We start from the raw sequence: 57,671 nt of genomic DNA, 5'->3' as shown, positions 1-57,671 counted from the left end.
AAAGGATTAAAACTCTCAAAATGAAAAACTTATAATTTTAGTTCCTGAAATACACAGTATCGGGTTCAGAGCTTCAGATTCTTTTTTCATAGGCCATTCATTTATATAATATCCATTTTATATATAATCATTAAAACTAATGATCTACAAAGCCAATTAATCTACAAAATAATAATCCTAAAACAATCACTAAAACAATCACTAAAATAATCCCTAAAATAATCCCTAAAACTCTCAATCTTTAAAGCTAATAATCTTTAAAGCTAACAATCCCTAAAACTCTCAATCTTTAAAGCTAACAATCTTTAAAGCTAACAATCCCTAAAACTCTCAATCTTTAAAGCTAACAATCTCTAAAGCTAACAATCTTTAAAGCTAACAATATCTCTGCGCTTAATTTTTGATAACCGGATTTTTGCCTGTACTTCTTTAATCGAAGTCGATTTCTAAATATGGGGGTTTAGTGCTGAAAGATATCGCTGTTGGAACCTGTGTACACCTGTTATCCCGGATAGATGACAAAGCTCTTGACGAGTTCTGGAAAGAAAACTCTGCTGGCAAATCTCCGATAGTTGATTCTCAGGGTAATCTGGGTTATTCCCTGTTGAGCGAGGACGGCATTTTATTTATCAGAAATGATTTTGCAGCTACGAGTTATGAGCAGTTTGAGCTGGTTTTTGGAGACCTTTTCCTGCCAGACACGGTTCAGGAACTCCTTATTAAAGATAAAGTGCTGCTTCTTATGGTGTGCAGGAAAGGCACGCAGGACTTATTACTCTCAGAACTTCGTACTGATGTCAAGTTCATGCTTGACCTGCCGCGCGGAGAATACTTCTTTTTTGTATTTATTCTGGACGCGAGCTCTGAATCCCTTTTAAACTCCACAGTCCACGCCATAGGTTTTCCATCCAGGATGCATTTGAACAGCCCGGAGCTTGAGACCTTTTATCTCAAACACCCTGTTGACATATGGGAATTTGTAGACCCCTCACCTATTGAGATTAAACGCGGAGGGCCTTTCTATATCAATATGATTATGGTAAACATCGAACAGATTCCGGGCTGTTCCCTGCTCTTTTCCGAACTTCTGCAGGAAGATGAGTCCACACCTCCTCTTTGAAATCTTTTCTCTTAAATGAGCTCTGCATCTAAAGCTCTGCATCTAAAGTCCTGTTTTCTCTCTACTTAAGGTGCAGATTGAGGACTTCAGGTGCAAGTGTAAAATTAGTATAATTAGTATGGTTTTTCAGATTCCAGAAGTTCAAAAATCGTAAAATTAAAATGAAAATATATTATCCATAATATAATAAGAAACTCAATTTTTCACAATCGTTATTTGCTGAACTGCAAGGATATCAAATAATGTAATTACTCCAGCCACGAAGAAAATTACTGAAGGTATTGCGCTATAAATAATAGAACCTCCTGTAGCTAATGAAAAGAGAAAATAAAGCGCATATAGTGGACTTATAATTAAAATAGCCCACATAACGTATGTGAGTGCATCCTTACTCATATTTTCGCTATTGATTTCCGGTTTTTTATTTGGTTTCACATTTTTGCTATTGGTATCTGGTTTTTTATTTGGTTTCACATTTTCGCTATTGATCTCTGGCTTTTTATTTGGTTTCATATTTTCGCTATTGGCATCTGGCTTTTTATTTGGTTTCACATTTTCGCTATTGGCATCTGGTTTTTTATTTGGTTTCATATTTTTATTCTCCGAATATCGTTATTCATCACATTTTCTCTTAATATTAATTAATAATGTAAAACATATATAATAATTTGAGCCTGGAGTTGTTTTTTCAAGAAAAGTTCCAGATAAGAAAGTCTAGGTGCAAAGTCTCTTGAATGAAAAAATAGTTATAATTGCGGTTTCCAGTAATTCACAATGCAGCTCTTTACCAGATACGAAGAAATAGAACCTTACATCACAAAAGACGGTTCGATCATCCGCGAACTCATGCATCCTTCGGTTCACGGCAACTCAAACCAGAGCCTTGCCGAAGCTACCGTACCAGCCGGCGGAAAAACCCTTCTTCACAAGCACCACATGACCGAAGAAATCTATCACATTACAGATGGCAGCGGAATAATGACTCTTGGCTCTGAAGAATTCGAGGTCAAAAAAGGAGATACTGTTTGCATTTCGCCCGGCACTCCGCACAGAATTCAAAACACAGGAAATACGCCGCTGAAGATTCTCTGCTGCTGTGCGCCGAGTTATTCTCATGAGGATACGGAATTGGTGGAACAATAATGAAATCTAAGGTCCCGTCCCGGAATAAACTATGCAGATTTCCAATTGAATGTTTTGATTTTCACTATCAAGATAGCCAGTCAAAGTTACAATAAATTCTAAGTTGCATAGGTGATTTCGTTACGGGCACTAAATCTATAGTCAATGTATGAAACTCATGTTTTTTATCTAATTTTTTCTAAATAATTCTGCTTCTACTATTTTTGTCAATTTAAGCTCTTGTATCCCTAAAAATTAAATATGTAAGCCATATGTATACACAAGTTATTCCACAAAAGAGCAAGAATGTAAAGTTCATTAAGTCACTAGGAACAATAATCGCAAAAATACCTCCAAAGTAAGAGATAATAATTAAACCGATAAATCTCTCATATCTTTGAGTAGGGATTTTACGTTCTTTAATATTGTAAACATTCAAACTAGATCGAAGTTCTATTAGTGCATCATAAAATTTGTTTATTTTATCTCCTTTTAAAGAATCAGCTATGTTTAAATATAGTACTGATTCGTTTTCTTTGTGCCATTTTAAGTATCTGTTAACTTGCGTTGACAGCTCATTTTCTATTTCACGTCTTTGGTTTAAATAATAATGAGTTGTCGAAAAAATAACTGTACCTCCTATTGCGAGAGAAAAGAATAGAGTAGAAAGTGAAAGCTGTATATCACTAGTTGATTCTAATATTTGATATGAATTAATGGAAGAACTCAGCGTATTGAATAATTGGAATGTTATATTTTTATCTACTAGGGTTGTTAAAACTAAAAGATACAAGTTTAATAGTATCAGAAATATTGTCAATGAGGTGAAAGTTATATATATATTTTCTATAGTTATAGAAAATATTATTTGCACTATATTTCTTAATTTTATAGACACTTTCCCTAATAATTTGCGTGCAAAATAATAACCGATCAACAAGACTGATATAATTATACTTAACGAGAAAAATACTATATAAACTTGTATATCTTTCGATACATACTTTACAGCTATGTATATTAATGCTGGTATGGCTACTATTAACAAAATATTATACCAGTACCACACATTTTTATTTTTAAAATAAAAATTATTTATTATAATTTGTTCGTCATTTTTATTTCCTAAATCATCGTGAAGATTCTCCAACATTTTAATTTTGGAAGTTTCTGTTACTTTTGAATTAGAAAGTTCTTCATTTATTTGGAAAAACGATTTTTTGTATTGTATAGCCTTAAATATAAAAACTGAAGTTGTTGTAGAAATTAGTAGTATTATAAGTATGGATAAGTCCACAAAGTTTATCATATATAACATATTGTTATTTTTTAGAATATATATCTTATACCACAAAAAAGGCTTATGTTTTTACATGATATTTTCGACTACATCTATACGAAATTCTCAAGCAGAATTTTTGAATTAAATTGAAATGAACCTGCAATTGGCATAAGCCTTTTTAATCTACAAGTGATTTGTAAAAAATCAAAATTTGAATTAATATAATCAGTCCAACTGGGGTGAACAGAAAAAAAAATGTCTGTTTAAAAAACTGAATATGAGTGACTGGTTTATTTTGAAAAAAATCATTAGCGTTTTTGTGCTTAAAAGTTATTTTTATTATTTTCATCTTCTATACATCCCTAATTTGACAGATTCTGCTATCAATACAGTATTTTATTACACAAAACACGTTGTATCGACACAGTACATTTTGGTAAAATAAAAAATGTCAAAAAATCATAAGATGCGGGATAAAACTTTGAATAGTATGAAGAAAGCAGAAGCATGAAGCCCGTTCAGACATTATACAATATACGCTTCTGTTAAATTTGGGATACATAGTTTTTTTATTCATTTCTCTACTTTGGAAACGCCGCTCTCCTGCGTCGAGCGTGACAAAGACGACCAAATATGGCGAATATGGTTTCACGGGTTAATTTTGTACTTATTTTTATTTCTCTGGTTCAAATGAAATTGTTTTATACTCTTCGTTAATCCTTTGAGCACCCATTTGTATTCAGTTGTTATTATTCCAACGTGATAGAAATAACGTCTGCCATCATTCTTTACCGGTTATTTTGGCGTTTTGAGAGCCATAATATTGCAAAAGCATTAAAACTCAATCAAAAGCCGGGTTGGACATTTTATCCTGAAAACACCAATCATGCATCAGTAGACGATTTCCGCATTAGGAGTTGTTATTAAATACCCACTCAAAATAACAAAGAGCCTATTATTCTGAATTTATTTTCTTTAATCTTTTTATATAATTATTTTATTATTTAATCACATTATATTAATATTTTGACAAGATAGCAAATTGCTACTAAACGTGAGTATAAAAACACTAGAATTTTAATTAAAAGAAAAATATAAAGATTGGAGTTGGTGGTATGGAACCAATAACTAGGGAAGAACTAGAGAAAATAAAAAAGGATGCAAAAGCAGCCGGAAAAGATGTCTCAGATATCGAGAAACTCCTAGAGCAAAAAGAGATGCCAAAACCTCCCATGGGAGAAGTAAAAGTAACAGGCGTCACTCGAGATGTCTGGATGAGAATGGAAGAAAAAAGTGAGAAGACTAAAGTAAAGGGCAAACGTGTGATTATGTCAACAGGCCCGGCCAGGGAGGAGGATTTTGAATGATCAATCTCGTAGATGAGGCGGGTGCACTTTCAACAGAGGAGTTCCACGAACTGAAGAATTTCGTTGTTGATGAGTGTCTTTGCACTCAAGTAGAAACACCGTGGCTTGAATACGTCAAGATAAGGGCGGATGGAGATACGGGCTACAAGGGCTATTGGACTGCTCAATGGGACGAAGTTGGGCTTGACAAGAGAAATGTAAAAGCAGTGATAATTCTCAATGCCACATATCTGAAGACTCTAGAAGATATGAAGAAAACGTTAGCACATGAGTTTGGGCATCATTGGACCTTGGGCTATATGATCGAAAACTTTGAGCAGGATATATGGAAAGAAAGGATGCCACTAGATTATTACCGGATGAGAGGACTAGATCTAGATAATTTTGCTCCAGATTATTCAAAAGACTGGTATCATTGTGACAAAGAAGTCCTTGCAGAGGATTACAAGTATTTTTATTCTCCATTCGATGGAGAGCATCGTATGAAAAATTTGGTAGGTAATCCTTCAGAAGAAATTAAAGCTAAAATAGTCGACTTAGGCTTGGGAGCAAGGAGAAGCTGGGAAGAGTTAGTTAGATGTAGATTTAGTAAGTCAAAATGAAAAAGCCGATCTCAAAATAGATATACGCTATAAATTATAAATTTAGCAATATATGTCTGTATATATATACAGATACATAAAATCGATGATGTTCTATTGAAATCATGGAGCATCACCATCACCTTTCCTTCATAGAAATCACATACAGAAAAACCTCGTAAAGAGTTACGGAAACTAATGAATGAAATTTTGTATATTGTTACAACAGGTTATATTTGGTAAGATTTTCCCCGCCAATTTGATTTTTTTCTGCTTTTTCTTTTTTCCGTTGTTACTTCCTTATTTCCGTTTTTCTAGTTCAAATAAATTCTTTATTTTCTTCATTCAGCTTTGATACGCCTTTCTGATTTATTCCCAATCTAAAAACAGCTTGGTTTTTAAGATTTCCTCCATTTCAATGCTTTCCAGGATCTCAAAAGCGAGATTTGCCGTAAAATCGTCTTCCGAGTCAAATAAAGCCTGCAAACGTGGCCTGTCCTCTCCAGTACATATCTTTTTGAGGGTTCCGGCTACTTCGGCTTTTACAAAGCGGTTACAATCATAAAGGCTGTTAATAAGGGGTTCGACAGCCTTTTCAGGTTTTATACGGCCGAGGGCTTTTGCAGCAGCCAACCGCGTAAAATCATCCGTATCCGTAAGGGCGGCAATAAGGTAATCAACTGCGTTTTCGGCTTTAATTTGGCCGAGAGCCTCGGCTGCTCCTGATCTTCCTTTATTATTTGGGTCCATCAGCGCATCAATAAGAGGTTCTATAGCCTGGCTGGATTTTATTTTACCAAGGGCTTTTGCAGCTTCTTCTTTTGCAGAGCCGTCGTTATCAAAAATCAGAACATCTATCAGGGGCTGGAGAGCTTCTTTTGATTTTATCTGGCCGAGGGTGTCGGCAGCAAACCGGCGCACGGTTGCGTCTCTTGACTTGAGGGCGCTGACCAGCGGAGGAATAGCTTTTTCACAATCAAAAAGGTTCAGGGACCCGGCTGCAAGCCTCCTGACTTCATCGTCCTCGTTATCCAGGGCGCTGATCAGGGATTCAAACGCTCTTTCACTTCTGCTTTCGGACAGGCTTTGCAGGGCTTTTGCTGTTTCTTTTCGCACAAGCTTGTCTTCGTCTTTCAGGGCGTTATCAATGAAATCAAAAATTTGGTCTGATATGCAATCAGGAATCCCATAGGGATTTATCTGGCCAAGGGCTCTTACTGCTCCCTGCCTTGTGAAAGGGTCCTGGGACTTAAAAATCCTGATAAGGGGGTCAAGGACTTTTTCGCACTCCAGCTGCCCGAGTGCATTTGCAGCTTCCTTCCTGACAAAGCGGTTTTCATCCCCGAGGGCAAAAAGCAGCGGAGCAATGGCTTTTCTAACTTTCATCATTCCGAGAGCTTTTGCGGCTTCCAGCCGGACTAAATGGCTGTTGTCCTGGAGTTTATTTATCAGGGTTTTAGCAGCTTTCTCGGACTTTATTTCTCCAAGGGATTCTACGGCTGTCTTTCTTACAAACTCGTCCTCATCCGAGAGTGCCGAAACAAGGGGGTCAAGCGTTTCCTCGGAACCTACTCCCCCGAGGGCTTTTGCAGCTTCCCTTCGGACGAAACGGCTTTCGTCCCCAAGCATATTGACGAATGTTCCGGAAGTTTTGTCCGATTTGATTTCTCCAAGGGCTTTTGTAGCGATCCAGCGTACAAATTCATCTTTATCTTCAAGGGCATCTACAAACGGTTCAACAGCTCTTTCCGACCTCATCCGGCCCAGGGCTTCGGCAGCTCCCAGCCGGACAAGTTTGTCTTCTTCCTGAAATGCTTTTATAAGGGCTTCCGCTACTTGCCTGGAATTTGTCTTTCCAAGGGCTCCTACAGCTCCAATCCGAACAAAGTCGTCTTTGGCCCCGAGTGCGGAAATAAGGACTTCCAGCGCCTTTTCAGATCCAATCTGCATTAGCGCATTTGCGGCCTCCAGCCGGGCAGCCCGATTCTTATCTTTAAATGTGTCCCTGAGCAGTTCTATTGCCCTTTCGGACCCTATTAAGCCAAGAGACTTTATGGCTTCTATCCGCACAGAATAATCTGCATCCCCAACTGCAGCCTCAAGTGGAATAAGTGCCATCTCGGACCTGGTTTCCCCAAGCACTTTCGCAGTCTCTCTTTTTACCCTGATATCTTTATCTTTAAGTGCTCCAGTATTGGCCCTGATCCCACAGGCTCCGAGCCTTCCAAGGCTCTGAACAGCCTTTATTTTTTCTACAGTATACCTGCTGTCAAGTTTTCTGGCAAGCAAAACACATAGCTTTCCTTTTGTTTCGGGACTGGCTCTCCCAGCACATTTTGAAGCCAGATATAAGTTTCCGCTTGAGACCATCAAATTTACAAGTTTGTCTCCTGACTCGAGCAAGTCCGAGGTGAGCATAATCACATTCTCCCATCTCGGATTCCTGAAAGCCTTTGAGATATCCATCCCGTTTTCAAAGTATGTTTTCAGCTTTAAAGCCGCAAAATATTCCTGAAAAACTCGATTTATTCCGAACTTTACTTCGGAACTCTTTCTTATCAGAATTCCAAGCTCTAAGCAGGCCTGAAGGAGTTTTCCCGCCTTTACTCTACCAGACTTGCTATACTCTGTAGTCCTTCCAGATTTGCTGCACTCTGTAATCCTTCCAGACCTGCTGGATTCTATATATGCTTCTGCCACTTCAAGGGCATAGCTATACTTACATGAAACCTTATTCCTGCACTGGAGTTTGAAGGCCAGGTTTATAAGGAAATTTTCAATATCTGTTCTTTCGGTGTTCAGCTCCTGAGAATCTATTTTTCCAGTATCTAGCTCCTGAGAAGTTATCCTTCCGTTATTGGACTTCTGAAAACTAATTCTTCCGTTACTGAACTCCTGAGAATCTGTTATTCCGTTATTGAACTCCTGAGAATCTGTTATTCCGCTACTGCACTCCTGAAAATCTGTTCTTTCAGCACTGGGTTCTTGAGAATCTGTTCTTCCATCTGGTGCCCTTTCTGAATTTATTTTCTCAAAGCTCACTCTTAGAGACAGCTGGTCCTGGAATCTAAAAAATTCCTCTCTTATTCTGAAATCTTTAAAAAGCTCCGAAACAAAAGCCTGATAGATTTCTGCCCGGATGAAAGGAATTGAATCAAAAAAATTAAAATGCTGGATGCCTTCATGTTTTCCTCTTCTTCCCATATGTGCCGTTGAAAGTTTGATCCAGAGATAAAGCAGCAGAGGATTCTGGAGGATAGGCTTTGACTGAATCTCACCCAGGCTTCTGGCTTTTAAAAGCTTTGCCTGTCTCTTGTTGGGAACGTACTTTTCTATAAAAAGCCTGATTTTTTCATCAGTCAATTTTTCAAGTTCGGAAAGTGCAAATGTACTTTTTAAGCTATCAGACGGCTCGGGTCTTGAGGCAATAACATATCTACAGGCTTCATATTCGGAAATAAAGTCGGAGATCTCATCAAAAGGGGAAAAATTCTCTGAAGGCATGAGCAAATCAAGCCCGTCCAGTAACAGCAGGGCTTTTCCTTCGAGCAGCTTCTTAAAATCCGTCTCAGAAATGCCTTTTTTCGTTACCTCTGCTTTTAAGTAATTATAAAAAGAACCTTTAACATAGGACTCAAGTTCTATATATATCGGAACAAATCCTTCTTTTTTCAGGAGGTATTCCCTGGCATAAACCGTACTCAGCCATTTTAGGGTGCTTGTCTTTCCTGAACCTGCTTCCCCGTAAATTATCAGGTGCTTTTCTTTTTCTACGATTTGTGAGATCTTGAAATCATAGGCAAGAGAAACCCTTTCTTCAAAAAGCCTGCGCGTGATTGGTAGTATTTCTCTGGCGGATAATTCTACATAGTTAGAGTTTTTATCTTTATCTTCCAGTATTACGTTTTTCAGGTACGTCCCCATGTACCCGTTTGAACTACTTTCAGTTACGGACTCAGGCATAATGTCCCCCCACAATATCTAAATGGTATTTCCTTTCCAGATTCTATTCTTATTGTCAGGGGATCTTTTTTAGGTTTACTGCTTTCAGTATGCACCTTCAGTAAGTATCCTGACTATTTTCAGCAGGTATCCTGACTATTTTCAGCAAGTACCCTGACTATTTTCAGCAGGTATCTGGACTATTTTCAGCAGGTATTCTGACTATTTTCAGCAGGTATTCTGACTATTTTCAGCAGGTATTCTGACTATTTTCAGCAGGTATCCGGACTATTTTCAGCAAGTATCCGGACCATTTTCAGTAGGCATCCTGACTATTTTCAGTAGGTATCCCGGACTTTTTCCACGACTTTCTTGTTATATGCATTTACGATGTCGCTTCGGGTAATGAGACCGAGTAGTCTGGTTTTATCCTCTCTGTCCACGACTGGAAGCCTGCCTATTTGCTTTGAAGCAAAGCGTTTGAGGACCGCATCAAGGGTTTCATCAGGATAGGCAACTTCCAGACGCCGGGTGGCTATATCCTTTACTTTTTTGTCAACGTCTCCGGACTTTACTTTGCTCCGGAGGTCTGAAAGGGTTACTATACCTGAAAGTTTGCCTTTGGAATCAAGGACTGGAAAACCGACGTGTCGGCTTACCTGCATTAGGGTTGTAAGTGTCTCAACACTCTTTTCCTCAGAGACTGTCTGGACATATGTGATCATGGCGTCTTTTACAAACAAGGAGCTCATGATATCCACTTCCCTGCCTTTTCGGATCTTAAATCCTTTCCTGCGTAGGCCCTCCGTGAAAATGGACTCCGGATAAAGGGCGTTTGACATCACATTGCTGAGGACGCAGGCAAACATGAGAGGAAGAGTCATATTATAGTCCCTTGTAATCTCAAAAAGGATCAGAATGGCAGTAAGAGGAGCCCTGGCAGTTCCGGCAAAGACTGCACCCATCCCGACCATAGCATATGCCCCTTGCTCAGCTAAGGTCCCCGGAAAAAGCAGGTTTGCGACTGTCCAGAAAGCCCCTCCCAGCATTGCACCTGTAAAAAGAGAAGGGACAATCGTTCCTCCTGAGCCTCCAGAGCCCAGGCTCAGGGAAAAAGCAAGGATCTTTAAAAAGAGCAGGATTATCAGGATCTTGAAAGTAAACTGGTTGTTGAGGACATCCGTTATTACAGTATAGCCCATTCCCATAACTCTGGGATAAAAAATACCCATTGCTCCGACTGCGAGCCCTCCCAGAGCAGGCTTGAAAACGGGATGGAAAGGGATTTCCGAAAAAATATCTTTTGTGTAGTAAAGCGTCCGGATCAGGACTGTAGAGACGATACCCGCAAGAAGTCCGAGCACAAGGCAGAGTCCTAGTTCTTTGTAGGGGTTAATCAACTGGTAAGGCGAAATCTCTATAGGTTTTATTCCGAAAAGTGTGCTTGAGACAAGGGTTGCAAAGACCGAGGAAATAACTATCGGAATAAAGGTCCTGGTTTCAAGTTCCCCGTAGATTACCTCTACCACAAAGACAACCCCTGCAAGAGGGGCGTTAAACGCAGCTGCAATTCCGCCTGCAGCTCCACAGCCTAAAAGGATCTGAAGCTGCCTTTCCGTGCTATTCAGGATTTTTCCCATAAAAGCCCCGGTACCGGCTCCTGCAAGGATTCCGGGTGCTTCCTTTCCCAGGGAACCTCCTGAACTGATTGTGATTATTGAAGTAAAAACTTCCAGAAAAACATCCTTGAGATTAAGCCTTGCTCCGCGGAGGGTTACGGTTTCTATAAGCCCGTCAACGCCGTATTTCTTTTTCATCAGAAAATGGGAGATTAGTCCTACCAGCAAACCCCCAAAGGCAGGCACGAATAACACATAATAGTGTGGGAACTCATGCAATGGGAACCCTTGCTGCATACCCAGAAAAGTGTTGCTGTACTGGAGAGTCCTGTCATAAACTCCTATCACGAAACCTGTAAGGAGCCCGATTATAATAGCAATTGTATTGACTCTGGCAGTTTCGGTATCAAACCGGGCAATATACTCTGTTATCCTGGGATATTCTCTTACATTGTGGAATACCACTCTGTGCTCTGGACTAACTTCCAAAAACTCGTGCCTCTTAAATCCTTTTATCTCTTCCTTTTTCTTGAACAAAAAGGTAAGTTTCAGGTTTATTTTACCTGAGTATTTTTCACTCGAAGGATTTCAAGCATTTATTTAAATGTATCATTATATTATATTATACAATGTATGCCCAGAGTATAGCCTGTGAAAATCGAAGATTATTTTCCTCGATTTTTTTCACGATCTTCAGCCTTCTGTATCTTTGATATATTCAGCCTTTTTAATAGTTGATATATTCAGCCTTCTGTATATTTGTTGTATTCAGCCTTTTATATTTACAGGATTTTCGATTTACAGCCTTTTCGATTTACAGCCTTATATTCAATTCTTATCTTTTGTTATTCTGGATAAGTTCCAGAACCTCACAGAGTTTTTTTGCAGTTTCGGAAACGGTCTGCATACCGATGGAGTCTTCTTCTGCCGGGTTCCAGGCTATTCCTCCGAAATGGGAATTATCACCAACTATAATCATGCCGTGAATATGCATCCAGTCATGGATTGATTGAATGGTTTTTTCCTGACCTCCGTTTCTTGAGCCTCCGACTGAGAGAGCGGCTCCAACTTTGTTTTTAAGTGTAAAGTTATTGCGGCGAAGCAGGACACTTCTATCAAAAAGGGCTTTGAGCTGGGCAGGATAATTCCCCATATAAACGGGGGATGCAACAATTATACCGTCTGAGGATCTCATTTTTTCATAAACTTTTTCCATATCATCTTCAATTACACATGAGTCATTCTCCATACAAGCTCCGCAAACTTTGCAGGGTGCAATCTCCATGTTTGAAATAAAAACGGTATCAGTTTCAAAACCCCTTTCTTTTGCTATTTCGAGAGCGGTTAAAATCATTTTTTCACAGTTTTTTCCCTTTCGTGGGCTGCCTGAAATTCCCAGAATCTTCATTTAAATCATTCCGAAATTCTTTTATATTATTTATCACGTATAATCAGTAATAATTGTAAAGTATACCATCTGCCAAAAATATCACAGATCGTTATATCTTTTAAAGAAAAAAAGTCCATATATAAGTTTTTGTTGGCAGTCTTAATTATATATTTATTATTTTTATATATATCCCTATTCATTTTACGTAAATTTATATATTAAGACCCAGCTAACTTAAACTACTCCAATTATATAGGAGGTTGGTTGATTGGTAACATTTTTAGAAAAGATCAGTGAAAGAGCAAAGAAACTCAATAAAACAATCGCTTTACCTGAAACTGAAGATATCAGAACCCTCCAGGCAGCTGCCAAGATTCTCGAAAGAGGTGTTGCAAAGGTCGTCCTTGTTGGTAAGGAAGAAGACATCAAGGCCCTTGCCGGAGACCTTGACCTCTCAAAAGCAAGAATTGTAAACCCAGAAACATATGAGAGAAAAGACGAATATGTTCAGGCTTTCTACGAGTTGAGAAAGCATAAAGGTGTTACACTCGAAAGCGCAGCCGAAATTATGAAGGATTACGTCTACTTCGCTGTTATGATGGCAAAACTCGGTGAAGTCGACGGTGTAGTCTCAGGTGCTGCTCACTCTTCCTCTGATACACTTAGACCCGCTGTGCAGATCGTCAAAACTGCTCCGGGTGCAGCTCTAGCATCTGCTTTTTTCATCATTGCCGTACCAGACTGTGAATACGGGTCAGACGGGACATTCCTCTTTGCTGACTCAGGTATGGTCGAAATGCCCAGTGTTGAAGACGTTGCAAACATTGCTGTCATCTCTGCAAAAACCTTTGAACTGCTGGTTCAGGACACACCATATGTTGCAATGCTTTCTTACTCCACCAAGGGAAGCGCACACAGCAAACTGACCGAAGCAACAATCGCTTCCACAAAGCTTGCGCAGGAAATTGCCCCTGATGTAGCAATCGATGGTGAACTCCAGGTAGATGCAGCAATTGTTCCTAAAGTTGCAGCTTCAAAGGCTCCGGGAAGCCCTGTTGCAGGCAAGGCCAATGTCTTTATATTCCCAGACCTCAATGCTGGAAACATTGCATACAAGATTGCCCAGAGGCTTGCAAAGGCTGAAGCTTATGGCCCTATTACCCAGGGACTTGCCAAGCCAATTAATGACCTGTCCAGAGGATGCAGCGACGAAGATATAGTCGGTGCCGTTGCAATTACCTGCGTCCAGGCTGCAGCACAGGACAAGTAAATAATTAAAAACGTTTCTATATTTATGAACGTTTTAGGAAGCTTTTTATTGACTTTCATATATAAAATATTTTATTGTATATATAAAACGTAAATTAAAAGCAATCTAATGAATTGGGGTTTAAACATGAAGGTACTGGTAATAAACGCAGGAAGCTCATCCCTAAAATATCAATTAATTGATATGACCAATGAGTCACCCCTTGCAGTCGGTCTCTGCGAAAGGGTCGGAATCGATAACTCGATCATTACTCAGAAGAGGTTTGATGGCAAGAAGCTGGAAAAGCAGGTTGACCTGCCAACCCACAAGGTAGCTCTCGAAGAAGTTGTCAAGGCTCTTACCGACTCGGAATTTGGTGTCATAACAGACATGGGTGAAATCAACGCTGTCGGGCACAGAGTTGTGCACGGTGGCGAGAAGTTCACAACATCTGCTCTATTTGATGCAGGTGTAGAAGCGGCTATCAAGGATTGTTTTGACCTGGCACCCCTTCACAATCCTCCAAACATGATGGGAATCTCAGCCTGTGCAGAGATCATGCCTGGAACGCCGATGGTTATTGTTTTTGACACTGCATTCCATCAAACAATGCCCGCGTATGCCTACATGTATGCTTTGCCATATGATCTGTATGAAAAGCATGGAGTAAGAAGATACGGTTTCCACGGTACTTCCCACAAGTACGTTGCCGGAAGAGCCGCCCTTATGCTTGGAAAGCCCATAGAAGATACCAAGATTATTACCTGCCACCTTGGAAACGGTTCAAGTATTACAGCAGTGAAAGGTGGAAAATCTATTGATACCAGTATGGGCTTTACTCCTCTTGAAGGGGTTGCAATGGGTACCAGATGTGGTTCCATTGACCCGGCAGTCGTTCCCTTCGTTATGGATAAAGAAGGCCTGTCAAGCAGAGAAATTGACACTCTCATGAACAAGAAGTCCGGTGTGCTTGGAGTTTCCGGGATCAGCAATGACTTCAGAGACCTTGATGAAGCAGCTTCCCACGGCAACGAGAGAGCCGAACTTGCCCTTGAAATCTTCGCATATAGTGTTAAGAGAGTCATTGGTGAGTATTTAGCTGTGCTCAATGGTGCAGATGCGATTGTCTTCACCGCAGGTATCGGAGAAAACAGCGCAAGCATCAGAAAGAGAATCCTTGCTGGTCTTGACGGCCTCGGCATAAAAATCGATGAGGAAAAGAACAAGATCAGAGGCCAGGAAATCGACATCAGCACCCCTGATGCGAGTATAAGGGTTCTTGTCATTCCAACCAATGAAGAACTTGCCATTGCAAGGGAAACAAAGGACATTGTTGAGACCGAAGCTAAACTACGCAGCTCGGTACCTGTTTGATCGTAAAGGAGAAGTCTCCTTTACTTTTTCTATTTTTTAGTTTAAACGGTATTATTCCGTTATCCGTTTTTTTCAAGAATTGTTTTCTCAGTCCTTTCAGAGCTGAAACTTATGTTGTTACAAAATTAATACCCTTAACGAATAACTGTCCTTAAGTTATCATATGATTATGAAGCAGGTGGATATTGTCCCCCGTACATCCGGACAAGATAGGGTATTGGTAACCAGGATTTTTGAAGCTGCCAGAGCAAAGAACCGGCACATACTGGGTCTTGAAGCTTTTGACATTTTGAAAGCTTACGGCATCCCTGTAATAAAGACCAGGTTTGCAAAAACTGCAGAAGAGGCTATAATCGCAGCAGAAGAGATAGGTTATCCTCTTGTAATGAAGGTCGTTTCTCCACAGATATCTCATAAATCCGATATTGGAGGAATCAAACTCTCCCTTCAGAACGCTGCTGAGGTGAAAACTGCCTACCAGGACATGATAGATAACATCCAAAAGAAACTGCCGGATGCATACCTTGAAGGTGTACAGCTTCAGCCCATGCTCTCAGGCGGCAAAGAGGTAATTTTAGGGATGGTTCATGATCCCACATTCGGGCCCATGCTGATGTTCGGGCTTGGTGGAATTTATATAGAAATTCTCAAAGATATCCAGTTTGCGATAGTCCCTGTTGACGAAAGAGAAGCCAGAGAAATGATTACAGGAATCAAAACCTATCCCTTACTTGCTGGAGTCAGGGGTGAAAAACCTTCTGATATTAACGCGCTTGTAGACATAATTCTCAGGGTTTCGAACCTTGTTTGCGATTTTCCGGAGATTAAAGAATTTGAGATAAACCCTATGATGGTTTTTGAAAAGGGAAAAGGCGCACTTGCTGTGGATTTGAGGTTGATATTGAAGAGTAACATGTGATTTTTTGGGGTCAAGTACAACCGCTGACCCGCAACCGTTGCGCCGGTTGATCACGCCGTCATGACGTTTTAGATTTAGCAGTGGTTTTCGCTCAAGCCTTTTTTGAAAAGGCTTGCGGGCAAGCAGTTTTTTGAAAAGGCTTGCGGGCAAGCAGTTTTTTGAAAAGGCTTGCGGGCAAGCAGTTTTTTTGAAAAGGTTTGTGGTCAATTTTTCGAGTTTTTTTGCAAATACTTATGAAAAACTTATTTTCGCAACCCTTTGGCAGTGGTTTCAGAATTCTGAGACGTTTCAGGCCTGGTCATAGTAAAATTATAACATTTGTTTCGTACATACTGGGAGTAGTAAATGAGGTGGTAAGACGGCCCAGGAACGGAAAAGACTCATGCTGGCTGTGGGTATCCTGCTTATTTCAAGCACTGTAGCTATTAATCTCCTACTTGAGGATTCACCAGTGGTAATCCAGCTTGAAGGGGACACGTTCAAGGTTGTGGATATCCCGTATGTGTATACTGTAAAAGAAGCGTATATTCTCCTTTTTTCCGGGTTTCTTGGAGGTCTGGCGCTGGCTCAGGTTCTACTGTACCTGGGAGTTCAAGGATCTGAGCTTTCAATAACCGGACAAGAAGCACAGGTAACTGCTTTCAACGTTATTACAGAGAAAGCTCCAGAGAAGATTTTTGAGGTCTCGCTTGAAAATGATCCTGTTGAAGAAAACCTGTACAGAGATAACATCGACCCCACAGATGTCCTTCTGCGGGCCCTTGAAGGAGATGAAAGGAAAGCCATTGAACTGATTGCAGCAAAAGGAGGAAGAATTCTTCAGAATGAACTCGTGAATTCCCTTGACTTTTCCAAAGCCAAAGTTTCTCGAGTTCTCATGAACCTGGAAAGGAGAGGCATAATAACAAAGAAAAAGTACGGGCTTACAAACTGCATTTCGATAGCTGATGAACTTAAGGATAACGTCGGGATTAAGGGTGAAATGAAATGAAAAAAAGTGCTCTTATTTCGATTTCAGTTATTTTACTGGCCCTGGTTCTGGGAGGGGCATGGTACTATGGAAATGGGGCCGATGTAAAAATTACTGATATGTATGTTTCTCCTTTTGGAGCAGGTGACTCTGGAAAGCTGAACATAACGCTTCAAAATAACGGTTTAAAGACCGTTGATGTATGGCTTGAGATTGAGAACGCTTTTGTGGACGAAAATGGGGTGAGCTACTCAACATCGAGGCTGATAATTTCCGATAATTCTACAAATCCATGGGATGAAGGAACAGTTTCTCTTCAGAAGCCGATCGAGCTTGTTCCCGGAAACAATTCAGTCAGTGTATGGCTCGGATATAGACTTCCAGGGGAGTACCCTGTAAATGTCAGGGTCGTTCAGAATAGCAGGCTTCTGGATGAAGATACTTATCTCGTAAATGTCCCATTTCCTGAACTCCACCTGAAACTGGAAGATGAAATGGAGCACACAAACACTTCTGATGTTTACAGGATTTATGGCTATCTCCTAAATTACGGGCTGAGCTCTGCAGATAAAGTGAGTACTAACTTAACAGTGACAAACGAGAAAACAGGGGAAATTGTGTTCAAATCTTCCGGGCTTTATTCCGTGAGTGGACAGGATAAAAGTGCCCTCAGAACCTGGCCAGGTTATCCATATGCAATTGTGGAAATTGCTCACGGCAAGCCTTCAGGAGATTCATACATGCCTGTACAGAATGTGATTGTTGGGAAAGAAGGAGATCGTTTCCTGCTGAATGTAACATCCCGATGGCAGGACCAGGTAACATCTGCCGAATTGCATATTCCGGCTCAGGAGGAGGGTAGGTGAGGCACATGATAAAAAGAGACGAGCTTTTCAGTTGCAAAAGCGCAAAACTTTTGGTTCTTATGCTTTTGCTTTTCGGAAACTGTGCTGGCTGTCTTGAGAAGGACCCGGTAGAGGCCCATGTGAATTCACTGGTTCAGGGTCTAGGAGATGAGGACGAGAGAGTCAGTTCGGTTTCAGCTAATGAACTTTGTGAGATTGGGGAACCTGCAGTAGATCCTCTTATAAAAGCTTTAAAAGACGATAATTCACAGATTCGAAGCCTTGCTGCCCAGGATCTTGGAATAATAGGTGACAAAAAAGCTACAAACTCTTTAATAGAAGCTCTGAAGGACCCGGTTCCGGAGGTCCGTATGAATTCAGCTTTTTCACTTGGTGAACTTCAAGCAACTGAAGCTGTTGAGCCCCTTATCGAGCTTTTGAAGGACAAAGACGGAGAGGTCGTTCGCTATACGGTAATTTCACTTGGAATGTTGAAAGATCCCAGGGCTACTGAACCTCTTTGTGAGGTTCTGAAACGCGATGATGCCAGTATAAACTATGATGGCGATTCGGATATGCGTTATACCGGCAATTCGGATATACGCTCTGAGGCTGTGTTTGCCCTTGGAGAAATAGGAGATCCGCGGGCAGTTGACACCCTCCTGGACCTATTAGGTGATAAGGAAATTGGGAGTTATGCAGCTTCCAGTCTTAGCCTTATGAAAGGTGAATACGTGTTCGGAAAACTTATTAAACTGCTGGAAAACAAAAATCCTACAATCCGGACCAACGCCGTATCTGTATATGAGCATATTCAGGATCCTGCTGCTGTCCCTATTATGATTCGGATGCTGAATGACCAGGTTCCAGAAGTACGTAGAGAAACTGCATACGCTTTGGGTCATTTTAATGAGTCTGAAGAAATTGCCCAGACCGAAGAGCCCTTAATTAATGCCCTCGGAGACAGCAAAGTAGAGGTACAGGCAGCTGCTGCTGGTTCTCTTGGACTTATTGAGAGCAAAAAAGCGATTCCACTCCTTGCAGAGATCATTCAGTCTAAAGATTCTACTCTCTGCGAGACTGCTATCTATTCCCTGGCGAGATATAAAGATCCTGAGGCCGCAGACGCTCTTATTGCCGCTCTTGGAAATGAAAACTGGCATATAAGAATGGAAATTGTTTATTCCCTTATGGAAGTTGGGGACACAAGGGCAGTCGACCCTCTAATTTCCGTACTTGGGGATGAAAATTATGAGGTAAGAAAAAGTGCTGCAAACGCACTTGGAAAACTTGGCGATAGGAAAGCTGTTGAGCCTATCATTAAGGCCCTTGAGACCGAAAGAGAGTCGGATGTCAGAATTACTGAAGTTCAAGCTCTTGGGATACTGGGGGGACCAGAAGCCATCAAATGTTTGAGTCGGGTCAGTACTGACAAAGACGAGTATAAATACGTCAGGAATTCTGCAGAGAAAGCATTGGTGATACTCAAGGGAGGTGGGACAGTGAATGCCTCCTCTTTTTATTAATAATTTATTTGGGTTGTAAAGATACGAATTTAATGTAATAAGTTTTGAATCGAAATAATTTCAGGACGGATAACTTTCACAAATATTTCAAATTTTTACAGTCTACGAGCTGTTGATTAATAACGTCAAATATTAGCGGAAACTTTGCTAGGGGAACTTTACCAGGTTTGGAATGTCCAAAAAAATACTAAAACAAGGAGGAAACAACTTAATGAAAAAATATACAGTATTTTTGGTGGTTACTTTTACTATCCTAATTTCAGTTGCTGCCGACACTGCAAACGCAGCAGACAATGCTAGCAACATAACCAGCGTTTGTGATATAGCCGAAACCGATTATAAAAGCGAGAGTTGGTCTAACGGACAATATCCAGTAATCGATTTATTTGGAGAAAAAGAGGTCCCACTGTTTACCACCAATGGAACCACTGGGAATGTACATGTTAACAAACTTGCCAAGTTGCTTCTTGATGATAATGATACTTACACCCTCCTCCAAGGCGGTGAAAAACTCGATCTTGGCAACGGATACGCTCTTGAAGCTAAACAGATCAATATTGACAATGAGGAAATATGGTTTGAGTTCAGTAAGAATGGAAAATATATTGCTGATCAGATAGTCCCAGCCAATACTGATGGCAACAATACATGGACTGTCACCCTTGACAATGTTCAGGGTGAAAACAATGTCGTTGCCATGAAAGTTCATGTCAAGAATATATTTGTGGGTGCGGTAGACAATATCGTTCAGATTGACGGTCTCTGGCTTACTGACTACACAAATGCTACAACTCTCAAGGTAGGAGATAAAATCGGAGAATTTACTCTTGAGAATATTGTCAGCGGAGTAAATACCTCTAACATGGGAAGCCTTGTTTTTGAAAATAATACGGGACCTTCAGTAGCTTGTAATGTTGTCGGTACTAATTATAAATGCAACAGCTGGTCTAATGTAGCAGCAGACACTGCAAATACAGAAGACACTGCAAATACAGAAGACACTGCAAATACAGAAGACACTGCAAATACAGAAGACACTGCAAATACAGAAGACACTGCAAGTACAGAAGACAATGTAAGCAATATAACCGATGTTTGTAATGTTGTCAGTACCAGTTATAAATGGGTATCTAATGAACAGTATCCAGTAATCGACTTATTTGGAGATAAATATGTTCCGCTGTTTACCACTAATGGAAGTATCTGGGATTCACATGTTACCAAGCTTGCCAAGTTGATTATTGACAGTAATGAACATCAAGTTCTCAAAGACGGTGAAACAATCGAGCTCGGCCAGGGCTACGCTCTCGAAGCCAAGCAGATCAGTATTCCCAATAGTCAAGCCTGGCTCGAGGTCACAAAGGACGGAAAATATGTTGATGACCGAATAGTTACACTCAATGATGACAAGAATACAACATGGAATCTTACTCTTGACAACGTTCAGGGCGAAAACAACGTTATTGTCATGAGAGTTCATGTTGACAGTGTAGGCGGATTGGTAGAAGATAATATCCTTCAATATAGTTGTGTTACGATTGACGGAATCTGGCTTATTGATTATTCAGATGTCATAAACCTTGAAATCGGAGATAAAATCGGAGGATTGACACTTGAAAAAATAATCGGCAGCACGAATATCTCTAACCAGGGGAGCCTTGTTTTTAAAAATGCTACGGGATCTTCTATAAGTTATAATGTTGTTGGTACTGATTATACATGTGAAAGCTGGTCTAATCAATATCCAACTATTGATTTATTTGGAGAAACGTATTTTCCGTTGCTTGCCAATAGCGACAAATCACGGAAACCTTATAACGACCCAATCTGGGAATGTCATGTTGATAAGCTTGCTAAACTCGTTCTTGATAGCGATAAGAAACACCTCCTGAAGACCGGTGAAAAAATCGATTTCGGACAGGGCTACAGTCTCCAGGTCAAGGAGATCGACGTTGATGGAGAGAGGGCTTGGATTGAATTCGATAAAGATGGAAAATATGTAGATGACACTATCGCTTTAACTTATCCCAATGAGCATTATTGGACTTGTTTACGTGACAATATTCAAGGCGAAGACAATATTCCTGTCCTGAAAGTCTATGTTAGCAAAGTCTATCAGGACGGAAACGACAGTATTGTCCAGATTGGCGGGATATGGCTAATTGATTATGCAAATGCCAGAACCCTTAAAATCGGGGATAAAATCGGGGAATCCACGCTTGAAAAAATAGTTAGCGGGACAAACTCATCTAACCCGGGAAGTCTTGCTTTCAAGAAAACTCAAGCTGTTGATTCTTCACCTACATCCGAAGAGAAAACGGTTGTGTCCACTAACAAGAGTAAAGGCCCATCTATTTCATGGGATTTGGACTTCTTGAATTTTATCACAAGCAAATTTCGATGAAGAAGAAACCGGCTCTACAAAAGCATCAAATGCCACAGTCTAAAGAAAAAAATCAACAAATAATTCCCAGCTTTGTAGAAATCCTCTTCAAACAGACAGAAACGGATCATCTTCAATTATCGAAAATCCAGCCCACATCTTGAGTTGCAGGTTTAAAGACTACTCCACCCACTCCAAGAAGATTTCTACAGAGCCTAATTTCCTTAATTCATGTTTTTATCGGTCTAGCAATAAAATTTGGGTCTTGTCGAAAGACTTTATGTTGTTTTCCTGGTTTTTGATCGATAACGGTCAACGATTAGTGGAAACTATGCTAGATTTTGAAGATCCAACAAACTACTAAAAAACGGAGTATAGTTAACTCGCCCTGGACGAATTAAAGCCCAGAGGACGGCTTAACAACCTGCAAGTAGCAGTAACAGGGAGGAACAGTAAAATGAAAAAACATAAAGTAATTGCACTGGTTGCTCTTACTCTACTAATTTCAATAGCAGTAAACACCGGAGGTGCAACAGACAATAATTGCAATAAAGATAATATTTGTAATGTTGTCGGCACCCATTATAAATGTAGTACCTGGTCTAACGAACAATATCCAGTAATTGATTTATTTGGGGAGAAAAATGTTCCATTGCTTGTTAACCACTGTAATATATGGAACGCACATGTTAACAAGCTTGCCAGGTTGATTCTTGACAGTAACGCAACTTATACCCTCAAAGATGGCGAAAAGCTCGACCTTGGTCAGGGATATGCTCTTGAAGTCAAGCAGATTGACATTGACAATGAGAAGGTCTGGCTTGAATTTACCAGGGATGGCAAATATATTGCTGATCAAAACGTTTCAACTACTACTGATAGCAACAAGACATGGAATGTTACCCTTGATAATGTTCAGGGTGAAAACAATATTGTTGTCATGAAAGTTTATGTCAATCAGCTATTCGCGGGGGCAGTAGACAATATCGTTCGGATTGACGGGATATGGTTAATTGACTATGCAAATGCCAGAACCCTTAATATTGGAGATGAAATCGGAGGGTTCACACTTCAGAAAATCATCAATGGAACAAATTCGACTAACCTGGGGAGCCTTATTTTCAAAAATACTACGAAATCTCCTGTAAGTTGTAATGTTGTCAGTACCAGCTATAAATGCAGTAGCTGGTCTAATGAACGATACCCAGTAATTGATTTGTTTGGAGAGAAGAATGTTCCCTTGCTAGCCAATAATGGTTCACTCTGGCAATCACATGTTGACAAGCTTGCAAGGTTAATGGTTGATAGTAATGAGACTTACACTCTCAAAAACGGTGAAAACATTGACTTTGAAAATGGTTACGCTCTCAAAGTCAAACAGATCGACATTGATAGTGAGAAAGTCTGGCTAGAGTTCACTAAAGACGGACAACACATAGCCGATAAAAATCTCTCCGTTAATACTGATGATGAAAGCAAGACATGGACTGTTACTCTTGACAATGTTCAGGGTGAAAATAATATTGTTGTCATGAAAGTCCACGTCAAACAGTTATTCGTAGGTGTGGAGAACTGCATCGTTTTTATCGATGGCATCTGGCTAATTGATTATTCAAATGCCAGAACCCTTAACATTGGAGATGAAATCGGAGGATTCACACTTCAGCAAATCACCAATGGAACAAATTCGTCTAACCTGGGGAGCCTTATTTTCAAAAATGCTACAGAATCTCCTGTAAGCTGTAATGTTGTCAGTACCAGCTATAAATGCAGTAGCTGGTCTAATGAACGATACCCGGTAATTGATTTGTTTGGAGAGAAGAATGTTCCACTGAGTGCCGATTACGACCCAATCTGGAAATGTCATGTTGACAAACTTGCCAGGCTTGTCTTTGACAGCGGTGACAAATTCACCCTGAAGGCCGGCAGTAAACTTGGTCTCGGCCAGGGTTACAGTATCAAGGCCAGGCAGGTTGACGTTGCCGGTAAGAAGGTTTGGCTTGAATTCGATAAAAATGGAAAATATGTAGATGATACTATCCTTTCAACCGGTGAAAATTGGACTTGCTACCTTGACAAGATTCAAGGTGAAGACAATGTCCCTGTCCTGAAAGTACATGTTAGTAACGTCTATCAACGTGGAAACAACAGTGTTGTCCAGATTGACGGAATCTGGCTGATTGACTATGCAAATGCCAGAACCCTCAAAATTGGGGATAAAATCGGAGGATTCACACTTGAGAAAATCGTTAGTGGAGTAAATAAATCTAACATGGGAAGCCTTGTTTTCGGAAAAATATCAAATAGCTAACTACCTGCACCAACCACCCTAAAAACAAACATTACCCACCCTAAAAACGAATTAATGTATCGATTCCAGAACTAGTCCATCATTGAAAAAAATTCACTGTTAATGAATAAATTTGAAATTTCAAGTCCGTGAAGGTGTTTTGGAATCGATACACTGGGAAACATCATAAAGAGTTACAGCCTGAAGATTATATGCTTAAAAAATTAGCATAATTCGATATCTTGAGATGTTTATGCGCTTAAAAAAGTGGGACTTAGGTTATAGCAGAAGACTGTATGTATGTTAATTAAACTATAATAATTAATTTATGATAATTAAACTATAATAAATCGCTTATAATAGTTAAACTATAGGAATTAAACTACAGTAATTAATTTTGAATGCGAAACCACGTTACTATTATTAGACAAATGCTGCTCGGGGAAAATAGATGAAAAGTAAAGTTATATCAGTAATACCGATTTCCACTTTTTCGTTTTCACTCTCACCTATTGCAATATCTAATAAAGCATGCAGAAGATGTAACATTTTAAAAGCTTTTGGAATAGCGGCACTTACGGTTTTAATACTTATGGATATCGCAGGTGCATCACCATTTGCATATATTGCAAACTTAGAGAGTAACAATGTTTCTGTAATTGACACTGCTACAGATACTGTTACAGCTACGGTGAATGTGGGAAACGAGCCCTCAGGGACTGCAGTTAGTCCGGACGGAACAAGAGTATATGTGACAAACTGCATGAGCAATAGCGTCTCTGTAATTGACGCAGCCAAAAATAAGGTAATAGACACAATATACGTAGGAAGCTACCCCTTAGGAGTTGCATTCACTCCAGATGGAACAAAGGCGTATGTTGCAAACACTGCGAGCAACACTATCTCTGTAATTGACACGGCAACAAACAATGTTACAGCCACAGTAAAAGTCGAAAACTTGCCTTACAAAATTGCAGTCTCCCCGGATGGAAAAAAGGTATATGCTGTGAACTCCGGCATTCCTCCTGACTACCAGGGTAATGTTTCTGTAATCGACACGGCAACAAATAATGTTACAGCCACAGTAAATGTGGAAAAAGATCCGCATGGAATTGCAGTCAGTCCGGATGGAACAAAGGTGTATGTGGTTAATTCCAATAGTTATCCTTACTACAAAGGTACTGTTTCTGTAATTGACACGGCAACAAATAATGTTACAGCGACAGTAAATGTTGGAAGCTTGCCACATGGAATTGCAGTCAGCCCGAATGGAAAGAGGGCATACGTGGCAATAGATATACCTGGTAGATATTCAGGTAAAAGTAATATTGATGCAACTTCACATACGGGCGCTGTTGATGTTATTGACACAACTAAAAACGAGGTTATAGATAGAGTGAGTGTCGGAAATTATCCTTACGAAGTTGCAGTTACCCCAGATGGAAATAAGGTTTATGTAATGAACTATGGGAGCAATACTACTTCTGTAATTGACACAGCCACAAATAACGTTAATAGTACGGTGCCCGTAGGAAGATCCCCTACTGCTGTGGCAATTGGTCCGGTAATAAAATCCAGTTCTACTATTGGATTAAATGGTACTTCTTTCTTGACCCCTATAAAGCAAACCGAGAACCAGACAAATGATACCGGGATGACAGCAAACGGAGGAACAGAGGGTAAGCAGAAAAGAGAATCTGTCCCTACTCAAGCATCAATTCCTTTTCTAAGCTCTATTTGGGTACTTGTAGCATTACTGGGAGCAGTTGCATTTGTCAGAAAGATGAAGTAATGAAGCAATTATGCTGCCACATCTTGATTTAACCCGGCAATTCTAAGCAAGGAGGACTTTATTTTTCTCTTGCTTTTTAATCAGTCTTGAGCCTCATGGCACTAAAATATGTATATATTTATAAATCAGGGCACTTTGTTATTCTGTGTGTTTTTTAAGAGATTTATTAATATATTTAAGATGTACTTTACTACCTGTTTTCCTTCATCTGCGTTTTCTGATATGCGTTTTCTATTTTTTCAAATCTCCGGATTGCTTCCCCAGGAATTGTTAGTTTTCTAGAGTCCAGATTTTAATTCGTCGCCTGGACTTGATAACTGCCAGGATAACAACCCGCTGAGGTTTAGTCCCAAAGAATTACGAGGAGAATTTTCCAATTTAATCTTCAACAAGTTCGATGGCATCTTCCGGGCAGGCTTCCACACACTGGTTACACTCTATACAATCTTCCGGACGGGCTACAGCTGCCTTTTTTACTTGATCAATTTCTTCGATATCAAAAACGTCTGCAGGGCAAACTTCGTAGCAGGCAAGAGCTCCGGTACACTTTTTATAGTCGATTACTGGGTGCATTTTTTCCCTCCACCGTATTATTTCCAGATTAAAAGTTAAATTTGCAGCGCGAATACTCTATCAATAACGATTTTGTTATTTCACCTTTTCACTGAATTTCAATGTCTACAGTCTTTTTTACTGGATTTCAAGTTTCAGTCTCTTTTACTGGATTTCAAGTTTCAGTCTCTTTTACTGGATTTCAATGTCTACAGTCTCATTTACTGAATTTCAATGTCTACAGTCTCTTTTACTGGATTTCAACGTTTACAGTCTCTTACTGAATTTCAATGTCTACAGTCTCTGAACTCTCTCTGTAAGGCACTATGACAAACAGTTTTCCATCACAATATCTGGCGACCGCTTTTTGAGGGACAACCGCGCAGCAGAATGCATAAGTCCCGGCGTACTCGACCCCGGTCTCTTCTCTTTTCGCTCTTACGAAAAAGCCTTCTTCAACCATCTTTAATTCGATATTCTCTTTCTTTACTCCAGGCAGATCGATCTGAATTTCAAGGTTTCCTTTGTCATCAGAACACGAAACTATATCAGGAGACATTTTCACCATGGCCATGATACCCTCCCAAATAATTATTTCCCCGGCAAACTACATAATACAACTAATTTCGTCCATATATCGGCGAGTTTAGTGTAAGGCGTTAAGGCACCTGTGTTCAGAATTTCATTTTGGAATATAGATGCTTTGACATTCAGATATTTGAATATTAGATGTTACGGCACAAGATTTGAATCTTAAATGCTACGGAATTAGATATTGAACTCTTAAATTTACGACATTAGATGTCGATTTTTTATTCAAATTCTTGTTCCTGACCTCCACACAAACCCCAATAATAGAGTAAAAATCTCGATATTTATAATTTGTGAATCGATATATCGATTCACAGACCGTTTCAGACCGTATTATTCTGATTTTTGAAGGTAAAACAGACGTAGCAAAGCTTTATTGCAGGATTCTTGAAGTAAAGATCTCCTAATTGGCAATTTTCGGGCGGGTAAGTTTTTTACTTTTTTTGCAAAGGCTTGGCTTTCATCCGGGATGTTCAACTCCATAGCTCACGGTTTTTGTCAATGAAAGCACGCTGGATCTCTTTTTTTGAGGCGGTGTAAATCAGGGCTGCGGGATGGTAAAGTTTCAGGATTGTTCTTCCCTCTTGTTCCACAGGGACTCCCCATTCGAGTTTTTTTCCGGGGCAAAAGGACTTCTCGGCTGTATTACCAAGAAGAATTATGATTTTCGGGTTAAGCAGGATTATCTGAGAAAGCAGGAAGGGCTTACAGCACTCGATCTCGTTTGTACTGGGTCTTCGGTTTTCAGGGGGGTGGCATTTGACCGTATTTGTTACCATCCAGTCTTCTTCGGAAAGCCCCATGTACTCGATCATTTTATCCAGTTTTTTTCCTGCCCTGCCGTAGAACGGAATCCCGGTTTCGTTTTCGTTTTTTCCTGGGGCTTCTCCTATGAAGAAAACTTTCGGGTTACAGGAACCTTTTCCTATGACTCTTTTGATTGCACTTTTATGGAGTGGGCATCGGGTGCATTTAATTATCTCCCTTGAAACAGTTTCGTATCCGGCTTCCACCATCGTTCTGATTCGGTCCTCAAAATCTCTATGGTTATCCTTTTCATATGTCGTCGCCTTGTACCTCCTTTAATATTTTTATATGTGACCCGATATATTATTGAATTGTGGCCAGTTTTTGATTCTGGCTTTTATATAAAATTCGTAATCCATCTCACGAGACCTGCATACAAACAAACTTATTTATGGAAAAAATTCCATGACAAACATAACCACTATTCAATGATAAAAAATTCTCTGAAATTTGCTGTTAAATTTTATTCCCCACTATATATATAAAAAATCTCATTCACAAAGGTGCGCTGAGGTATGACTTCTAGAGACTTTCTTACAATCGATGATTTTGACACACACGGAAAGACAATTCTTGTAAGGGTTGACCTGAACTCCCCTATGGATCCACAGGGTAATATTCTGGACGATATGCGGATCCGAAGCCATATTGCCACCTTGAAGGATCTTGAGGACGCAAAAGTTGTTTTGCTTGCACACCAGAGCAGGCCCGGGAAAAAAGACTTTACTACAATGAAGCCTCATGCCAACCTGATGTCCAAATATCTGGGAAAGCAGGTTCTCTATGTAGATGATATCTTCGGAACTTACGCAAAGACCAGAATTGCTTCTATGGAAAATGGAGATGTCATCCTGCTCGAAAATGTAAGGTTCTATTCCGAAGAAAGCCTTGAAAGAACTCCAGCAGAACAGGCAAAAACCTATCCGGTTAAAAAACTGGCACCTTTTGTGGATATCTTCCTTAATGATGCCTTTGCCGTATCTCACAGGTCTCAACTTTCCGTAGTTGGATTTACTGAGGTTCTCCCTACCGGAGCCGGGAGGGTCATGGAAAAGGAGCTCACATCTCTGGACCGAGGGATCAAAGGAGGGGAACGGCCAACAATTTTCGTGCTAGGAGGAGCAAAAGTCGATGATTCGCTCCATGTGGCGGAAAATGTGCTTGCAAATGGAGGGGCTGACCGGGTACTCCTGACCGGAGTAGTAGCAAATGTGGCACTTGCGGCATCTGGTATAGATATAGGGAAAGTAAATCTGGACTTCATCAAATCCCAGGGCTATGAAGACCAGATTGAAAAAGCAAAAGGTATACTTGCAAAATTCAAAGATAAAGTTGGCCTTCCCAGGGACGTGGCTTTAAACGACAATAAGAAGCGGGTTGAAGTACCTGTCTCTGAACTTAAATCTGATTCTCTCCCCATAAACGACATTGGGCTTGAAACCATCGTGAACTTTACGAGTGAAATCGAAAGTGCAAAAACTGTTATCTTAAACGGTCCTGCAGGGATTTCCGAAGTTGCCGAGTTTGCCCTTGGAACGCATGAGATTATAAAAGCTGCTATTAAATCCGAGTTTTCAATTATTGGCGGTGGGCATATTTCGGCAGAAGTCGAGCATCTTGGGCTTGCACATCGTTTCTCTCACATCAGTACAGGTGGTGGGGCACTAATTGATTATCTCTCCGGAGTAAAGCTTCCTGGTGTAGAGGCTCTGAAGGCTGCAGCTAAGAGATATGAGGAAACTAAGAAGATCTAATTGTTCTGTTTCCTGCAAGTTATAACATCTGTGAAAATAAGTATTCTATTAGGGAGTTTCCTTCTGCGAGTTCTCTTCTATAAAACTCCCTGGCTTTTCTTTTTAAAAAACCCTTTTCATTTTCCGGCTTTTTAAAAGTAAAATCCCGGAAATATACTTTTACCAGCACCGATAAACATACTGTTATACTAGCTTCCACGTAAATATTATCATACTAACCTTGGATAGATGCATATCTGGCATTTGCAGCCAGTACTGGTAATGCCGGTAGTAATATAATGCTGGTTAATAGTTACAGGCAAAAATTCAAAATAAATTGAGGTGTTGGTTCAAATATGCTTACAGACGTTGAAGGCAGGGCTGCAGTCAAACTTGCAAGGAAAACTATCGAGTTATTCCTATCTGAAGAAAAGTTTCCGGAACCTCAGGAACTGGGTTTTGAGCTTTCTCCGGTTTTTGGAGAAAAAAGAGGAGTTTTTGTCACACTTACTGAAAGCGGACTTCTGAGGGGCTGCATAGGGCATCCGTTTCCGGATTCGAGACTTGAGGACGCGATTATGGATTCTGCAATTTCTGCGGCAACCCGAGACCCGCGTTTTCCTTCAGTGAGAAAAGATGAGCTTGATAAAATAGTTGTTGAAGTAACAATTCTTACCCAGCCCGAAAAGATTAATGCTCCTGCAGAAGAGCTTCCAGAGCACATCGAAATCGGAAGGCATGGGCTTATTGTAAAGCAGGGATACTGTCAGGGTCTTTTGCTTCCTCAGGTTGCCCCTGAGTATAATATGGATTCTATTGAATTTCTGAGCCATACCTGCCTGAAAGCCGGCCTTTTGCCTGACGCCTGGCTCAAAGGAGCCGAAGTCTCCTGTTTCGAAGGGCAGATTTTCAAGGAAAAAGAGCCATGTGGCGAGGTCATTGAGGAAAATATTTCAGGTGAATGAGAACTCTTGCGGTTCCCTGGCTTTCTTAAAGCATTTTAGAATTCTTACGCAGCTTTTAGAGTACTGCGGGCAGCCTGCAGGCTTTCAGAGTCCGATTCCTGAGCCTGTCCGCAGGTGATTTATGGAGTTTGAGAGTTTTTCAGGCTGGAATCAAGTTGAAATCCAGCTTATTCGGATTGTGGTATGTGGTATCGTGGTATTGAGTATTCTTATCCTGAGTGCCGGTTTATTCAATCTCGATTCTCTTTCCAGCTACGGGTTTTGTTTTCGGTAGAGTAATAGTTAAGACTCCGTTTTTGAGCTGTGCAGTTGCTCCTTCTTCAGTTACGCCGTTGGGGAGAGGAATCTCACGGTAATAGCGCATGAAAGACCGTTCTTTTCTGAGGTAACCTTCTTTTTCAGCTTCTTCTTCGTTTCCTTTCCCTGCACTGATTACCAGAACGTTATCCTTTAGATTGAGTTCAACATCTTCCCTGTCAACCCCGGGCAGGTCGGTTGTCACAACTACTTTCTCATCTTTTTCCATAACATCAGTTAACGGAGAGAAAGCTTCGTTTCCGAACCGGCTTTCCAGTGCAGGAAAAGTCCTGAACATATGTTCCATATAGTTCTGCATTCTTCTGATATCATCAAATGGATCCCAGCTATACATGTCACGATCTGTTCTTTTCATTGGAAATTTCATATCAGATTCCTCTTTAGTCAATTCCAGGTTTCTTTGATTACAAGCTTTCCAGAGTCCAGAGTCCAGACGTTCCAGATTTAAGGATTGCTTTTCGTTCATTTTTCCTAATTTTACTTGTTTTTATAGTGTTTTGATCTGTAAATCTAGTCCAGAACAGTTATTATCCAACTCTCCAGAGAACAGCCTGGATGTTACGGGAAAGAAATAACGACGGAGGTCCGTTTTGATCTCACCCGTTTTTTTACAGGCACGATAATGAGAGTTCAAGACTCCCACGTTTTTTAGGAGGTTGGGACAAATCCATTTTTTGAAAGCGGTACAGGTTCGCCTTCGGTCTGTTCGCAGATATCTATTGAGTAACTGATGGGTAACACTTACAGTTCTGGTTAAATTGCTCTGTAAGGGTGGTGTTGTACCCAAGTTACTACCCTATAGATAGTATGATTAGTATTTATAGTTTTCGCATAATACAGATTTAATATTTAGATGACGAAGCATAGAACCCCAGAGCCTTTATGGGTTACCTCCCATTTGATGAAGAAGGAGCTCACTATTTGTTTTAGTTGATTTCCAGACGTTATGAAAAGAGTTCGACTATCTTCACGTCGGATAAGTCATATGGAGAATGGGGAGAGATATTAAAGGAACATGTAATAGTGACTGCTGTACTTGATAGAATACTCCACCATTGTCTGACAACTAATATCAGAGGGAAAAGTTACAGACTGAAAAAGAGGAAAAACAGGGAATACGAGCAGGAATTTCACATTTTTCCGTGTGCTGAAAAATGCATGTACTGATAGTAAAAAACGAACATGATATTCTTTGAATAACATACAAAAAGAAATGAAAGTACTTGAAAACACTTTCATGCCAGATAGGACAATAACAAGAGATCCTGATAGTATTTAATGGAAGATATGAGAGCTAAACTGAATACAGAATGTAGTGTTTGCAGCTTCGAATGTAGTATTTGCAGCTTCCGGAACAAAACTTGACAATAGAGTATAGCTTGAGAAATTTAAAAACGTTATCAGCAAATAGACAAGGAGAGAGTTGATGGCTGTATCCTACGATTTGAATCGTAGGGATTAGCCTTTATTACTCCCTAAATAAGCTGTTTCTCCAAAAAATTTTATTTATTTTCCGGCTTCAGTCCCGGAATTTCTCCGTGCGCCATACTGTATGCTGTAACAGCATCCGGAGCTCCAAGCAGGAGTTTCCTGATCCTGTTATAAACACTCGGGTATTTCTGGGCGTTAAGTTCTCCGAGAAGGTCTGCCAGGATCTTTACCAGCGGGACATGATACTTTGATTCCATCTGGTCTATGTTTGCAAAGGCATTGAGCATATTGACCGTGCTGTACTCGTTCACAGGGGCGAGCTTTCTCAGGATTTCTGCAAAGAGAGCCCTGCCTTCCTCGGTCTGGAGGGATTTTTTCCGGTTGCGTGCAAAGCTTCCATAAAGAGCGCGCTGGTCATTTGTCTGCTCGATCCTGAAAGCTTCTGACCTTTCCATTTCCCTGACAAGTTCCACTGCATCAACGCTGCTGTTACTTCCTATTACAGAAAGGAAAGCTTCCCAGGCAACGAGGTTTTTCTTAGACTCCGCTTCAAAGGCTCTCAGGACTTCAACTTTGTCGGGTGCCGAACTATTCAGGTATGCAGCAAAAGCGCTCAACCGGTCAGTTGCACAGGTTGCAGTCTCAAACTGTTGTTTTATCATTGCATGAATCTCAGAAGTATCAAGGGTTGCAAGGATGCCAAGACATACATTTTTGGCCTGCCGGTTCTTGATTACCCTTGCCGTCTCCTCAAGAGTTGAATCTCTGGGGACCGATGATTCTTCAAAGAAGCGGTAGGCGGAAATTACGGAGTTTACATATTTCCGGGCAACAGCTTTCAGGAGTTTCTGTTTAACATCATAAAGCTCCTGGTACCTGTGGGCAAACTCTTCATCCTCAACAGACTCAAAAATAGTCAGGAACTGCCCTCCCGCCTTTTCAAGAAGCTGCCGGTCATTCAGAAGCCTGTAGTAAAGCTCGATAAAGTCTTCAGAGGGCTTTGATCCGGGGTTTTTAAGTAGCTTTAGTTTTTCCCTGTCAACAAGAGTATAGAAAGCCGTAAACCTGCCTATGGTATCTCTGTCTTTCCTTACCTGCATCATGAGCTCTTCGTGGCTTGCTTTGTATACAAGTTTCCCATAGAATGAATAGCCCCTATTAAGTGATAGGAAGGCTGGCATATCCACATTTTCAATCACAATCTCAGCGGTTTCCCCGCTTATCCTTTCCAGGACCTCGGCAAGTTCATTTCCATTTTCGTCAACAAGGGCGGCTCTGAAAGGGAATTCCCAGGGTTTTCCACCGGCTGGAACTTTTTGTTTGAGGAAAAATGTGAATTTTCTGGAAGCTCCGTCATATTCGGCTGAAACCTCGACTACAGGGAATTTAGTCTGTCTCAGCCAGGTTTCAGCCATATCTTTTAAGGGCTGCCCGCTTTCTTCTTCCATGGCTTCAATCCAGTCCTGGGTGGCTGCATTGGAATGTTTGAACTTTTTGAAGTACCTGTCCAGGCCCCTGACAAAAGTATCCTTTCCTATAAGGGCCTCGACCATGCGCACGTATTCCGGGGCTTTCACATAGGTGACGGAGGTAATCAGGTCATTTGGGTCATTGAAGCCGTCAGGAATGATCGGCATGGAAGCTGCTCCCGCATCCAGGGCAAAGGTCCCCGACGCTGGCGCAAGCAGCTCAAGCACTCTGCCGAGCCTGTTGTAGTCCTCACCAAAGAGAAAGGCATGATGCTGTTCTTCCACATGCACGGTCACTGCTTCGTTCAGCCAGATCTCAAACGGGCTTCTTCCGGTGACTTCGGACCCGTTCTGGTTATGGTGATATTCGTGAGCCTTTACCCGGGTCATGTATTCAAAAGCCGGGTCCGTTATCTGCGGGAAAGGCATTATGCGGTTTGTGGTAATCGTGGTATTCCCGACGTTTTCCATGCCTCCGAAATCCGAGTTCTGCATGCCGATTTCCCGGTAGACGGTGCCTGTATACCTGTATCCTGGACTGATGGTCCTGTTAAGCTCGGCAAGCCTTTCCCTGATTTTAGTAAGGTCTTCTTCCAGCGTGGATTCGGGCTTTACCTCATGTTTTATCTTCTCCCGAATGCGGACAAGGTCCCAGAGCTCCAGCCTGACAGAATGCTTCTCCTCATCGAACTGCTCAGGCCCTGTGAAAAGATAAACCCACATAACCGCATCATGCAGGATATCCAGTGCCTTTTCGGCTGCAGCCGCATCTGAGGCAGGCGGCACAAGCAGTTCAAGCATGAAAGTGCCTCCGTCAGGGTACTCAAACTCCCTATTAAAGGTCGCATAAGTCCCAACCCCCAGGAAAAAGAGATATGTCGCCATTGGAGTTACCGAGTTATCATATACGATTTTGTCCCGCCCGGGCTTTATGGTATGCCTCTCAACCACGACATCCCCATTCGTAATGATGTTCGTGTACCGCGAATCCGCAATTATGGCCGTTTTGTAAGTGCATTTTGCGGCCATATCGTCAATGCACGGCACAATTCTCTGGAACCCCCACTGCTGGCACTGCGTGATCTGCTGAGGTGGAGCTCCTGCCGGCGTTTCGTCATAGTAAAGCCCTTCAAGAATATTTTTAGTCGGCCTGCAAACCGTATCCGTAATGACCGCAACTTCGGTATGCGGCGGAACCTCTTCCATGAAGTTAATCTCAAGAATCGCGTCATCTTTCCGGTATCTGTAAGAAACCTCGTACTGTATGCAGCTCACAGCCCTGATCTCAAGGTCCCTGCAGTTTAATTCCAGCTTCTCAATAGGGGCATCCTTTGTCCTTACCCTGAGTAAGGATTTCACATTCGTCTTGTCATCATAAACATCAAACACCAGGTCCATATTCAAAACGTCAACAGAAAGTTCCCCGAAATCCTCAGGATAATATTTGTAAAGCCTATTCTTCATAAAAGAGTCACCGAATAAAAGTTATAAGAGTAATATTGTGGGATAGAAAAGGAAGGGATGTGATTTAAAGGTGTAGTTTTGAAGAAGAGAATTCTCATCAATATAATTAATTTAACACATCTATCTTTTAGGCTTCTTAAATATATACCAAAATATGAGTGAAGAAACTACTTGTATAATCGTTCCTTTTCTAAGGATCATTTAACAATCAAAATATACAAGTATTTTTAGCACGTTAAATGAATCATGAATTTTGATTTGGCTCTAAATAAAGAATATCCTAAAGAAGAAATAGAAACAATCTTTGGTACCAATTTTGGCTATGGAATAAAGGGAATAACGCTAAGAAAGTACAATAATGGAAACCCATACATTATTTTATTTTCAAAAGAAAAAGGCCCATATTCAGATGAATTTGGTGAAAATACTTTTTATTATGATGGTGAAGGGATAAACAAAGATCAAAAATTGACAGCAGCAAATAAGGCTCTTGTTAATGCAAAAGAAGATCATAGGACAATATATGGATTTAGACAAGAGAATAAAAGAGGAATGTGGAGATATATTGGTACACTCAAAGTATTAAATTATGAGTACATTCCCAAAAATGGGTTTAAAACTTACGTATTTAAATTAAGCAAAGATTTTAACTATTAAGTAAAGTGTTTCGAAAATTCGTTGTGTCTGCAAAGCAGATGACTCCCCAAGCTCTGTATATTCGCTTTATTTTCAAGCAATCTTTTAATCTATATAAGTCAAAACCTTGCTTATTCATTTTGTTTTTATTACGCCATTAGAAGGTAACTGAATATGGGTAACTCAAACTGCTATAAGTATCGGCCTGCTGAGGGTAAAATTTGGTCTATAGTATTTAATCATCCATTACGCTTGAACTCAAATGGAAAATATGGTAGGTGGACAAGAAGAAGCCTCAAAACGGTAAATCCCAAAATTGCAGATGGATTTGTTAATGAGATGATGGATCTTCTTTCACATAAAGATTTTTGGAAAGGAGAAAATGGAAAACTCATGGCTGAAAAAATGTATAGTCCTGTGGTGGCCTCTGCATTTTATGACTCTATTTTGCCTGAAAAATTAAAAGATAATGAATCTATTCCCATCCGTGAGAATCTCTTACCACTACCTTCTTCTGATGATGGATACAACAAAATTCTTTTTGTAGGGACAACTGGAGCTGGAAAGTCAACTTTATTAAGACAGCTTATAGGAACCACATCAGAAAACTTTCCTTTAATTACCACTGGAAAAGCAACAGTTTCGGACCTTGAGGTTATAGTTGCACAGGGAAATTATAAAGCAGTAGTAACTTTTATTACAAAATCGATGACTGAACTTTACGTTCAAGACTGTGTGTATTCTGCAATTCTCAAAGCACTGAAAGAAGGCGAAAAAGAGAAAATTTTTGAAGAATTGTCAGAAAACAAAGAGCAGACATTCAGATTAAGATATATTCTTGGAAATTACAAGGATAAGAAATCTAATGTTAAAAGGTCTTGTTTTTTTGATGACGATGAATCTGATGTCTCTGAGAAAAGTGAAGATTTTCTCTTTGATGTTGAGAAATCAAATAAAATAAATGAGTACCTTGAGAGGATAATTCAGATCTCCTCTCAGTTAAAATCGATACCTTTGGATGAGGAGTCTGATATTGAAAAGAAATCTGAAAATAAATACTTCGATTCAGAACTTCTCTACAAAGCTGTTTATGAAAATAAAGATTTTGCTTTCCTTGTAAATGAAATACTTGACGATATAGAGTCACGATTTAGTCTTATTAAAAATGGAGTTTTACGTCCAATAGACAAGTGGCCACTATATTGGGAGTTTGAGACAAACAATAGGAAAGAATTCCTTGATTCCTTAAGTGTGTTTTATTCAAATAATTGCAGACTTTTTGGGATGCTTCTAACTCCATTGGTTCAGGGAATGAGAGTTCAAGGACCTTTTTATTCTGAAAGTTTAATTGAAGATTTTCCTAAGTTAGTTTTTATTGATGGCCAGGGCCTGGGACATACCGCAGAGTCAGCTCAAGCTCGTTCAATTCCTCAAAAATTAGAAGATATGTTTGATCTTGTCGATGTAATTCTTTTAGTGGATAATTCAACTCAGCCAATGCAACATTCCACCCTTACAGCTTTAAAAAGAGCCGTTGCTTCTGGATATACAAATAAACTTATAATTGCTTTTACTCATTTTGATTTAGTTCAAGGCGAAAATTTTGAAAATGAAGTTGATAAAAGAGAACATGTTTATAAATCTTTAAGGAATGGTCTTTCAAATATTGAAAAAGATCTTGGCCCCACTATAATTGAACGCTTAGGATCTGATTTAAGTGAACGTTGTTTGTTTCTAGAATGTCTAAATAAAAATGAATCTGAACTTCGAGATAGGACATTGAAACAGTTACGTAATTTGCTCAAACACATACAGAAAAAAACAAAATTAGCTTACATAGTTGCCTCTAAACCTCAATATGATGTGGATAAATTCTGTGATGGTATTTATTCCTCAATTGAAAAATTTCGTATGAAATGGGATATGCGTTTATCAGGTATACCTACAAGAAATTATTCAGTTCCTTTTGACTCTCAAGGAGCTAAAAAGGAGCATTGGGCTAGAATAAAGGCATTAAATAGAAGAATTGCAGAATTCAATATAATTGAATACGACTATCTTCAGCCAGTAGGAGACCTAAAAAGTTTTGAAAGTGAGCAGATCTCCCGTTATCTTGATGAGTCTCTTAAGTGGGAGGTAAGGGAACCTTCAGATGAAGATAAGTTAAAGTTCATTGATGCAATAAAGAATAATGTCTCAAGAGAACTTGGGGAGAGTATCAAAAAAGAGATGATAGATGAACTTATGGAGTACTGGATTCAGGCTAATAACTATAGCGGAATGGGATCTACAAAACTAAGGTTAAGAGACATTGATCTTATATATGACCAAGTGTCTCCACTGATGAAAAAATCTGCGAATTGGCATGAATGTGTCTTAAAAATTAAAACAATGGTAGAAGAGTCGATTGACTTAGCTTATGAAGCGACAATGAGTAAATCAACTGAAATACCAGAGCAGCCTTCAAATTTTATTGACTGGAATGTTAGTTAAGTTTATAACTATCAACCCCTCTTTTTTTCAAACTCCAAACTTCTCACTAAACTGAAGTTTTATCTTTGCTTATATCTAAGAATCAAAACCTCTTCTCACTCAACCTCAACATTTAATGTAAATTTCTCCTCCGTGCCGGTTATGTTCTCCCAGGACCTCATATATATGCCATTTACCTTCTGGCTGCCCGGAGCTGTGGCTTCAATTACCCATAAATGAATTCCGGGAACACCTGTAAGGTTTTCAGGGTTTAGACCTTCGATATATTCATCGTCGAGAATACTGAGCCCACTGCTCAGGTTAAGTTTCCATAAATAACCCGCTGATGGGTCTTCTCTAAGAATAACAGTAAAATTCTCTCCTTTTTTGAAGCTTATGGTTTTTCCGTTGTCAGCTTCGGTTACTACCTGGCCTTTCTCTATTATTTCGTTAGCTTCAGTCGTGTTGTTAGTCACGTTTGCTGGTATTTCAGGATTTACAGGCTGGAGCTGGTCGTTATTTCCCTGAGTTTCATTCTCCTGAGCTTCATTTCCCATGTTTCCCGTCTTTTCCGCACAGCCGGCTGCAAAGACGATAGCAGCGACGACGAAGAGCATTGCTATGGCTTTTAAAACTTTCTTCATAACCCTCCTCCCGAAAATTCTCTTCTTTTATTTCAAAGTGAAAGTTCGTTTTACTTCTTTATTGATGCTATTGACACTAATCTATTTCGTCGCTAAATTCTGGTCTCATGCCTGTTTATGTAAAAATCAGATTTAGAGGAAGCTGAAGACAGTAATGACTTTCTGATATGCAGCAAAGCTCCTGTGAACTATCTTAGTACTCACCGCGAAATAACCTAAGCCAATTTTTACACTGTACTTTTCCATTTTCATAAGCAGTACCATCTGTTTTGCTTCCAAATAATAATTTGTTACTTAGGTTATTTCGTTACGAGCCCTTATTATAAAATGAAGCACAATTTCTATCTGGTGACAGGAAAATGACTCTCACTGTGGGTATAAAAGGTGATTTCACACCTCAGGAGGTAAGTGAGGTCATCCGTGCAGCTCTGGAACAGAATGAGCGTGTGGCTAAATACAAGATAAAAAAGTATTCGGATATTTGTGAGAATCTTGAAAAAAAATATGAAATGGACTCAGATACTTTTATGGAAAAATTCGATTCCGGAGAACTCGGAGACGACGATGACTTCTTCGACTGGTATGCAGCAAAAAGGGGACTTGATATCTGGAATAAGAAGTTGAAAATAATCCTGGGGATTCAGATATGAATCTCAGAGATTATTATTTAAAAATAGAATCTCTACTCAAAGATTTCTCCCTGATTACACATTTTTCAATTGAATTTGAGGAAGTTACAGCTTATATAGGTTATTTAAAGGGCAAACTTGAATTCATGAACGGCTCGATACTTTACTTTTTTGAATTTGTTGAGGTTCAGAATGATGCCCCTGTACTTGTCAAGTATAAATACCAGTGGCAATCATCTGAAGGCAAGCTGCTAAAAAGATGGGATAATGCTCCGCACCATAAAGAACTGGATACATTTCCAGACCACGTTCATGATTCAAATGGAGTGTATCCTGCTCCTTCCATGAATCTTGAATTAGTACTTAACAAAGGACTCAATCTTGAATAATGCTTTGTTTGATAGCTTCTCTCTTCGCAAGTTATATATACTATCCCCAATAAATGGGAATATTGTATAAAAGTCTCTAATTTGGAGCGTGTTTTTTCAGATAATGTTGCACCAGAGGATCAATGTAGAACTGAACCTTCAGATGCATCCATTGAAGTTTTCAGCTTTTTCGTCTCATTTTAAGAACTCCATAAGAGCTAATCTATATGCTTTTGCGGAGAACCCTCTTTGATTTTTGAGCTAGTTGAGAACTGCCGACAATAAGGTCTGATTGACTAAAACACAAAAACAAGTTAAGACAAAACAAAAACGAGCTAAATAAAGAGCACACTTAGTACCTTTATTTGCGAGGCTTGAAATAAAATGTCAGAAGAATCAGATGATCCAGACAGTAGTGATAGTAGCAGTCGTCAAAAAATGTTCACAGTAACCGGAGTGGTTCTGTGTGCTATACAGCTTACGTTCTTCGTAGGCATGATTTTAAAATTTATCGAGACGGATTTCCTCGGTGGTTTTACATTCATGCTGCTTGCTTACTCTTCAGCTTTCGTTTACAGGAATCTGGAGAATTCCGGGAAAATTCCCAGCCTAGCCGAGAACTGATGACTGTGTGGCTTTGATCTGAAAACCACATTCTATAGGTAACTATCTGTTCTGAATTTTTCCTTTTCCTTTTTCTTTTTCCTATTTTTTGTCCTTTATCTTTTACCTTTCACATATTGCAATTATTTAATGCTTTATTGTTTTCCATTTCAGGCCCTTCACTTTAAATTTATCATGATTTTTAAATGTAGATAATATAAAGTTTTTAGTTATATTTTCTGCTCAAAAGAGGTAAAAGGTTATTAATTGTGAAAACGTAGGGTACAAATAAGCCTCAGGCACGAAAAAAGGAATTAATTGAATGTTTCAGGCCAGAAGAAATGGCTTGACTAATAAACTTGACTAATAAGCTTGACTGATAAAATAGAAAAAGAAATATAGGATTATTTTTTAGTACCAGCAATAACTTTCAATGGGATAAACATGGAGTTGACTTTGCAGATTGATACCGATTACTCGCTTCAGGAAGCAAGCGAGATTATTCGCTCGGCTCTGGAACATGAGAAACATCTTGCAAAATACAAAATAGATCGCTACGCCATGATCTGCGATGAATTCGAAGATCGTTACGACCTGATCTCTACCGAATTCATACAAAAATTCGAAGCCGGAGAACTTATCGCTGAGGATAAATATCTTGAGTGGTATGCTGCAAAGCGAGGGCTTGATCACTGGAAGAAAAAGCTGGCTCTCCTTAAAGGCATCAGAATGTAACTGCTCTAAAAGCTTATCAACAAACTTATCAAAAGCAAGAATATTCAAAAGCTTCTAGAAAATTAATCGACAATTTCAATTTTGTATCCTTTTCAAATTCAATGGAGAATATTCCAACCTGAGAAATGCACAACAACTTTATCATATAGCTGTAAAGTGGAATGCATTGCTTGACATTGTTTTTCAGATTTGATTAAATTATTAAATTTTCAGCAAAGACATGAAATTTACTTTTATCCATACAATTTGAGAAGGATATACAATTTTTAAAAAATGAATTGATAACTTTTAAAAAGTTAATCTACAACTCTTTGAGAACTATTCTTTGAGAAACTATTCTTTTGAGAACTATTCTTTGAGAAACTATTCTTTTGAAAAACTATTCTTTTGAAAAACTATTCTTTTGAAAAACTATTCTTTTGAAAAACTATTCTTTTGAAAAACTATTCTTTTGAGAAACTGTTTGAGTTCGTTCTCATTTATCACATAGTGTTTAAATTTAAAATGTTCTCGTATGATTCTAAGGATGATATAACCCCTAAATGTTGATAAAAAGTATTTTTGTATCTGGTACTTATCTTTAAGTGTATAAAATAAATGGAAATGTATTTATAACTGTCGTACTATATTTTCATGATAAGCTTTTTTAATGGTGATCTGGATGGGCTCAAAAATCGGGTTAATGGAACTGGTCTTTCGGTCGGAGAGACGCAGAACCCTTCTGATTTACCTCAAAGATGGGCCCAGATCCATAGATGAAATTCAGGAACACCTGTCGGTAGATTCTGTCTCTATCCTCCCCCAGCTTAAAAGACTTAAGGACAGAGAAATAATTATACAGAAGGGTCACACTTATGAGCTTTCCATTATGGGAAAAGCGATTGTAGATAAGATGTTGCCTCTTCTGGGTACTCTGGAAGTGTTCGAAGATAATTTTGATTACTGGTCACGACGGAGTTTCGATGGAATCCCCTTTTTTTTACGAAGTAGAATCCTGGAGTTAAAAAGCTGCAAAATTATCCGTCCGGATCTGAGCCATATGTTCGAACTGGACCCAAAGTTTGTGGAAAATCTCCTTCTTTCAAGGCAGGTTATCAGCTTCAGTTCCTATTTTCATCCATCACTTGTTTCTCTCTACCTGGAAATCGCAAAGAAAGAAACTCAAATTTCTTTAATTCTGACCGAGCCTGTGTTAAGGAGGTTTAAAGCTGATTACAGCGAAAGTTTCCAAACTCTGGTTCAGTTTGAACATGTCAGCTTGTCTCTTTTCCCGAAAAACTCTAAACTCGCAGGAGTTACAGTTACAGATAGGTTCTTCCTGCTCACCATTCTTCCTCAAGTAAAGTTTTTTGAGCATGAAAGCCTGTTCAGCTCCGAACCTCAAGCTCTCAACTGGGGTACCGATCTATTTTCATACTTACAAAAGGAAGCATTTCCGGTTTCAGTCAAAACGAATGCAATAATTCATTAGGTTTTAGTTCATCTCGAGTTAAATGTAGATGAGCTAAATGCAGATAATAGTGAGTAGTGAGCATCTAACAGTTAGACCCTTATGTAAAAGTTCTAAAAGCTCAAAATATGTAAAGCTCAAAATATATAAAGATTGGAATATATAAAGCTCGGAATATAAAGGTTTTCAGTTTGTTCAAAAAGCTTAAAATATAGAGGTTTTCAGGTAGCAAGCGTGTCTAACCATTTACCTTCAATAACTGTTTAATGGAATAAGAGGCTAATATTAGTGGGGGATAACTATGAGTTTCACGCTTAATATCGAAACTAATTTCTCGCCTCAGGAAGTGACTGAGGCTATTCGCTCGGCTCTTGAACATGAAAAGCACGTTGCCAGGTATAAGATCAAAAGTTATTCTGCAATCTGCAGGGATTTTGAAACAAAATTTGGGTTCAGTTCTGCTGAACTCCAGGCAAAACTTGAAACCCCAAATCGAAATAAAGAAAGCAGTTTTTTCGACTGGTATGCAGCAAAAAGAGGGCTGGACCACTGGAACAAAAGACTTGAAATCCTTTCAGGTATTTCTTTTTGAACCGAGACATTAAGTTTCCAGCTATTACATTGAAGCTTTATCGGCATAGTTTTGCCTTTTGAAGCTTTATTTGAACATTTCTGTTTTTCTGTATAATTTACTTATTCCCTTTTGCGCCTGGATTTCAAACTCCTGTTTTCGTTTCCCTATTTAACCCAGAATTGGCAAATTATTTATGTATGTGTATAAGTATTAACAGGGTTAATCATTCTCCCTAAGGAGTAATCATGCTTAATAACTAATTCGCCATCATATCCATTGATGATATGAAAATTGATTCTTTTCTCTCTGGCGATTTTGGGTATTAAGTCTTTGGTTGTAAAATATGCTGAGGTGTTAAATCTGGTCAAAAATATCCTAAAAAGTATGGTAGGAGAAGCTCTCATAGGCTCCGGTCCGGAAGTTGCACACATAGACCTGGTTATCGGACCTAGAGGAGGCCCAGTTGAAGCAGCGTTTATGAATTCGCTCGCAATGCCCAGACAGGGTCATACCCCACTTCTTGCAGTCCTGGAACCAAATCTCCAGCCCAAACCTGTAACCTTGCTCGTAAATAAGGTGACGATAAAAAACGTATCGCAAGCTGCTCTTATGTTCGGACCGGCTCAGGCTGCAGTCGCAAAGGCAGTTATGGATTCTGTAGCTGATGGAGTGCTTCCTGAAGAACAGGCTGATGACACTTTTATTATCGTTTCCGTATTTATTGAATGGGATGCGAAAGATAAGGACAAAGTTTACGAATTTAATTATGAAGCAACAAAGCTTGCAATAGCAAGAGCTATGGAAGGCAGTCCTACTGTCGAAGAAGCGCTTGCTAAAAAAGATTCAGCAAAACACCCGTTTGCCTGAATTATAATTCAGCACAATTTAAACTTCAAAAGCAATTTGTTTCAGGTTGAAACTTGACTTCTTAAACTGCGGACAGTGGGATCTCAGAGTTTTTATTTACTCTAAGAGAGACTCTGCCTGCAGTCTTTTCTAAATAATCCTGGCTTGCAGTATCTCTGAACAGCTGGTCCTTCCAGAGTAAATAGTGCCTGACATATACAGCACGTTATACTACAGCACGTTATACCACCCCACTTCAACGACAGGCTCTAATGCTATATCTCTAGCCTCAATTCCCAATATGTGTCTCTCAGAAACTAAAGAAGCCTGTAAGGAATAGAAACCCAATCTTATTTGAAAACAGGATCAGAAAACCATATTATTAGCTCAGGATTCTAAAGTGATAACACATTCAACTGACCAAATGCCGAATCTACTAATTATTTTTTAGTTAAAAGAAGCCAGAAACTAAAAGTTTATCGTAAAGTTTGTGTTAATAGTTAATCGGAAAAATATATACGCAGTAGGCTGCTACCTTGCTTTTTCCGGTAGTAGGTAACCTCAGTCCTTATTTTCCCTTCTGGGACAATTGTATTTCTCAAAGAATATCTTTATCCCAAAATTATTTCCTGTTTTTTGTTTTTAATTTCTGGATTTTATCTTTCTATTCCTCTTAAGTATGAAGCTGTCAGATGATCTGACATCAGATTATATGATAGCAGGCTGGCTTTTTCTTTCAGGGTTTTGCACTACTGTATGGTTATACGCACAATGTTGTATTGCCAGAATATTTCTCAAATTTTATGAGTATAGTATCTCTGTGTTTGGAGTCTTTCAAGAGTACATTTAAGAGTGCTTAAAGGAGCGCATTCGGGAGCACGTTCAGAGACAGTTTCTTGTTTTTTTCTATTAGTTCCTTGCTGAGAAAGTTCTCACTAGAACTAAAATTTCTGAGTTATGATTATTTTTGCAGGTCTTATTCTTTCCAGGCTTTTACCGGCCTTTATGAGGACCGAAACGGATATTGGAGACTTAATGACTGCGTAAAAAATAAAAGCGCGGGCAGATAAATATTTATAATAAGTATAAGTAGTTTATATTGAGGTAAAAAAATAAGAACTTTATAGTGGGGGAATTACATACATGAAGATTAGAGTAGTTAGTTCCAGAGAGGAAATATTCACTCTCAATCCTAATGAGCGTGTTGTTCATCTGGCCTTCAGACCTTCGAACAAAGACATTTTTGCACTCGTTGAAACCTGTCCGAAAATTGAGGTAATTCAGTTGCCCAAATCTTATAGGCGCACGGTTTCGAAATCTATAGAAATGTTCCTTGAGATGCAGAGGATCCAGCTTATCGAAGGCGATGTCTGGGGTCACAGGAAGGATATTAACGAATACTACAGTATTCCTTCTTCAGTCATTGACAAAATAAGGGAGCTAAAATCAGAGGGAACACCTGCTGAAAGAATCGAAGAAAAGGTCGCAAGGGAAAGCAAACTAAATCCTGAGATGGTTGCATATATCCTGACCAAGGAAGCTTCTGCCTGAATAAGTATCAGCTCAGAAATTTTCACTAGATTCTTGAGTGCAGATAAAGCCATATGAATAGTCTCAAATCTTTGAGAATATCCTTTATCATCCAAATTCCAGCTTAAACCTTCAATTTTTAAGGAGCCTTAATAGGTTCCCTGATCCTGGACAGTAGCGTGAGCTTTCCGGGGCAGGGAGACTCCATCTGTTTTTTTAATTATTGTGCAATTGTTGTGCATTTGATGATCCGTTTGTATCTGATTTGAATTATAGAGATATGAATATCATATGTCTACATATGGGATAAAACGCCATCCACAAATAAACAATCGTAAAATTATAACTCGAAAGAAAAAAACCAGTGGCAACAGACTTACAGAAGAAAATTTAAAAAAATTGTTGTTTGGAAAGTTAAGAAATAATAGAAATTGGATAAACCGGAATAAAATAAAGCCTGAAATTTCAGGCTTCGTAGTATCCAATTTCTTCTTTTGTAAGATAACATGCAGGGTCATCTGCCCATACATTTCCGTATACAGCTTCGGCCCGTACCCTGAAATTCCCATTGCAAACATCGAGCCATTTACACCTGGCACAACGATCTCCGTGAACTTTTATCAGGGGTTTTCTGTTTTTAAGCCCTGCCATGATTTCATCGCTCAGGTCAGTCCAGATTTCACTGAATGGGCGTTCCCGCACATTTCCAAAGGAATAGTGCCTCCAGAACTGGTCGGCATGTACCGCCCCATCCCAGGATACGCAGCCTATACCTATCCCTGAAGAATTTCCCTGGTTCATGGAAAGAAGTTCAAATACCTCGGCAGCCCTTTCAGGATTTTCTTTGAGGAGCTTCATGTACAGGTAGGGGCCGTCACAGTGGTTATCCACTGTCAGGACTTCGGCAGGAAAACCTTTTTCGTGAAGTTTTCTTGTCCTCTCGAGTATCAGGTCTACAGCCTGCCTGGATTCCTCAAGGAAAAGGTCTTCATTTACCATTTTTGAGCCACGGCCTGCATAAACCAGATGATAGAAACATATTCTTGGAATTTTTTCTTTTTCAAGCAGGTCAAAGATTGCAGGAATATCCCTTACATTTTGCTTGTTGATGGTAAAACGCAGGCCAACCTTTATGCCTTCTTCCTGGCAATTGTGAAGCCCTCTTAGAGCTGCATCGAACGCCCCTTTCATGCCCCTGAATTTGTCATTCGTTTCTCTGATCCCATCAAGAGAAACTCCTACGTAAGAGAGACCGACGTCCTTTAGCTTTTTTGCCAGATCCCGGTCTATGAGCGTCCCGTTTGTAGAGATTACAGCCCTCATCCCTTTTTCACGCGCGTAGGCTGCAAGCTCAGGCAGGTCTTTTCTCATGGTTGGTTCCCCTCCGGAAAAAAGCATTACCGGGCTTCCGAAACTCGCAAGGTCATCGATAAGAGCTTTGCCTTCTTCCGTTGAAAGCTCATTTTCAAATTCTATGTCCTTTGCCTGGGCATAACAATGGACACATTTCAGGTTGCAGCGGCGGGTCATGTTCCAGACTACAACTGGCTTTTTATCCTTTGAAAACTGCAGCAAGTGAGAGGGAAGCTTTTTTGATTCCCTTCCATAGCGGAGAGCATCTGAGGGTTCCACGGTTCCACAGTAAAGTTTTGAAATGCCTATCATGTCGATCCGTCAAAATTGAGATTGTTTTACAGAAATAAGTAAACAATTTGAGATTGTTGTCTACTTTAACTTAGTCTTCTGATTGTTTTGTATTTGTAGAGACAGGGTGAGTATATGACATTCACGATTATAAAACTAAGGTCCGAATGCCCGGACTTGAGGATATGACCAGAAAAGCCGAATATCCGGAAGTCAACCGAGAAAAATATTCTCAATTACATATTTTCGATTTGTAAAATTATCTATTTGCCGATGACATAAAACCTCTTCGAATTTGATATATATTTGAGATATCTGACTGTTTCTTCGACCCTATAAGTATCATACCCTGCTCTCCATCTATTTCAAAGTGGTCAATCCATCCGGAAGGCCTGCATTGTCAGGTTATAAGGAGTTGTTACCACCCTGCTGTCGACAAAATATTCAATCCGTTTTCCTTTTCGTCGGTTAATTTGATTGGTCATGGTTTCATCTCATGAACGGTATACTGTTGTTGAAAAGGCATAATTAAAAACGTCAGTGACGTGGTCGATCATCACAAAGACTTGAATTTTCTTTCGGGATAGAAGGGCCGGAAGTCCCGACGAATGGAGTTTCCCATCTCGCAATAGTATCCATGATTTTGATTGCTATCGCTTCAACCGGCAGGCTTGCGAATGACATTGCAGTTTGACAAGATCTTCGTTACGAGATGACATCGTAGATAACGATTGATGCAGGAATGGCTTTGAAAATCTCTTTTTTCCAGGTATTAGCAACGATTCTGGAAAAGCAGAGTTTTTTTCCTCAGAGTAGTCAAAGGCGTGTGTGTTCCGCAGGAAGGTTTGAAAAAAGAGCATATTTTGAAAGAGGGTATATAAAAGAAAGTCTAGGTTTAAAAAAGAGGTCGGACTTACGCAGTTGAACTAAAAAATCAACAGCATCAGACCGGTAACTGTTTAAAACATTAATTACATGAACTTAATTCATATTCTTTTATATTCTTTGACGTAATTGATTTTGTTCTTCAAGTGCGTAAGTCCTGAGATAAAGAGCTCAAAAACACTTATTTTGAAGTGTTAAAAACCACCCTGTCCCGGGACAGTTTTACGTTTCAGGCATCTGAAATCAGTTTCTTTTGGAGAAACGTATTCCATTATCCTCATGCAAAATCCATAGGATCTGCTGTACATTTCGCATTCTCCACATCTTACTGGCATCTGTTCCGTTAGCTTTTCCTCCCGTATATTACATTTTAATTATATTTTGTTCTTAAAGTGTATAATTTTCTAAAGTTATATACTTTATCCATAATTTTAGATTTGTTTTAATTCATCTATGACTATTTTTCATCCCTTTCATAACGGATTTCAGAATTACTTAAAGGAAAGATGCGGGGTCGATTGCAACTTAAAGTACACGGATTGAGAGCATTATTATGAAGGAATTCCTTTAGACTGTTTTTTAACTTAGACTGTCTCTTAAATATAATATTAAATTAGGACTTACGCACTTGAGGAACAAAATCAATTATGGCAAAGACTGTGGATTAAAATCACGTTTTAGACATTTAACGGTCCAATGCTTTTGATTTTTCAGTTCAACTGCGTAAGTCCTATAAATATAATATTTAATATGAGAAGTAAAGAATTCGCATTCGGTGTGCTTAATGATGACAAACGTGGAGATATACCCGTCACCTGACCTGCAAAAAAGGGACTCCTGGATTATGAGAAGCAAATTTGACATGTATCAAAGGTTTATTTGAACCATTCCAGAAATTCGTACATTGGTACGACAAAAGACCTCATGGGCTTTTAAGTTTTGTTATTTCGAACTGGTTTTATGAGAAAAGCACGGTTTTATGAGAAGAGCCCGGTTTTATGAACTCATTCCCATATAACGTGGTTCTCAAAACGATTTGAGTCATACTTTTAGAGCAGTTCTTCAGTTACTTTTAAGCTGACTTTTCAGAGCTCTTTTTTCATAGCCTTTATCAGGGCTTCGAAGGTAAATTCTTCAGGGATTACGTCCGCATTGACACCATATTTTTTCAGGGTATTTCCTGTAGGCGTTCCTATAGCTCCTACCAAGGCCCTGCTGAGAGATTCTTTTATGGTTTCCTCTGCTCCCAGCTCTTTAGCATGCTTCATAAAGCCTTTAACCATCATCGAACTTGTAAAAGCAAAAGCATCCACTTTCCCTGCGAGCGTGCGCTCTATCAAGTCTCTCTGGATCGCTCCTTCAGGAATACTGAGAGTGTATACGTGGGTCTCATAAACCGTAGCTCCGCACTTTTCAAGCCCTTCTATTAAGACTTTAGCCCCAAAAGAGCTCCTGGCAAGGTCCACCGTCTTTCCTGCGACCTCGGGACAGAGAGCTTCTACAATTCCTTTGGAACTGTAATCTCCCGGCAAAAAAGAGTTGTCAATTCCTATTCTTATGAGTTCTTTTTCCGTATTAGGCCCGATGGCAATTACCTTGAGATTTTTAAGCGCTGTAATGAAATCTTTCTTTTCAGTTTCAGAAAGCTTGTCCAGAGTAAAACTTATTCCGTTTGCACTGGTAAAGACTACGTAATCCGAAGATCCCTCAAGGACTCTTTGTATAAAAGGCTCAAACCCTTCATCTTTTATGCCTTCAAGCTGAATCATGGAGGCATATAAGGGCTCAAAACCGTAATCTTGCGCAAGCGCTTCTGATTTTTTCCTGTAGCTTTCCGGCCTCATAATTGCGAGAACAGGTCTTTTTTCTTCTGCCATATTCCTTTCTCCTGTTATATCCCGTTATTTCCGCGCCGGGTTAAAAGTCAGCTCCTGTCAACTGTTCCCCGAGAATATCGTGCAGGCGTACAACATCCCCTACAACCGTAATAGCTGGAGCCTTTACTTTCCTTTCTTCTGCCAGGCTGGCGATGTTTGCAAGGGTCCCTATAGTTACTCTCTGGTCGGCCCTGGTTCCTCTCTCAATGACTCCAACAGGAGTATCCGGGGCTTTGCCGTGCTTCATGAGTTCTTCTGCGTTCCGGCCGAGCATCTTCACACCCATAAGGATTACAATTGTTCCGCCGAATTTTGCCAGGGTTTCCCAGTCAAGCCCACTTTCTTCTTTTGTAGGGTCTTCATGCCCTGTGATGAAAGTAACCATAGAGGTGCTTTCCCTGTGAGTTACAGGAATTCCGGCATAAGCAGGCACTGCTATCGCAGAAGTAATCCCAGGCACAACTTCAAACTCAATTCCTTCGGCTACAAGCACTTCAGCTTCTTCTCCGCCTCTTCCGAAGACATAGGGATCTCCTCCTTTAAGCCTGACTACCATCTTTCCTTCTTTTGCTTTCTGCACAAGCACTTCATTAATCTCAGCCTGGGTCATGGTATGGTTGCCGGCGTATTTCCCAACATCAATTTTTTCCGCACTTGCCGGCATTGAGTCAAGAATAGCTTTTCCAGGAAGCTGGTCAAAAACAATTACTTCAGCACTGTCAATTAGCCGGCGGGCTTTCAGGGTAAGGAGCTCAGGGTCGCCTGGACCAGAACCCACAAGATAGACTTTTCCGTAATTTCCTGACATGTGACGACGGTTCCTTTATGTTTTTTGGATAGAAACGTGTAATCTGGAGAAGGTTAACGAGTTTTTAGAATATATAATATCCTGAAAATCAAGCCAGAAATAATGCACTTGAATCGCACTTATTTGTATTGTTGTACCTGTTTATCTTTGTGTTTGAAACTTAATATATCCAGAATCCCTGTATCCTTACTAACAACCTGAAAATTTTCAGCCATTTTGTTGTCATTTGCTGGAATCTGAAGTTTGGGGACATTATCAGAAGCATTTTTCCGAAATATTGTTTCACAAGTTATATGGAGTCTTATTCTTAATTGGATATTTATATATTTATTATGTGACCTTTATTATATGACTTTAATCATTTTTTTATATATTATGATCTAATGTATATGAACTCTGTATATGAACTCAAATGTACACTTTAATTCTAAAATATAAGCCATAGTTTCTAAAATAATCAAGGAGTGGAAAACTTGCCAAATGAACCTGAACTTCTGCCGCTCCATAAGCTTGGGGCACGGAAAGATGAACAAACTTTTGGGAAAATAAATTTTGGGCTTTTTTTACCAGGTATTTCGGAAGAGGGAGAATATGAACTCTTTGTGAGGGTTATTCATGAAGAGGACCAGTTCCTTCAGGATATACCTCCAATGGACTTTGAAATGGAACATTCAATAGACCCAGATTACGGGGACTACTGGTCTGCAGCGATAAATATTGAAGCTAAAGATAAGCTAAAGCCATTTTCTGCTTGGGGAACCCCTGGAAAATATGTCTATCGATATTGCCTTAAAACTCCAAAAAATCCAGAGCTTATTGACTGGATTATCGACCCCTTTGCTAGGGAATTCGGGGTTGGGAAATTATCTGCTTTCACTCTCGGGTACGAACACTATACGTGGGATAAAAATGAACTGGAATGGAAAACCCCTTTCATAAATGAAATTGTCCTTTATGAACTCATGATCAACGAGTTTGCGGATGATATCAAAGGGACGATTGACCATCTGGATTACCTCGCAGACCTCGGAATTAATTGTATAGAACTGATGCCTCTTTCAAACGTTGAGAAAAGAATAGACTGGGGATTTGCACCGATTGGGTATTTCGGGGTGGACGAACGTTTCGGAAATCGAAAAGATATGCAAGAATTGATCGATAAGGCTCACCAGAAAGGCATCGCGGTCATAGTAGATTCGGTTTATGCACATACAAGCCATCTTTTTCCGTATTACTATGTTTACAACGAACTTGGATACCCTCAGAATAAAAATCCCTTCATGGGCCCTTTTGCTGAAAACGCTTTTGGAATAAGTACAGGCTTTAATCAGGAATTTACCAGGGATTTCTTTTTAACAGTCAACAATCACTGGCTTGACCGTTATCATGTAGATGGTTTTAGATACGACTACGTTCCCGGGTACTGGCTGGAGGATGAGGAAAATGGCTACACCAAACTTGTAAGGGATACATACCAGCTTGTTAAGGCAAAAAAAGGCTCTTCTGATCACTGGCAGCGATTTTTTGAAGGAGGGTCTGTAAATCTAATCCAGTGTGCTGAGCAGCTTCAGAAACCTGTTGAAATCCTGAATAAAACTTACAGCAACTGTACCTGGCAAAACGAAACCCTGGATGCGGCCAGAGGGATATATGGAAATTGTGCAAAATTGACCGAGCTTGGTTTCCTCTTCGGGCTCTCAGGTTATCCAGGAGAAATTCCAAACAATGGAGATAAGATTACAAAAACCGCTCTTCAGTATCTGGAAAATCACGATCATTCCCGGTTTATCTGTAATTTTGGAACAATAGCCAGTGATAATGAGCTTTTGAAGGAAGGCGATCGAGCCCTCTGGTATAAGGTACAGCCTTATCTGATAGGCCTACTTATGGCAAAGGGCATTCCAATGTTATGGCAGGGGCAGGAGTTTGGGGAAAACTACTGGCTCCCTCAAGAAGGATGGGGAAGAGTGCTCTTGTACAGACCTGTGCGCTGGGAATATTTTTATACTTCTGAAGGTCGGTCCCTGGTCAATCTTGTCAGGAGACTGGTTAAGCTTCGCAGGAATAACCCTCAGTTTACCAGAGGAGAGCATTATTTCTACAATGATTATACCTTATATCAGTCCCGAAATATCATGATGTTTTCCCGGACTTACAAAGGTGTTTTCAGCCTGGTTGCATTGAACTTCGGAGCCCAGGATCAGGTAGTTTATTTCAAGTTTCCATCTGATGGTAATTACCGGGAAGAACTTCATGGTCAGGATAATTTAAAAGGGGTTTCTGCAGGAAAGGACGTCCAGCTTAGCATTCCCAGCAACTATGGAAAAATATGGACATTGGCAGTTTGATACATATGCAGACATAAACATCTTTCTGAAGATGGATATTAAATATAAACAATTTTAATTCACGATGGGTTTCTCGGATACATTAGGTGGTAATTAATAAATACCTCTTGAGCACTAGTGAATTCAACATTTGAGTACTAGTGAGTTCAACATGCTTCGTATAACTTTTCTTGGTACTGGAGGTTCTCTTCCAACCCGCAACAGAAACCCATCGGCAGTAATGGTTAATAGAGAAGGAGAGCTTATCCTGTTCGACTGTGGAGAAGGAACCCAGCAGCAGATGATGAGGGCAAAGACAGGGATGATGAACCTGTCCTCTATTTTTGTCAGTCATTTCCATGCGGACCATTTTCTGGGAATTCCTGGCCTGATCCAGACTATGTCTTTTATGGGAAGGAAAGACCCCCTTCTGATTTACGGCCCTGAGGGAACAAGGGAATTTACTGAGCTTTTTAAAGCCCTTGGCTACTTCAACCTTAAGTACGAAGTCCAGGGCATCCAGTTGAAACCCGGAGATGTTGTTGAAAGAGAACAATATGTGATCCGGGCTTTAAAAACCGAACACAGCATCTCAAGCCTCGGATACGCCCTTATAGAAAATCCTCGCCCAGGGCGTTTCAACAGGGAAAAGGCGATAGAACTGGGGATTCCTCCAGGCCCTCTTTTCGCAAAATTACAAAAAGGAAACAAGGTAGAAGTCAATGGAAAGACCGTAAAACCTGAGGACGTAATGGGGAATTTAAGGCCGGGGCGAACTGTTGTATACAGTGGAGATACCAGGCCCTGCAAGCCCGTTCTCGAAGCCAGCCTGAATGCAGATGTGTTGATACATGACGGAAGTTTTGCGGACGAGATGGCAGATTGGGCTGAAGAGTCAAAACATTCGACAGCAGGAGAAGTTGCAGCTCTTGCAAAGGAGGCAAAAGTCAGGAGTTTGGTCCTTACCCATATCAGCTCCCGGTATACTGATGATGTTGAACCTCTTCTGACCGATTCGAAGAAAGTGTTTGAAAATGTAATTATAGCCGAAGACCTGATGGAAATTGAAGTCCCGTACAGGTCGAAATAAGGCTTAACTCTTTACATTCAAAATGGCTCTTCGCTGTTTTGATGGGTTGAAAATAATTGTTTAGTTAGAAAGCATTGAGATCAAAATTCAAAGTACCTTCCAAAAAGACTCTAAATGGCCTTTAGAGAAAAACTAAAAAATTTCCAAAGATATACACCCGGAAGTTTTAGTGAAAAGAAGTTGTCGCAGATATAATCTGCCCGCAACAGAATCAGAATAGTTCAGACAAGAGTCCAATCCAGTTTTTTATTTTCGGCATCGTAAAGTGTCACCTGCATGGTTTTGTCTTCGACTTCATAGACAGGCCTGATACCTAAATAAAGAGTGTCTCCATGATTAATATTGAGTTCACCATTCACTCTTCCGAAGTATACTCTACCTTTTGTACCATTTTCTTCTACTGTTATACCTTTCCACACAAGGTTTTGAATTATATTTACAACTTTACACTCAAACCGGTCGACTTCACGTATCTCATTCATGGGGATCCCTTTTAATTATTATTTCAGATATGGTTAAAAGTTTATAAAACTCGTTCCGTTAGAAAATAACGATTTTTATACATAAAATTATTCCTGTTCTTCATAAAGAAGAAAAATATGTAAAAGTGTTATACTGAAGCAGGTAAAAGCATTACATTAAAGCAAGTAAAAGTATCATACCGAAAGCAGGTAAAATACTGGTACTCTAAAAAGCTAGATATTAAAAACAATTATATTTAAAAATTAGTTTTTAAAGTTAGTTTTTAAAGTTAGCAATCAAAAAGTCGGTACTTATTTTAAAGTACCTTAAAATTTCATAGTTTAGCAGTAATGTACCTCCTTCGGATCAAACGTAAAGCTCAGAAGGGCCTTGAGATGTGTCTTTCCTGCCAAGTTTTGCAAGCGCATTTTCAAAATCCTTGTTTGTTACTATTTCACGCTCTTCTATAATTGCCTGGTGAAGAGCAGTTTTTAAAACCTTTTCAACAAGGTCTCTGCCCGAAAGTCCATTTGCTTTCTTTGCAAGTGCCCGGAAGTTACAGTCCTCTACCTGCAATGGGAAGGTTTTTACATTTGACTCGAATATCTTGATGACTTCTTCTTCTATAGGAAGAACAAACTCAATTTCTTCTTCGAACCTGCTCCTTATAGCTGAGTCCAGGGAATATATCCTGTTTGTAGAGCAGATAGTACATACTCCATCGCGTTCTACTATGCCATCCATTTCGGTCAGAAGAGCGTTTACAATTTCACTAACATCTCCTCTCAACTCCTGGAATTTTCGATCCAGGGCTATGGCATCGAGCTCGTCAATAAAGATTATACAGGGAGCCATCTCTTCTGCTCGGTCATAAAGCTGATGAATCTGGCGGGCTCCATCGCCCACATATTCTCCTATCAGCTGTGTAGCTTTAACAGGAATGATGGGGACATCGGTTTTGTTCGCAAGACCCTTTGCAAGCATGGTCTTTCCGGTGCCGGAAGGCCCGAAAAAGAGGATATTTCTTGGCGCCCATTTCCCAAAGCGTTCGGGCTCTTCAAGGAAACGTTCAATCAGCCTGCACTTTTGCTTTGCAAGTTCCTGCCCGATTATGTCTTCAAATTTAACGCTACTCTTTATTTCTGCCGAGGAGGGAAGCCCATTTTCTTCTTCAGTTACAATAATTGATGTTGAAGTTCCTATTATGGATTCTGCAGGTTCCACATCTATGATACGGTAAGCAAAATCCGGGAACATCCGCCTATCAAAGAGATAATCTCCTTTACGAGCAACATATCCATTCCACTGTTCTCGGGCATAGAATTCAAAAACATCCCGATTTTCAATAACAGGATATTCGTCCATCATGCCGCTTAACGGATAACCTTCAGGCTTCAGAATCAGAAGCTCAGAGGTAGATCTCCCAAACTCGGTATTACTTTCATGAGTCTTTTTCGCGTTCACTCTTTGTGAGACTGGTCGCACTTTGTAATCAACTCGAATACTTTTCTATGCCTCTTATAGTACTATAGTACTCCGAAGAGCTAATAAAATTAACCCCATAAACCAGGCAAAATATTCGACTGCGAAAGGCTCGCTCACTTTTTAAAGATGAGAAAGGTCTTCTAAAAGCCCTGTCTTTAAGTTGCTCCTGGAGTAACTATCGGTTAGGTTTCTTTTCAGGATTCAGGTAATTGTTATATATTCAGATATTCAATGTAACAATGTATAAATCCTGTAGAACCCCATATAAGTGTAAAATATTTATATGAGTAGCCAAATAGGTTATTTGTTGTTTGAAATATGTTTGAATTAATGGTTGTATAATATAACATATAACAGACTTTCTAAAGATTCTGATATTAGAATTTTGAGGTTGTGTTTCTATTATAGTACACATGAAGGTCTGATGTAAAAGACAAAGCTAATATATAAGGTAAATAATATAAAACTTATAATTATTGAATGAAACGTATTTTCAAACTGTTTGAAAATCTATCAACAATGTAGAGTAAATTACCTGACTAATATATTTATGTATAGAATATTTAGAGATTAAGTATTAAATTAGCAGCAATAAATATTATGTCGGTAATACAGCAGACTAACGACTTAAAAATGTAGTGCCTAATTAAGGCCAGTTTCAGAGTATGATTTTTATGTTTACTATGGAGAACACGGAAGGTTTCGACCAGAAAACTCTTGATAAGATGAATGCTGAAGTCAAGAAAACTATGAGCAAGCACGATCCTAAATCGAAAGATTACAAAAAGTTATTCGAGCAGGTTGAAGACCAAATCTTCGACAAATATTGTTCTGAGGTATTCAGACCCTCTCTCAAACTTTAATAATTTACCTTTTGGATTTAATTGCTAATTAAATCCAAAACGACAAATTCTTTTTTTATTTTGCTTGATGAATCCATATTAATCAGTTGATATTTTTATAGTCTATAATTTAGTAATTTTTTAATAGCCATTTCTTTTTTGTAAGTCAAGGTTTTATTCAGGTGTCTTTTTTGAGGATTACTAATGATTCTTCAGTCCCAACTTTCGAGACGTTAAGTTCTTTCATCAGATCTTCGTTTACCTTCTCACATTACCCCATTGTACAAAACACCCGGTTACCAACCATGAAAGAAGAGAAGGAAAAAGTACTGGAAAGAAGAGAAGGAAAAAGTACTGGAAAGAAGAGAAGGAAAAAGTACTGGAAAGAAGAGAAGGAAAAAGTACCAGAAGTAAACAGAGAAAACAAAATAGAACTATCAACGTAAAATTGACACTGGAAAAAGATAAAATTAATCAAAAACTAATTTTAAAAACAGATTATGAAAAGTAAAGTATTATAAGGTGAGTATGGCAGCGATCCAGAGTTCCCGAAGGCTCGCACACTTCAGTACAGTAAGGAACGCGGGCAGGCTTATCTACTGTGTTCGGGATGGGTACAGGAGTTACACTGCCGCTATGGCCGCCAGACTCAACCTATAAGTG

49 protein-coding genes and 1 rRNA gene (1 of these 50 running past the window's edge) are annotated in these 57,671 nt (G+C 39.6%); 32 read left to right on the top strand and 18 right to left on the bottom strand.

Annotated features, from left to right (window positions below):
* Both FXW07_RS14555 and FXW07_RS14550 read left to right on the top strand, forming a co-directional pair.
* A protein-coding gene (locus FXW07_RS14555) for an ATP-binding protein (RefSeq protein WP_229396051.1) crosses the window boundary here: on the top strand, positions 1-35 show its 3' portion. The gene continues 898 nt to the left of window position 1, outside the view; 35 of the gene's 933 nt are visible here — the last part of the coding sequence; its start codon lies off the left edge, out of view; it ends in the stop codon at positions 33-35.
* Between the two features lie 428 nt (positions 36-463).
* Entirely contained in the window at positions 464-1,120 is a 657-nt protein-coding gene (locus FXW07_RS14550) for a hypothetical protein (protein ID WP_229396050.1), read from the top strand.
* Positions 1,121-1,315: 195 nt separating this feature from the next.
* Here the strand turns inward: FXW07_RS14550 and FXW07_RS14545 are convergent, their stop codons facing one another.
* On the bottom strand, positions 1,316-1,711 hold the full coding sequence (locus tag FXW07_RS14545; RefSeq protein ID WP_229396049.1) for a hypothetical protein: 396 nt from the start codon (positions 1,709-1,711) through the stop codon (positions 1,316-1,318).
* 183 nt (positions 1,712-1,894) lie between these two features.
* Here FXW07_RS14545 and FXW07_RS14540 point away from each other — a divergent pair, with 183 nt between their 5' ends.
* Positions 1,895-2,263, top strand: coding sequence for a cupin domain-containing protein (locus FXW07_RS14540; protein WP_229396048.1), 369 nt, complete (start codon positions 1,895-1,897; stop codon positions 2,261-2,263).
* A gap of 211 nt (positions 2,264-2,474) precedes the next feature.
* On the opposite strand, the gene FXW07_RS14535 is transcribed toward FXW07_RS14540, so the two are convergent.
* On the bottom strand, positions 2,475-3,551 hold the full coding sequence (locus tag FXW07_RS14535) for a hypothetical protein (RefSeq protein WP_229396047.1): 1,077 nt from the start codon (positions 3,549-3,551) through the stop codon (positions 2,475-2,477).
* 1,088 nt (positions 3,552-4,639) lie between these two features.
* Between FXW07_RS14535 and FXW07_RS14530 the strand changes: the two genes are divergently transcribed.
* Positions 4,640-4,891: a hypothetical protein gene (locus tag FXW07_RS14530; RefSeq protein WP_048155982.1), complete on the top strand. Its 252-nt coding sequence runs from the start codon at positions 4,640-4,642 to the stop codon at positions 4,889-4,891.
* Positions 4,888-5,493 carry a hypothetical protein gene (locus tag FXW07_RS14525; RefSeq protein WP_048155981.1) on the top strand — a complete coding sequence of 202 codons (606 nt, stop codon included), beginning with the start codon at positions 4,888-4,890 and terminating at the stop codon, positions 5,491-5,493. Before FXW07_RS14530 ends, FXW07_RS14525 begins: the two co-directional genes overlap by 4 nt.
* A gap of 348 nt (positions 5,494-5,841) precedes the next feature.
* Here the strand turns inward: FXW07_RS14525 and FXW07_RS14520 are convergent, their stop codons facing one another.
* The 3 genes from FXW07_RS14520 to FXW07_RS14510 form a co-directional block, all read right to left on the bottom strand.
* Positions 5,842-9,435 carry a HEAT repeat domain-containing protein gene (locus FXW07_RS14520; protein ID WP_229396046.1) on the bottom strand — a complete coding sequence of 1,198 codons (3,594 nt, stop codon included), beginning with the start codon at positions 9,433-9,435 and terminating at the stop codon, positions 5,842-5,844.
* 317 nt (positions 9,436-9,752) lie between these two features.
* Positions 9,753-11,522, bottom strand: coding sequence for a chloride channel protein (locus FXW07_RS14515; RefSeq protein ID WP_229396045.1), 1,770 nt, complete (start codon positions 11,520-11,522; stop codon positions 9,753-9,755).
* 346 nt (positions 11,523-11,868) lie between these two features.
* Positions 11,869-12,441 carry a flavodoxin family protein gene (locus FXW07_RS14510; RefSeq protein WP_229396044.1) on the bottom strand — a complete coding sequence of 191 codons (573 nt, stop codon included), beginning with the start codon at positions 12,439-12,441 and terminating at the stop codon, positions 11,869-11,871.
* 250 nt (positions 12,442-12,691) lie between these two features.
* Between FXW07_RS14510 and pta the strand changes: the two genes are divergently transcribed.
* From pta to FXW07_RS14465, 9 genes are all read left to right on the top strand, one after another.
* Positions 12,692-13,693: a phosphate acetyltransferase gene (gene pta, locus FXW07_RS14505; protein ID WP_048121916.1), complete on the top strand. Its 1,002-nt coding sequence runs from the start codon at positions 12,692-12,694 to the stop codon at positions 13,691-13,693.
* A 126-nt stretch (positions 13,694-13,819) separates the two neighbouring features.
* Entirely contained in the window at positions 13,820-15,046 is a 1,227-nt protein-coding gene (locus FXW07_RS14500; RefSeq protein ID WP_229396043.1) for an acetate kinase, read from the top strand.
* A 163-nt stretch (positions 15,047-15,209) separates the two neighbouring features.
* Positions 15,210-15,965 (top strand): acetate--CoA ligase family protein, encoded by a 756-nt coding sequence (locus FXW07_RS14495; RefSeq protein WP_229396042.1) that lies wholly within the window; start codon positions 15,210-15,212, stop codon positions 15,963-15,965.
* A 382-nt stretch (positions 15,966-16,347) separates the two neighbouring features.
* The gene (locus FXW07_RS14490; RefSeq protein WP_048121920.1) at positions 16,348-16,956 is read left to right on the top strand and encodes a MarR family transcriptional regulator; all 609 of its coding nucleotides are present in this window, start codon (positions 16,348-16,350) and stop codon (positions 16,954-16,956) included.
* Positions 16,953-17,801 (top strand): hypothetical protein, encoded by an 849-nt coding sequence (locus tag FXW07_RS14485; RefSeq protein ID WP_229396041.1) that lies wholly within the window; start codon positions 16,953-16,955, stop codon positions 17,799-17,801. The genes FXW07_RS14490 and FXW07_RS14485 overlap by 4 nt, the downstream gene beginning before the upstream one ends.
* Before the next feature lie 5 nt (positions 17,802-17,806).
* Positions 17,807-19,306, top strand: coding sequence for a HEAT repeat domain-containing protein (locus FXW07_RS14480; RefSeq protein WP_229396083.1), 1,500 nt, complete (start codon positions 17,807-17,809; stop codon positions 19,304-19,306).
* A gap of 211 nt (positions 19,307-19,517) precedes the next feature.
* On the top strand, positions 19,518-21,710 hold the full coding sequence (locus FXW07_RS14475; RefSeq protein ID WP_229396040.1) for an S-layer protein domain-containing protein: 2,193 nt from the start codon (positions 19,518-19,520) through the stop codon (positions 21,708-21,710).
* A gap of 436 nt (positions 21,711-22,146) precedes the next feature.
* On the top strand, positions 22,147-24,000 hold the full coding sequence (locus FXW07_RS14470; RefSeq protein ID WP_229396039.1) for an S-layer protein domain-containing protein: 1,854 nt from the start codon (positions 22,147-22,149) through the stop codon (positions 23,998-24,000).
* Between the two features lie 430 nt (positions 24,001-24,430).
* The gene (locus tag FXW07_RS14465) at positions 24,431-25,771 is read left to right on the top strand and encodes a YncE family protein (protein WP_229396038.1); all 1,341 of its coding nucleotides are present in this window, start codon (positions 24,431-24,433) and stop codon (positions 25,769-25,771) included.
* Positions 25,772-26,149: 378 nt separating this feature from the next.
* Here the strand turns inward: FXW07_RS14465 and FXW07_RS14460 are convergent, their stop codons facing one another.
* The 3 genes from FXW07_RS14460 to FXW07_RS14450 all read right to left on the bottom strand — a co-directional run bounded on the left by FXW07_RS14460 (position 26,150) and on the right by FXW07_RS14450 (position 27,930).
* Positions 26,150-26,344, bottom strand: a complete 195-nt coding sequence (locus FXW07_RS14460) for a ferredoxin family protein (RefSeq protein ID WP_229396037.1) — start codon at positions 26,342-26,344, stop codon at positions 26,150-26,152.
* Positions 26,345-26,600: 256 nt separating this feature from the next.
* Positions 26,601-26,897, bottom strand: a complete 297-nt coding sequence (locus FXW07_RS14455; protein ID WP_048121927.1) for an Hsp20 family protein — start codon at positions 26,895-26,897, stop codon at positions 26,601-26,603.
* A gap of 490 nt (positions 26,898-27,387) precedes the next feature.
* Positions 27,388-27,930, bottom strand: a complete 543-nt coding sequence (locus FXW07_RS14450) for a uracil-DNA glycosylase (RefSeq protein ID WP_229396036.1) — start codon at positions 27,928-27,930, stop codon at positions 27,388-27,390.
* A gap of 306 nt (positions 27,931-28,236) precedes the next feature.
* Between FXW07_RS14450 and FXW07_RS14445 the strand changes: the two genes are divergently transcribed.
* The 3 genes from FXW07_RS14445 (at position 28,237) to FXW07_RS19375 (ending at position 30,537) form a co-directional block, all read left to right on the top strand.
* Positions 28,237-29,475 carry a phosphoglycerate kinase gene (locus FXW07_RS14445; protein ID WP_229396035.1) on the top strand — a complete coding sequence of 413 codons (1,239 nt, stop codon included), beginning with the start codon at positions 28,237-28,239 and terminating at the stop codon, positions 29,473-29,475.
* A gap of 335 nt (positions 29,476-29,810) precedes the next feature.
* A complete protein-coding gene (locus tag FXW07_RS14440; protein ID WP_229396034.1) occupies positions 29,811-30,419 on the top strand; it encodes a TIGR00296 family protein in 609 nt (202 codons plus the stop codon).
* A complete protein-coding gene (locus FXW07_RS19375; protein WP_255679086.1) occupies positions 30,412-30,537 on the top strand; it encodes a hypothetical protein in 126 nt (41 codons plus the stop codon). Before FXW07_RS14440 ends, FXW07_RS19375 begins: the two co-directional genes overlap by 8 nt.
* Positions 30,538-30,645: 108 nt before the next feature.
* Here FXW07_RS19375 and FXW07_RS14435 read toward each other — a convergent pair whose 3' ends face one another.
* Complete coding sequence (locus FXW07_RS14435; RefSeq protein WP_229396033.1) at positions 30,646-31,203, bottom strand: Hsp20/alpha crystallin family protein; 558 nt, start codon at positions 31,201-31,203, stop codon at positions 30,646-30,648.
* Positions 31,204-31,667: 464 nt separating this feature from the next.
* Between FXW07_RS14435 and FXW07_RS14430 the strand changes: the two genes are divergently transcribed.
* Positions 31,668-31,904, top strand: coding sequence for an ATP-binding protein (locus FXW07_RS14430; protein WP_276573354.1), 237 nt, complete (start codon positions 31,668-31,670; stop codon positions 31,902-31,904).
* A 335-nt stretch (positions 31,905-32,239) separates the two neighbouring features.
* Here the strand turns inward: FXW07_RS14430 and FXW07_RS14425 are convergent, their stop codons facing one another.
* The gene (locus FXW07_RS14425; protein ID WP_229396032.1) at positions 32,240-35,101 is read right to left on the bottom strand and encodes a M1 family metallopeptidase; all 2,862 of its coding nucleotides are present in this window, start codon (positions 35,099-35,101) and stop codon (positions 32,240-32,242) included.
* Between the two features lie 246 nt (positions 35,102-35,347).
* Here FXW07_RS14425 and FXW07_RS14420 point away from each other — a divergent pair, with 246 nt between their 5' ends.
* A complete protein-coding gene (locus FXW07_RS14420) occupies positions 35,348-35,758 on the top strand; it encodes a hypothetical protein (protein ID WP_229396031.1) in 411 nt (136 codons plus the stop codon).
* A gap of 153 nt (positions 35,759-35,911) precedes the next feature.
* On the top strand, positions 35,912-38,230 hold the full coding sequence (locus FXW07_RS14415; RefSeq protein ID WP_229396030.1) for a hypothetical protein: 2,319 nt from the start codon (positions 35,912-35,914) through the stop codon (positions 38,228-38,230).
* 95 nt (positions 38,231-38,325) lie between these two features.
* On the opposite strand, the gene FXW07_RS14410 is transcribed toward FXW07_RS14415, so the two are convergent.
* Complete coding sequence (locus tag FXW07_RS14410; protein WP_229396029.1) at positions 38,326-38,853, bottom strand: protease inhibitor I42 family protein; 528 nt, start codon at positions 38,851-38,853, stop codon at positions 38,326-38,328.
* 359 nt (positions 38,854-39,212) lie between these two features.
* On the opposite strand from FXW07_RS14410, the gene FXW07_RS14405 reads away from it, so the two are divergent.
* The 8 genes from FXW07_RS14405 (at position 39,213) to FXW07_RS14370 (ending at position 45,609) form a co-directional block, all read left to right on the top strand.
* Positions 39,213-39,503, top strand: a complete 291-nt coding sequence (locus tag FXW07_RS14405; protein ID WP_229396028.1) for a hypothetical protein — start codon at positions 39,213-39,215, stop codon at positions 39,501-39,503.
* Entirely contained in the window at positions 39,500-39,871 is a 372-nt protein-coding gene (locus tag FXW07_RS14400) for a DUF6516 family protein (protein ID WP_229396027.1), read from the top strand. The genes FXW07_RS14405 and FXW07_RS14400 overlap by 4 nt, the downstream gene beginning before the upstream one ends.
* Positions 39,872-40,234: 363 nt before the next feature.
* Positions 40,235-40,474: a hypothetical protein gene (locus FXW07_RS14395; RefSeq protein ID WP_048121943.1), complete on the top strand. Its 240-nt coding sequence runs from the start codon at positions 40,235-40,237 to the stop codon at positions 40,472-40,474.
* A gap of 423 nt (positions 40,475-40,897) precedes the next feature.
* Positions 40,898-41,188, top strand: a complete 291-nt coding sequence (locus FXW07_RS14390) for a hypothetical protein (protein ID WP_048121945.1) — start codon at positions 40,898-40,900, stop codon at positions 41,186-41,188.
* 661 nt (positions 41,189-41,849) lie between these two features.
* On the top strand, positions 41,850-42,659 hold the full coding sequence (locus FXW07_RS14385) for a winged helix-turn-helix domain-containing protein (protein WP_229396026.1): 810 nt from the start codon (positions 41,850-41,852) through the stop codon (positions 42,657-42,659).
* A gap of 280 nt (positions 42,660-42,939) precedes the next feature.
* On the top strand, positions 42,940-43,230 hold the full coding sequence (locus FXW07_RS14380; protein ID WP_229396025.1) for a hypothetical protein: 291 nt from the start codon (positions 42,940-42,942) through the stop codon (positions 43,228-43,230).
* Positions 43,231-43,596: 366 nt separating this feature from the next.
* Positions 43,597-44,079 carry a formaldehyde-activating enzyme gene (gene fae, locus FXW07_RS14375; RefSeq protein ID WP_048158387.1) on the top strand — a complete coding sequence of 161 codons (483 nt, stop codon included), beginning with the start codon at positions 43,597-43,599 and terminating at the stop codon, positions 44,077-44,079.
* Positions 44,080-45,201: 1,122 nt separating this feature from the next.
* Positions 45,202-45,609, top strand: a complete 408-nt coding sequence (locus FXW07_RS14370; protein WP_048121952.1) for a DUF1699 family protein — start codon at positions 45,202-45,204, stop codon at positions 45,607-45,609.
* A 444-nt stretch (positions 45,610-46,053) separates the two neighbouring features.
* Here the strand turns inward: FXW07_RS14370 and ahbC are convergent, their stop codons facing one another.
* The 4 genes from ahbC to cobA form a co-directional block, all read right to left on the bottom strand.
* Positions 46,054-47,253, bottom strand: a complete 1,200-nt coding sequence (gene ahbC / locus FXW07_RS14365; RefSeq protein WP_229396024.1) for a 12,18-didecarboxysiroheme deacetylase — start codon at positions 47,251-47,253, stop codon at positions 46,054-46,056.
* A 516-nt stretch (positions 47,254-47,769) separates the two neighbouring features.
* A complete protein-coding gene (locus tag FXW07_RS14360) occupies positions 47,770-47,916 on the bottom strand; it encodes a hypothetical protein (protein WP_229396023.1) in 147 nt (48 codons plus the stop codon).
* A 1,286-nt stretch (positions 47,917-49,202) separates the two neighbouring features.
* Positions 49,203-49,994, bottom strand: coding sequence for a uroporphyrinogen-III synthase (locus FXW07_RS14355; protein ID WP_229396022.1), 792 nt, complete (start codon positions 49,992-49,994; stop codon positions 49,203-49,205).
* A gap of 40 nt (positions 49,995-50,034) precedes the next feature.
* On the bottom strand, positions 50,035-50,802 hold the full coding sequence (cobA, locus tag FXW07_RS14350) for a uroporphyrinogen-III C-methyltransferase (protein WP_229396021.1): 768 nt from the start codon (positions 50,800-50,802) through the stop codon (positions 50,035-50,037).
* A 464-nt stretch (positions 50,803-51,266) separates the two neighbouring features.
* On the opposite strand from cobA, the gene FXW07_RS14345 reads away from it, so the two are divergent.
* Both FXW07_RS14345 and FXW07_RS14340 read left to right on the top strand, forming a co-directional pair.
* Entirely contained in the window at positions 51,267-53,150 is a 1,884-nt protein-coding gene (locus FXW07_RS14345) for an alpha-amylase family glycosyl hydrolase (protein WP_229396020.1), read from the top strand.
* 151 nt (positions 53,151-53,301) lie between these two features.
* Entirely contained in the window at positions 53,302-54,219 is a 918-nt protein-coding gene (locus tag FXW07_RS14340) for a ribonuclease Z (RefSeq protein WP_229396019.1), read from the top strand.
* A gap of 221 nt (positions 54,220-54,440) precedes the next feature.
* Here FXW07_RS14340 and FXW07_RS14335 read toward each other — a convergent pair whose 3' ends face one another.
* Positions 54,441-54,701, bottom strand: coding sequence for a hypothetical protein (locus FXW07_RS14335; protein WP_229396018.1), 261 nt, complete (start codon positions 54,699-54,701; stop codon positions 54,441-54,443).
* Positions 54,702-55,047: 346 nt separating this feature from the next.
* Positions 55,048-56,166 carry an AAA family ATPase gene (locus FXW07_RS14330; protein ID WP_229396017.1) on the bottom strand — a complete coding sequence of 373 codons (1,119 nt, stop codon included), beginning with the start codon at positions 56,164-56,166 and terminating at the stop codon, positions 55,048-55,050.
* 674 nt (positions 56,167-56,840) lie between these two features.
* On the opposite strand from FXW07_RS14330, the gene FXW07_RS14325 reads away from it, so the two are divergent.
* On the top strand, positions 56,841-57,029 hold the full coding sequence (locus tag FXW07_RS14325) for a hypothetical protein (RefSeq protein WP_048107671.1): 189 nt from the start codon (positions 56,841-56,843) through the stop codon (positions 57,027-57,029).
* Between the two features lie 284 nt (positions 57,030-57,313).
* Positions 57,314-57,454, top strand: a complete 141-nt coding sequence (locus FXW07_RS14320; protein WP_229396016.1) for a hypothetical protein — start codon at positions 57,314-57,316, stop codon at positions 57,452-57,454.
* 80 nt (positions 57,455-57,534) lie between these two features.
* On the opposite strand, the gene rrf is transcribed toward FXW07_RS14320, so the two are convergent.
* Positions 57,535-57,656 (bottom strand): 5S ribosomal RNA (gene rrf, locus FXW07_RS14315).
* Between the last annotated feature and the right edge of the window lie 15 nt (positions 57,657-57,671).

The sequence above is a fragment of the Methanosarcina sp. DH1 genome (genome assembly GCF_020804205.1).
In the GTDB taxonomy this organism is placed as follows: Archaea; Halobacteriota; Methanosarcinia; order Methanosarcinales; family Methanosarcinaceae; genus Methanosarcina; species Methanosarcina vacuolata.
Note: the sequence above shows the minus strand (reverse complement) of the source record. Positions and strands in the feature narration are given on the sequence as shown.

Coding starts and splice junctions, on each gene's coding strand:
- FXW07_RS14545 (WP_229396049.1), bottom strand. CDS start 1,711: ATGAAACCAAATAAAAAACCAGATGCCAATAGCGAAAATGTGAAACCA.
- FXW07_RS14540 (WP_229396048.1), top strand. CDS start 1,895: ATGCAGCTCTTTACCAGATACGAAGAAATAGAACCTTACATCACAAAA.
- FXW07_RS14535 (WP_229396047.1), bottom strand. CDS start 3,551: ATGATAAACTTTGTGGACTTATCCATACTTATAATACTACTAATTTCT.
- FXW07_RS14530 (WP_048155982.1), top strand. CDS start 4,640: ATGGAACCAATAACTAGGGAAGAACTAGAGAAAATAAAAAAGGATGCA.
- FXW07_RS14525 (WP_048155981.1), top strand. CDS start 4,888: ATGATCAATCTCGTAGATGAGGCGGGTGCACTTTCAACAGAGGAGTTC.
- FXW07_RS14520 (WP_229396046.1), bottom strand. CDS start 9,435: ATGCCTGAGTCCGTAACTGAAAGTAGTTCAAACGGGTACATGGGGACG.
- FXW07_RS14510 (WP_229396044.1), bottom strand. CDS start 12,441: ATGAAGATTCTGGGAATTTCAGGCAGCCCACGAAAGGGAAAAAACTGT.
- FXW07_RS14500 (WP_229396043.1), top strand. CDS start 13,820: ATGAAGGTACTGGTAATAAACGCAGGAAGCTCATCCCTAAAATATCAA.
- FXW07_RS14495 (WP_229396042.1), top strand. CDS start 15,210: ATGATTATGAAGCAGGTGGATATTGTCCCCCGTACATCCGGACAAGAT.
- FXW07_RS14490 (WP_048121920.1), top strand. CDS start 16,348: ATGCTGGCTGTGGGTATCCTGCTTATTTCAAGCACTGTAGCTATTAAT.
- FXW07_RS14485 (WP_229396041.1), top strand. CDS start 16,953: ATGAAAAAAAGTGCTCTTATTTCGATTTCAGTTATTTTACTGGCCCTG.
- FXW07_RS14480 (WP_229396083.1), top strand. CDS start 17,807: ATGATAAAAAGAGACGAGCTTTTCAGTTGCAAAAGCGCAAAACTTTTG.
- FXW07_RS14475 (WP_229396040.1), top strand. CDS start 19,518: ATGAAAAAATATACAGTATTTTTGGTGGTTACTTTTACTATCCTAATT.
- FXW07_RS14470 (WP_229396039.1), top strand. CDS start 22,147: ATGAAAAAACATAAAGTAATTGCACTGGTTGCTCTTACTCTACTAATT.
- FXW07_RS14465 (WP_229396038.1), top strand. CDS start 24,431: ATGAAAAGTAAAGTTATATCAGTAATACCGATTTCCACTTTTTCGTTT.
- FXW07_RS14460 (WP_229396037.1), bottom strand. CDS start 26,344: ATGCACCCAGTAATCGACTATAAAAAGTGTACCGGAGCTCTTGCCTGC.
- FXW07_RS14455 (WP_048121927.1), bottom strand. CDS start 26,897: ATGGCCATGGTGAAAATGTCTCCTGATATAGTTTCGTGTTCTGATGAC.
- FXW07_RS14450 (WP_229396036.1), bottom strand. CDS start 27,930: ATGGTGGAAGCCGGATACGAAACTGTTTCAAGGGAGATAATTAAATGC.
- FXW07_RS14445 (WP_229396035.1), top strand. CDS start 28,237: ATGACTTCTAGAGACTTTCTTACAATCGATGATTTTGACACACACGGA.
- FXW07_RS14440 (WP_229396034.1), top strand. CDS start 29,811: ATGCTTACAGACGTTGAAGGCAGGGCTGCAGTCAAACTTGCAAGGAAA.
- FXW07_RS14435 (WP_229396033.1), bottom strand. CDS start 31,203: ATGAACGAAAAGCAATCCTTAAATCTGGAACGTCTGGACTCTGGACTC.
- FXW07_RS14425 (WP_229396032.1), bottom strand. CDS start 35,101: ATGAAGAATAGGCTTTACAAATATTATCCTGAGGATTTCGGGGAACTT.
- FXW07_RS14420 (WP_229396031.1), top strand. CDS start 35,348: ATGAATTTTGATTTGGCTCTAAATAAAGAATATCCTAAAGAAGAAATA.
- FXW07_RS14415 (WP_229396030.1), top strand. CDS start 35,912: ATGGGTAACTCAAACTGCTATAAGTATCGGCCTGCTGAGGGTAAAATT.
- FXW07_RS14410 (WP_229396029.1), bottom strand. CDS start 38,853: ATGAAGAAAGTTTTAAAAGCCATAGCAATGCTCTTCGTCGTCGCTGCT.
- FXW07_RS14405 (WP_229396028.1), top strand. CDS start 39,213: ATGACTCTCACTGTGGGTATAAAAGGTGATTTCACACCTCAGGAGGTA.
- FXW07_RS14400 (WP_229396027.1), top strand. CDS start 39,500: ATGAATCTCAGAGATTATTATTTAAAAATAGAATCTCTACTCAAAGAT.
- FXW07_RS14395 (WP_048121943.1), top strand. CDS start 40,235: ATGTCAGAAGAATCAGATGATCCAGACAGTAGTGATAGTAGCAGTCGT.
- FXW07_RS14390 (WP_048121945.1), top strand. CDS start 40,898: ATGGAGTTGACTTTGCAGATTGATACCGATTACTCGCTTCAGGAAGCA.
- FXW07_RS14385 (WP_229396026.1), top strand. CDS start 41,850: ATGGGCTCAAAAATCGGGTTAATGGAACTGGTCTTTCGGTCGGAGAGA.
- FXW07_RS14380 (WP_229396025.1), top strand. CDS start 42,940: ATGAGTTTCACGCTTAATATCGAAACTAATTTCTCGCCTCAGGAAGTG.
- fae (WP_048158387.1), top strand. CDS start 43,597: ATGGTAGGAGAAGCTCTCATAGGCTCCGGTCCGGAAGTTGCACACATA.
- FXW07_RS14370 (WP_048121952.1), top strand. CDS start 45,202: ATGAAGATTAGAGTAGTTAGTTCCAGAGAGGAAATATTCACTCTCAAT.
- ahbC (WP_229396024.1), bottom strand. CDS start 47,253: ATGATAGGCATTTCAAAACTTTACTGTGGAACCGTGGAACCCTCAGAT.
- FXW07_RS14360 (WP_229396023.1), bottom strand. CDS start 47,916: ATGTCATTCGCAAGCCTGCCGGTTGAAGCGATAGCAATCAAAATCATG.
- FXW07_RS14355 (WP_229396022.1), bottom strand. CDS start 49,994: ATGGCAGAAGAAAAAAGACCTGTTCTCGCAATTATGAGGCCGGAAAGC.
- cobA (WP_229396021.1), bottom strand. CDS start 50,802: ATGTCAGGAAATTACGGAAAAGTCTATCTTGTGGGTTCTGGTCCAGGC.
- FXW07_RS14340 (WP_229396019.1), top strand. CDS start 53,302: ATGCTTCGTATAACTTTTCTTGGTACTGGAGGTTCTCTTCCAACCCGC.
- FXW07_RS14335 (WP_229396018.1), bottom strand. CDS start 54,701: ATGAATGAGATACGTGAAGTCGACCGGTTTGAGTGTAAAGTTGTAAAT.
- FXW07_RS14325 (WP_048107671.1), top strand. CDS start 56,841: ATGTTTACTATGGAGAACACGGAAGGTTTCGACCAGAAAACTCTTGAT.
- FXW07_RS14320 (WP_229396016.1), top strand. CDS start 57,314: ATGAAAGAAGAGAAGGAAAAAGTACTGGAAAGAAGAGAAGGAAAAAGT.